Genomic DNA, 54,597 nt, shown 5'->3' with positions numbered 1-54,597 from the left:
GGTCGTACCATTGATCTGTCCGGCACAATAGAGTCCCGTCACGCCGCGCACCGCGAGAGTCGCCTCCAGCGCGCGCGGATCGATATGATCATATTCGACGGCATAGCCGGGCCGGACGATCTCGGCCCGTTCCAACCCCGCCATGCTGCGGATCATCCGATGCTGGACATCGACCGGCAGCGAGGTCGAAATCCCGTTGGGATAGACGAGCGCGTCGTCCAGCCCTTCGGGTTCCAGAAAGACCTGGTGACCGTCACGATCACCGAAGCGAACCACCTTGTCCTCGATCGACGGACAATAGCGTGGACCAAGCGCATCGATCGCACCGGTATAGAGCGGCGATCGATCGAGCCCGCCCCGGATGATCGCATGGGTCTCGGCATTGGTGCGCGTGATCGCGCAGAAAAGCTGCGGTGCCGGCCGGCGCGATTCGAGTGCCGACATCGTCCAGCAGCCATCATCCGACGGCTGTTCCTCGAGCACGGCCCAATCGATCGTCCGCCCGTCCAGCCGTGGCGGCGTACCCGTCTTCAACCGTGCCATCGGCAAGTTCAGCGCGCGAAGCTGATCGCCGAGCCGCTGCGCGGCCGCCTCCCCCACCCGGCCGCCGACGCTGATATCGGCACCGCAGAACATCCGTGCGTTGAGGAATGTGCCCGTGGCCAGCACCACGGCAGCGGCGCGCAACGTGTCGCCATTGCCGAGTTCGAGCCCGGCGACGCGCGACGCACCATCGAAGACCAGCGCGCTCGCTTCACCCTCGACAATCTCGAGATTGTCCTGGCCGGCGAGAAGATCGTGGATTGCCTGCTTGTAACGACGACGATCGGCCTGGACACGAGGGCCCTGCACCGCCGTGCCCTTGCTCGCATTGAGCATCCGGTAATGGATCGCCGCATGATCGGCGGCGCGTGCGATCAGCCCGTCAAAGGCATCGACTTCACGGACGAGATGCCCCTTGCCCAGCCCGCCGATCGCCGGGTTGCACGACATGGCACCGATGGTCTCGCGCGCGAAGCTGACCAGTGCGGTGCGCGCACCCGTCCGCGCTGCCGCAGCCGCGGCTTCGCATCCGGCATGTCCGCCGCCCACCACAATGATGTCGAAATCGCGCGCCATGGCTGGGACTGCGCTACGGGATGCCCCGATCCAAGTCAAAATGTTCCACGTGGAACAGCCTCACTTGCCGATGCAGAATCGCCCAAAAAGCGCGTCGAGCATCTGCTCCGTCCCCGCTCGCCCCGTCAGCCGATCGAGCGCCAGTCGCGCGAGCCGCAGCGATTCCGCGAACAGCAGAAGATCGTCGATTGGATCGAGCAGTGCCGACCGGCATTGCTCCAGTGCCTCGCGCTGTCGCCGATTGAGTGCGACATCACCGGGCCTTGGCAGCACCGCGTCGGCGCGTTTGATCAGCATGTCCACCAGGGCATCGAGCCCCGCGCCGGTCGCCGCCGATACCCGAATCCCGACAAAGCCCTGTTCCGCGTCGCGGCCCGGCAGGTCCGCGCGGGCATGGAGCCGGACGACCCGGACGGGATCGAGCGCGTCATCGGGCGCCTCATCGCCGAGCCACAATATGATGTCGCTTTCGGCGATCACCCCCCGCGCCCGCTCAATGCCGATCGCCTCGATCTCGTCGCCCGTCCCCACATGAAGTCCCGCCATATCGATCAGCAGGAACGGACGTCCAGCCAGCGCCAGCGGAACCTCGATCACGTCGCGCGTCGTGCCCGCGCGCGGCGAAACGATCGCCGCCTCCCGCCCCGCCAGGGCATTGAGCAATGTCGACTTGCCGGCATTGGGCGGCCCGGCCAGCGCCACGCGTACCCCTTCGCGCAATCGCTCCGCCGTCGGACGCGCCAGCCATCCGCCGATCTCGCCGGCCAGCGTTTCGATCTCGTGCTGAAGTCGTCCCTCTTCCGGTCCGACGACATCATCCTCGTCCGCAAAGTCCAGCAATGCCTCGACCTGTGCCGAGATCGCCAGCAACCGATCCTGCCATCTGCCCACCTGCGCGCTCAACACCCCGCCCGCCACCGCGAGCGCGCTGCGCCGCTGCAACTCGGTCTCGGCGAACAGCAGGTCAGACAGTCCCTCCGCCTCCGCCAGGTCGATCCGGCCATTTTCGAATGCGCGACGCGTGAAGTCGCCCGGTCCCGCCGGGACCAGTCCGTCGATCATGGCCAGCGCCGACAATGTCCGCGCAACGACGGCACGGCCGCCATGCAGGTGAAGCTCGACCAGATCCTCGCCGGTCGCACTGCCGGGGCCCGGGAACCACAGGATCAATGCACGGTCGAGCGCGTCGCCATCGGCCGGATCGGTCAGCGTCGCGAGCGTCGCGCGGCGCGGTTGCGGCAAGCGCCCGGCCAATGCGGTCAGTGCCGCGCCGGCCCCGGTCCCGCTGATCCGTATGACGGCGAGCGCGGCCGGGGGGCCGCCGCTCGAAAGCGCGTAGATGGTGGTCATCGACTCAGGACGAGGACGAGCCGCCCCCGACCTGATCGAACATCTTGCGCCACATGTTCATGCCCGCCTCGCCCATCGGCGCCCAGCTCCGCATCAGCCCTTCCATCATCTCTGGACTGACGCCCTTGTCCATCGATTCCAGTATGTTGGAGACGTATTTCTCATGCACAGGGGTGAAATCCGGCAAGCCCATGAAACGCCGCGCCTCTTCGGGCGTGCAATCGACTTCGACATTGATCTTCATTGCGTGCGTCTCCCCTTGAGCAGTCCCAAGCGGCGCTGCTAGGCTCTTGTCGATGACTTATGCGCCCGACCATGCCCTGATCGCAACGCCCATCGGCATGGTCAGGATAAACGCCGATGGCGAAGTCGTCACACGCATCTCGATCGAGCCCGACACCGCCGATCCGGCGCAGGCCGCGAGCACGGCGCCTTTGCGCGAATGCGAAGCGCAGCTTCACGCCTATTTCACGGGAAAGCTGCGCGCTTTCGATCTGCCGCTCGCGCCGTCGGCCAGCATACGTGGCGAAGCGCTGCGTGCCGGTATCGCCGCTGTCGGCTATGGCGACATGCTCAGCTATGGCGCGCTTGCCCGGCTGCTCGAGTCCGGCCCCCGCGCAATCGGTCAGGCCTGCGCACGCAACCCCTTCCCCATCGTCATCCCATGCCATCGCATCCTGGCTTCGGGCGGGCGGCTCGGCCCCTATTCGGGCGGCAAGGGGCCGGCGACCAAATTGTGGTTGCTCGACCACGAATCCCGTCACTCAGGAAAGGTACTCCCATGGCCGGCATGATCGCGATCGAAACGCTCGAAAGAGATGGCAGCTTCCAGGGCTATTGCGCGGAACCGGACGGCGAGGCGCGTGGCGCGATCGTCGTGATCCAGGAGATTTTCGGGGTGAATCCCGGGATCCGCAAGAAATGCGACGATTGGGCAAAGGCCGGCTATCTCGCCATCGCGCCCGATCTGTTCTGGCGGCTGAAGCCGGGTATCGAGCTCGATCCCGACGTGCCCGCCGAGTTCCAGGAAGCGCTGGGCTGGATGGGCAAGTTTGACCAGGTTCAGGGTATCGCGGACATCGAAGCGACAATCCACGTGGCGCGCGCGAAGAGCGGCGGCAAGAAGGTCGGCTGTGTCGGCTATTGCCTGGGCGGTCGGCTCGCCTTCATGACCGCCGCGCGCACCGATATCGATGCCTCGGTCGGCTATTATGGCGTCGGGATCGACGGGCTGCTCGGTGAGAAGCATGCCATCGCCCATCCCGTGCTGCTCCACATTCCGACCGCCGATCACTTCGTCGGCCCCGCCGCCCAGAAAGCCATGCATGACGGGCTCGACGATCATCCCAAGGTGACGATCCACGATTATGACGGTCTCGACCATGGTTTCGCCGCCGAGATGAGCAATCGCCGCGACGAGGCCGGCGCCCGGCTCGCCGACGAACGGACCGCTGCCTTCTTCGCGGAGACGCTGGGATGAGCACCGCCTGGAGACTGATCGTCCGCGAGCCCGGCGGCGTCGAGGCGATCGAACGCGAGACCATCGACCTGCCCTCCCCCGGGCCCGGCGAGCTGGGAATCCGCAACCAGGCGGTCGGGGTCAATTTCATCGACATCTATTACCGGACCGGCCTTTATCCAGCGCCGCCGCCCATATTGCTGGGCACGGAGGGTGCCGGCATCGTCGAGGCGGTCGGCGAAGGCGTCACCGGCTTCGCGCCGGGCGATCGAGTCGCCTATTTCGCGAAGCACGGCAGTTATGCGACCCATGTCGTCGCCGATGCGGTGCGCAGCTTTCCCCTGCCCGACGCGCTCGATGCCGAGACCGCGGCCGCGGCTTTGCTCAAGGGCCTCACCGCATGGTCTCTCGTCGAGCGTTGCGCACGCGTCGAACCCGGCCAGTCGGTGCTCGTCCATGCGGCCGCCGGCGGCGTCGGCTCGATCCTCATCCAGTGGCTCAAGGCGGTCGGCGCACATGTGATCGCGCATAGCGGCACCCCCGAAAAGGCCGCGCTCGCGACGCGGCTCGGCGCCGATGTCTCGCTTCACGGCGGTTTCGACACGCTTGCCGAGGCGGTCCGCGACGCCACGAACGGCCGCGGTGCCCATGCCGTGCTCGACGGCGTTGGCAAGGATAGCTGGGACGCATCGCTGGCTTCCGTCGCCAAGCGCGGGATCATCGTCAGCTATGGCAATGCCAGCGGCCCCGTTCCGCCGATCGCACCATTGGTGCTCGCGCGTGCCGGATCGGTCTTCCTCAACCGTCCGACCGTCTATGACTGGATCGAATTGCCCGCCGATCGCGCGCAGGGATGGCAGAGGCTCACTGAAATGCTCGCTTCGGGCGCGGTGAAGATCGAGATCGGCCAGCGTTATCCGCTTGCCGATGCGGCCGAAGCGCACAGGGCGCTTGAATCGCGCAAGACATTGGGTGCGACGGTGCTGCTACCCTGAGCTCTTATCCGGCCGGTTCGTCGACGCGCGTCCACAGCTGCGACTTGCAGCCGATCCGGCCGATCAGGCAGCCCGCGCCCTTGAGCGTGCGCGCATCCACCACCGTGATCGTGCCCGAAAAACTCTTGCCGATATCGGGCACGAACACCTTGCCGCGCCAGACGCCGTTCTTCTCCTGAACGAAGCCGCTGAAGAGCTGCGCGCCGACCAGTTCCTCGGTCCCGCCGCGCCGCGCATCGGCCTTTGCCTTGTCGCTCGCCCAGATCACCGTGCCGCACATCGTCCGCCCGCAGGGATGGGCACGGATATGGACGCTGTTGCTCGGATTGCGCCAGATTCCACGTGAGCGATCCGCCGGGGCGGCGTCCAGCTGTGCGGGCAGCATCGCAGCCGCAGCGAGCGCCAGCCGAAGCATCATGATCAAACCGTCTGCTCCGCCTTTCGGGATTCGGTCAGGATATCCCATGCCGCGATGAACAATGCGGCGATCACCGGTCCGATGATGAAGCCGCTGAATCCGAACACCTCGAGCCCGCCCAGGGTGGAGATCAGCACGATATAATCGGGCATGCGCGCATCGCGGCCCACCAGGATCGGGCGCAGGATATTGTCGACCATGCCGATGATGAACAGCCCGCAAAAGACGAGTACGATGCCCTGCCAGATCGCGCCCGTCGCCAGCAGGTATATCGCCACCGGCACCCACACCAGCCCGGTGCCGATCGCCGGGAGCAGCGACAGGAAACCCATCATCACACCCCAGATCAGTGCGCCCTGAATGCCGAGCAGGCCGAACACGATGCCACCGATCGTCCCCTGCAGGATCGCGACGATCACGCTGCCCTTGATGGTGGCGCGGATCACCGCGACGAACCGATCGGCCAGTGCAGCGCTCTGTTCCGGCCGCAGCGGCACCGCGGCATGGAGCCGCGCGACCAGGCCCTCGCCGTCGCGCAGCAGGAAGAAAAGCAGATAGAGCATCACGCCGAGCGCGACGAGAAAGCCGAAGGCGCTCTGGCCGATCAGGAAAGCCTGGGCGGCAAGCGACCGGAAGCTGCTGGTGATGCCCGCCGCGATCAGTTCACGCACCGCGCCGATATTGGTGAGCCCCAGGCGGCGCAGCATGCTGCGCGCCCAACCTGGTAGGATCTGCTGAATCTCCTGGAAATAGAGCGCGAAATCGATCTGCCCGGTGCGGATCTTCACATAGATGGCGGAAATTTCCTGGAGCAGGAAAATGCCGAGCAGGATCGCCGGCACGATGACCATCGCGATGATCACCAGCAACGTCAGCAGCGCCGCGATATTGCGCCGTCCGGAAAGCCGGCGCATCAATCGATGATAGAGCGGCGCGAATAGGATGGCGGCGACCAGCCCCCACAGGATCGCGCCGAAGAACGGCGCGACCACCCAGGCGAGCGCGATCGAGATCATGACGACCAGCGCCAGGAAAGTGCGATCCTCCAGCTTCGTCATGATACCCCCAACAGGCCGCAACGTTTTGCACTGCGGCTTTACGCGACGGCCGGATTCGACCGAACCGGCTCAATCTACAGCAAAGCGCGCGATCCGTGAATCGCGCGCTTTGCCCGAAAACCGAGAGGCTTCGCCCCGCGGAGCAGAATTAGAACAGGCTGATCAGCCCCACGCCCGGATCGACGATGCCGTCATAGATCATCTTGCCGGCGACATAGAGGATGACGAGCAGGCCGACATAGGCGATCCAGCGATAGCGCTCGATATATTTGGCGATGATGTTGGCGGCGATGCCCATCAGCACCACCGACAGCAGCAGCCCGATGATCAGGATGCCGGGATGCGCGCGCGCCGCACCGGCGACCGCGAGCACATTGTCGAGGCTCATCGAGACGTCGGCGAGCGCGACCGCCCAGGCCGCGGCCGCGAAGCTCTTGGCGGGGCGGACGCCCGAATGCTGGTCGCCGTGGATCTCGGGCGAATCGCCGCTGCCCGCGGGATGAAGCTCGCGATACATCTTCCATGCGACCCAGAGCAGCAGCACGCCGCCCGCGAAGATCAGGCCGATGATGCCGAGCAGCCAGCTCACCACCAATGCGAAGGCGATCCGCAGAACCAGAGCGGCGATGATACCGATCATGATGACGCGCTTGCGCTGCTCGGCCGGCAGTCCGGCGGCCAGCGCGCCGACGACGATGGCATTGTCGCCCGCCAGCACGATGTCGATCATCAACACCTGGACGAACGCGGCCATCTGTGCGGGATGCCCGATGTTCGAGAAATCGGCGACGATGTGGTGCCAGATATCGACCGGTGAACCGATCGAGCCGGCCGCCGCCGCCGAAAGTGCGAGAATATCGATCATCGTGCCCCCGAAACGCGCAGCTGGATTACTGGTTCATCGAATCGAAGAAGTCTTCGTTGGTCTTCGAATCCTTCATCTTGTCGAGCAGGAACTCCATCGCGTCGATGGTGCCCATCTGCATGAGGATCCGGCGCAGCACCCACATCTTGGAAAGCTTGCTCTTGTCGACCAGCAGCTCTTCCTTGCGGGTGCCGGACTTGCCGACATCGAGCGCCGGGAAGATGCGCTTGTCCGCCACCTTGCGGTCGAGCACGATCTCGGAATTGCCGGTGCCCTTGAATTCCTCGAAGATCACTTCGTCCATGCGGCTGCCGGTATCGATCAGCGCGGTGGCGATGATCGAGAGCGATCCGCCTTCCTCAATGTTGCGCGCGGCGCCGAAGAAGCGCTTCGGGCGCTGCAGCGCATTGGCGTCGACACCGCCGGTCAGCACCTTGCCGGAGCTGGGCACCACGGTGTTGTAGGCGCGGCCGAGACGCGTGATCGAATCGAGCAGGATCACGACGTCCTTCTTGTGCTCGACCAGGCGCTTCGCCTTTTCGATCACCATTTCGGCGACCTGGACGTGGCGCTGCGCGGGCTCGTCGAAGGTCGAGGAGATCACCTCGCCCTTCACCGAGCGCTGCATGTCGGTCACTTCCTCGGGCCGCTCGTCGATGAGCAGGACGATCAGGAAGACTTCAGGATGATTGTCGGTGATCGCCTTGGCGATGTTCTGGAGCAGCACGGTCTTGCCGACGCGCGGCGGCGCCACGATCAGGGCGCGCTGGCCCTTGCCCTGCGGCGAGACGATGTCGATCACGCGGGCCGACTTGTCCTTGACCGTCGGGTCGAGCGTATCGAGATTGAGCTTCTGCTCGGGATAGAGCGGCGTGAGATTGTCGAAATTGACGCGGTGACGCACGGCGTCGGGATCGTCGAAATTGACCGAGATGAGGCGGGTCAGCGCGAAATAGCGCTCGCCATCCTTGGGGCCGCGAATCTCGCCTTCCACGGTATCGCCGGTGCGCAGGCCGAATTTGCGGACCTGGTTGGGTGAGATGTAGATGTCGTCGGGGCCAGCCAGGTAATTGGCTTCGGGGCTGCGCAGGAAGCCGAAGCCGTCCTGGAGCACTTCGATCGTGCCCATGCCCATGATCTGGGTGCCGTTCTCGGCTTCGACCTTGAGGATGGCGAAGAGCAGGTCCTGCTTGCGCAATGTGGACGCGCCCTCGACACCGAGTTCCTCGGCCATTTCGACGAGTTCAGCGGGGGATTTCTTCTTGAGTTCTTTGAGATGCATGAATGGAGTCCGATTGGTATTCGGGTGATGGTTGGGATGTCCGTGTTGGCGGAACGGCTTTGAAGGGGAGTCGCTCGTGCACGGACGGCCGAGGACGAAATTCGCGGGAAGGGTTAAGCGGCGCTCCGGCTCAAGTCAAGCGACCAGCTTCGGAACGGCCGCCGGATTCGGAAAGGCCAGATTTTAGAACGGGCGGACAACCGCGAGGATGACGATGACCGCCGCGGCGATCCCCGGCACTTCGTTGAGCAGCCGCAATCTCCGTTCGGGAAGCGGGCGTTCGCCCTTGGCCAGCTTCTTCGCATAGCCGACCATCCATCCGTGATAGCCGCTGAGCGCGATGACCGCGAGGAGCTTCGCATGGAACCAGCCCTGCGAAAAGGCATCGGCATTGACCGCCAGGGTCAGCCCCAGCACCCACACGACGATCATCGAGGGATTGATGATGATCCGCCTCAGCCGCGTCTCACGTTCGATCCAGCGGGCATCCTCGGGCGATCCCGGTGCCGCTTCCTGATGATAGATGAAGAAGCGCGGGAGCATGAACATGCCCGCCATCCAGAAAATGACGAAGATGACATGCGCCGCTTTCACCCAGAGCGTCGCTGCCCCCAGGAAACCGGCCATTTCGCTCATCGCGTCGCGCCCCTCACGATCGCCAGGAGCTGCTCGACATGCGCGATGGGCGTGTCGGGCAGGATGCCGTGGCCGAGATTGAAGATATGGGGACGATCGGCGAAGGCGGCAAGGACCCGCCGCGCCGCACGCTCCAGTGTCTCGTCGCCCGCGATCAGCGCCAGCGGATCGAGATTGCCCTGAACGGGCAGGTCGGCGGGCAATGCCGCATGCGCCCATTCGGGATCGACCGTCTCGTCGAGACCGATCGCGTCGACCCGCGTCTCGCGCGCATAGGCGGCGAGCTTTCCGCCCGCGCCTTTCGGGAAACCGATGATCGGCGTGTCGGGATGACGCGCGCGCAACCCGTCGACGATCCGGACGGTCGGTGCGATCACCCAGCGCTCGAACTGTTCGGGCGACAGGCTGCCCGACCAGCTGTCGAACAGCTGGACCGCGTCGACCCCGGCTTCGATCTGCCGTGAGAGATAATCGACGGTCATGCCGGCGATCGCGTCGATGATCGCCTGGAACGCCTGGCTGTCGCGATAGGCATGGCGCCGCGTCTCGCCCTGCTCTCGACTGCCCTGCCCGGCGACCATATAGGTCGCCACCGTCCAGGGCGAACCGGCGAAACCGAGAAAGGTCGTTGCGGCGGGCAATGCCGCACGCACGCGGCGCACCGTCTCATAGACGGGATCGAGCCGGGTCGGCACCAGACTCAGCGTATCCAGCGCATGATCGACGAGCGGCGGCGACAGCCGGGGCCCCTCTCCCGCTTCGAAGCGCAGGTCCTGGCCCAGAGCATGCGGCACCATCAATATGTCGGAGAACAGGATCGCGCCGTCGAAGCCGAAGCGCCGGATCGGCTGGAGCGTGACTTCCGCCGCGGACTCGCTGTCATTCACCAGTTCGAGGAAACCGCCCTTGTCGGCGCGCAAGGCGCGATATTCGGGCAGATAGCGTCCGGCCTGGCGCATGAGCCAGACGGGAGGCACGGGTCGGCGCTCACCCTTGAGCACGGCGAGCAAGGGCCGGATTTCGGTCGGTTGGTCGCTCGGCACGGCTCTCTTCTTCTATCTAGAGTCTTAGAGAATAGGATGATGAATGATGTAGGGCGGCGGAGAGCGGGGCTTATCGCCTGTCCGCATCTTTGCCAACAGCTTGACTCGGGGAGGGTCGGGATTCGGCGCGGGAGTCGCAACCGTCATCCCCGTTTTCCACAGGGCGGCCGGTTCGGTCGATTGGCTGTTGAAAACCGGTGGATTGAATCCGCATCTCCGGGGATGAAAGGGACGATCGCGGCTTTCACTGGAAAAATCCCCACTTTATCCACAAGGATGTGCCGATGACCCGGTTGCACCTCCATCTCCTGTCCGATTCCACCGGCGAAACGCTGGAGAATATCGCCAAGGCGGCGCTTGCCCAGTTCGATGGCGTCGAGACGATCAAGCATTTCTGGCCGATGGTCCGTTCGGAGGGGCATCTCGATCGCATCCTGATCGATATCGCCCAGAATCCCGGGCTGGTCCTGTTCACGCTGGTCAATGTCGAAACCCGCCGCAAGCTCGAAGCACGCTGCCGCGCATTGGGACTGCCGATGGTCGCCGCACTCGATCCGGTGACCGATGCGCTGTCCAACCTGCTCGGCCAGGAAGCGAAGGCCCGGCCGGGGCGGCAGCATACGCTCGATGCCGCCTATTTCGCGCGGGTCGACGCGATCCAGTTCACCATCGCGCATGACGACGGCGTCGGCTGGGAGAATTGGGAGGAAGCGGACATCATCCTCGCCGGCGTCTCGCGCACGTCGAAGACGCCGACGTCGATCTATCTCGCCAATCGCGGATACAAGACCTCCAATATTCCGATCGTTCCCGAATCGCCGCCGCCTGAGACGCTCTATTCGCTGCGCCATCCGTTGGTCGTCGGGCTGACCACCAGCGCGGATCGGCTGATCCAGGTGCGGCGCAACCGGCTATTGTCGCTCAACCAGGCACCCGAGACCGCTTATGTCGATCAGGATGCGGTGACGCGCGAAGTCGCCTATGCGCGCCGCATCTTCGCGGACAATGGCTGGCCGGTGATCGACGTGACGCGTCGCTCGATCGAGGAGACCGCGGCCGCGATCATCAACCTCTATAATGAGCGTGCCGCCGGGCACGAACAGGCCTTATGACCTTGCTTCTCGCTTCGCAGAGCGCGGCACGGCGCGCCATGCTCCACGCCGCCGGGATCGATCATGACGCCATGGCGTCGGGGGTCGATGAAGAGGCGGCAAAAGCGGCGCTGAGGGCCGACGGGCTGTCGCCGCGCGACCTGGCCGATGCCTTGGCGGAACTGAAGGCGCTGCGCATCTCGAAGCGCGTGCCGGGCGCGATGGTGCTGGGCGGCGATCAGACGCTGGCGCTCGACGACGGCACGATGCTCGACAAGCCGGCGGATCGTGCCGCCGCCGCCGACCAGCTTCGCCTGCTGTCCGGACGCACCCACATCCTCCACAGCGCGGCGGTGATCGTCGAGGCCGGCCAGCCGGTCTGGCGCCATGTCGACCGGGCGAAGATGACGGTTCGCTCCTTGTCCGAAGCGTTCATCCAATCCTATCTCGATCTCGAATATGATCAGATCGCCGGCTGTGTCGGCGGCTATCGGATCGAGGGCCCCGGCGTGCAGCTGTTCGCGCGCGTCGAGGGAAGCCATTTCACCATATTGGGGCTGCCGCTGCTGCCGCTGCTCGACTATCTGCGGATCCGGGGAGTCATCGAATCTTGAGCGTGCCTTATGCGGAGGTGATCGGCGATCCGATCGCCCATTCCAAATCGCCGGTGATCCACGGCTTCTGGCTTGAGAAGCTCGGGATCGACGGCGCCTATCATGCCGCGCATGTAACGGCCGATGCGCTGCCCGGCTATTTCGAGAGCCGCCGTGCCGATCCGTTGTGGCGCGGCTGCAACGTCACGGTGCCGCACAAGCTCGCGGTGATGGATTTCGTTGCCGATCCCGGCGGCGTCCGCGACGGCATCGGGGCGATGAACACCATATTGCGAGCGCCCGACGGTGCGCTCAGCGGCACCAACACCGATGCCGGCGGCTTCTTCACGCCGCTGTCCGACGTTCCGCTTGCGGGCGCGCCGGTCACGGTGATCGGCGCGGGCGGTGCCGCGCGTGCGATCCTGTTCGCATTGTCGCGGATCGGTGCCGGTCCGGTCACCATCCTCAACCGCAACGTGCTGAAGGGCGCGGCTTTGCTCGCCGCGTTCGGGCTGAAGGGACAGGCGCTACCGCTCGATGCCGCGCTGCCGCCATCGGCGCTTATCGTCAATGCCAGCACGCTGGGCATGGCCGGGCTGCCGCCGCTCGCACCCGATTTGTCGACCCAGCCCGAGGACTGTGTCGTCTACGACATCGTCTACGCGCCGTTGCAGACCGGGCTGCTGGCCGCCGCCGAAGCGCGTGGGCTGGAAACCATCGACGGGCTGGAGATGCTGGTCGGTCAGGCAGCACTTGCTTTCGAACTGTTCTTCGGCGCCGCGGCGCCACGCGAACATGATGCGGAGCTGCGCGAGCGGCTGATCGCGTGATCATCGTCGGGCTCACCGGGTCGATCGGCATGGGCAAGTCGGCGGTCGCCGGGATGTTCCGATCGCTGGGCGTGCCGGTGTTCGATGCCGATGCCGCGGTGCACCGGCTCCAGGGGCCGGGCGGACGCCTGCTTGCCGCGATCGAGGTGCTGTTTCCCGGCACCACGGGCCCGGCCGGGATCGATCGCGCCGCGATCGGCAAGGCGGTGTTCGGCAATGCCCCGGCACTCGCCGCGCTCGAACGGATCGTCCATCCGGCCGTGGCGGCCGAACGCCGCATCTTTCTGCGCCGCCATCGCTCGCGGCCGATCGTCGTGCTCGACATTCCATTGCTGTTCGAAAAAGGCGGCGCCGATCTGGTCGATCTGGTCATCGTGGTGTCGGCGCCTGCCTGGATGCAGCGCCGCCGCGTGCTGAAACGGCCGGGAATGACACCGGAAAAATTTCGCCGGATCCTCAACTTGCAGACTCCCGACGCCGTCAAACGCCGCCGCGCCGACATTGTGATCGAAACCGGTACGACCCGACAGGAAACGCGTGCCGAAGTGGTGCATCTGGTCACTTGCATGCGCGCCAAACTGCGCCGATAATCCCGGGAATGCGCGAAATCGTCTTCGATACCGAGACAACCGGCCTCAGCCCTCAAAATGGCGACCGGCTGGTCGAGATCGGCTGTGTCGAACTGTTCAACAAGGTCGAGACCGGCCAGGTCTTCCACGCCTATTTCAACCCCGAGCGCTCGATGCCGAGCGAGGCGCAGGCGGTCCATGGGCTCTCCGAAACCTTTTTGTCGGACAAGCCGCTCTTTGCGCACAAGGCGGACGAACTGCTCGAATTCATCGCCGACAGCCCGATGATCGCGCACAATGCGCAGTTCGACTTTTCCTTCCTGAATCATGAGCTTGGCCTGTGCGCGCGGCCGATCGTCATGACCGATCGGATGATCGACACGCTGGCGATCGCGCGCGCGCGCCATCCCGGCGCCAAGCACAGCCTCGACGCGCTCTGCTCGCGCTACGGTATCGATCGCAGCCATCGGGTTCTGCACGGCGCACTGCTCGACGCCCAATTGCTCGCCCAGCTCTATGTCGAGCTGAGCGGCGGGCGGCAGATCGGCCTGATGCTCGCGGCGGAGGAAAAGACGCCGGCGAGCCGAATCGCCGAGTCGCGCGTTATCATCCAGGCGAACCGTCCGGTTCGTCCCCCCCGACCCCATAGCGCCAGCGCGGAGGAACTGGCGCGGCACGCCGAATTCGTGGCCCGGCTCACCGATCCTCTCTGGGGACAGGTCGGCCAGGCAGGTTGATCATCGCAGGGCGGCGCACCAGATGCGCCGACGCGAACAGCAAATGGAGAATGCCATGGATATCCGTGTTTCCGGTCATCAGGTCGACACCGGCGATGCGCTTCGCGCGCATGTCGAGGACCGTCTCGAGGGGATCGCGGACAAATATTTCTCGCGAGCGCTGTCCGCCACCGTCACCTTCGGCAAGGGACCGCATGATTACGGATTCCGCTGCGACATCGTCGCCCATGTCATGCAGGGCGTGATCCTGAAAGGCAGCGGCACCGCTCAGGAAGCGCATCCCGCCTTCGACGCCGCCGCCGAGCGGATCGAAACCCAGCTCCGCCGCTATATGCGCCGGCTGAAGGATCGCCACGGCGTCCAGCAGGCAGCGGCCAGCGCTGCGCTCAACGGGCTCAACGGCCATGACGCCGGCTATACCGTGTTCGACGCGGGCGAAGAGGCTCAGGAACCGACCGACAACCCGCCGATCATCGCCGAGACCCGGGTCGACGTGCCCGATGCCAGCGTTTCGGACGCGGTGATGATGCTCGATCTGCGCAACACCAATGCGCTGTTGTTCAAAAACAGTGGCACTGGCGCATATAATATGGTCTATCGCCGCGGCGATGGGACCATCGGCTGGGTCGAACCGCAGCGCGCCGCCTGAGTGTGGCGCCCTAAAGCCGTGATACACAAGGATTTTACCGGGGGCCAAAGGCGGGAGCATTTTCCGCCGAATCGGATTTGATATGAGCGATTTCAGCGATATTCTAACCCCCGGCGCAGTCGTTGCCGGCCTTTCGGTCTCGGCCAAGAAGCAATTGTTCCAGCAGCTCGCGGCCCTGGCGGAAAAAAATGGCGGTGTCGAAGCGCGCATCGTCGTCGAACGTCTGTCGGAACGCGAGCGGCTGGGCTCGACCGGCTTTGGCGGCGGCGTTGCGATCCCGCATGGCAAGATCGAGGGGCTCGAACGCGTCGTCGGCGTGTTCGCGCGCCTCGATCAGCCGATCGATTTCCAGGCGATCGACGATATGCCCGTCGATATCGTCTTCATGCTGCTGTCCCCGCCCGATGCGGGGGCCGAGCATCTCAAGGCGCTCGCACGCGTCAGCCGTGCGCTGCGCGATCGGCCCTTTCTCGCCAAGCTGCGTGGCGCCGGCTCGGACGACGCGCTCTACGCGCTGCTCGCCAGCGCCGAAGCACGCGATGCGGCCTGAGGCCGGGGAAGACGCGACGCGGGGCGAGGACGCCCATTTCAGGGCGCTCGAATCGCTGTACCGCAGCGCCCCGATCAACCTGCTCTTCAAATCGGAACTCGAGATTCCCGAGGCGGGAGTCGCGCGGATCCGTTTCGAGGTGGACGAGCGTGTCCATCATGCGGCCGGCGCGGCGCATGGCACCAGCTATTTCAAGATGCTGGACGATGCCGCCTTCTATGCCGCCAACAGCCTGGTCACCGACCATTTCCTGCTCACCACCGCGTTCAACCTGCTCTTCACCCGTCCGATCCACAATGGTCCGGTGATCGCGGAAGGGCGATGGATCAGCGGCAAGCGGCGCGTCTATGTCGCCGATGCGCGGCTGATCGATGCTGATGGTGAGGAAGCGGCGCGCGGCACCGGCACCTTCATGCGGTCGCGGATTCCGCTTGCGGGCCTGCCCGGCTATCGCGACGCGCAGCGGACGTGACGCCGCGCCTTACCAGCGCCATGCTGGTCAGCGCATTGGTCCGCCGCGTCCAGGCGGAGGGCGGCCATGCCGCGATACTCGCCAAGGGCGACGCCGGGGGCGGCGCGATCATCCTCGCCTGCGCCGAAAAGGGCCGGGTTTCCGCACTGCTGGAGCGGGTCCTCCATGTTCGCGGCCGCTATGTCTGGGCGCCGTGCGGACCGGCCGATCTGGCCGATTCCGTCGAAATCTCACAATATCTTGAGCGTCGTCGTGCACGAGACCCCGATATATGGGTCGTTGAACTGGATATCGCAGACGCTGAACGGTTCGCCGCTGAAACGATCGGCGCTGCTTGACTCTCCCCGGCCGGAATAACAGAGCCGCACGACTTCAATGCGCCAGACCGTCCTGCGGAGTGAATCGGCAAGAACGGTAGCGCAGTCGGGGGACAAATCGGGGGTGCGGTGTTTGGAGTAGACACCCCGACAGATGCGTCAACCGCACTATCGATTGTCTGATGAGTCCTGTTCTTCGTGCCGCCAGCTACGCGGTCATTACATTTTGTGCCGTGTCGGCCGCTGCTCAGGCAGTGCCTTCGTTCGCGACCGGCGCGACGTCGATCCCCGCGCCTGTTGCGGAGATCGTCCAGAACGATCCCCTGATCATCGACGCCAACGCCGGAACCGAGACCGAGGTTCCCGAGCAGCAGGCCGAGCCCCGCACGCTGAGCGCGCTGGTGGCCGCCGAGCAGTCGGATGACGATCTCACCGCCGAACAGGAATGCCTGGCCGGCGCCATCTATTTCGAAGCGCGCAGCGAATCGCTCGACGGCCAGCTCGCCGTCGCCGACGTGATCCTCAATCGCGCCGATTCGGGCCGTTTCGCCAGCACCGTGTGCGGCGTTGTCCACCAGCCCGGCCAATTCTCGTTCGTGCGCGGCGGACGCATGCCCGCGATCAACCGCGGCAGCCGCGACTGGCGCGAAGCGGTCGCGATCGCACGCATCGCCGAAAAGGACCGCTGGGAAAGCGCCGCCTCGGATGCGCTGTTCTTCCACGCCACCCATGTCTCGCCGCGCTGGAAGCTTCGCCGTGTCGCCACGGTCGGGAACCACGTCTTCTATCGCTAAAGCGATTTCCAGCTGGAGTTGATCTGGTTCGGATTGAACCGGATCGACCCTGAAACGATCGGGGGCCGCGTGCCCCCTTTCCATTTGTTCCTGTCTTGTTCTAAGGTGGCGGCATGAGTGTCGTCCGCCTGAACTGTGAGTCGAGCCATCCGCCGATCACCGCGGTCGATGTCGCGCGCGGCGTCGCGCGGCTGTTCCTCGCGCATGACATGGTCGCTTTGGTGGAAGTGCCGCTCGGCAATGGCCGGCGCGCGGACATCATGGCGCTCGACGCGGCGGGCCGGCTGACCATCGTCGAGATCAAGGTCGCGCGCGGCGATCTGCTCGGCGACATGAAATGGCCCGACTATCTCGACTATTGCGATCGCTTCTTCTGGGCGGTGCCGCCGGGATTCGACGCGTCGCCGCTCGATGGCGAATTCTTCCTGCCCGATCGCACCGGCGTGATCGTGGCGGATCGCTATGCCGGCGCCATCGTCCGCGAGGCGCGCTCGACGCCTCTCGCCGGCGCGCGCCGCAAGGCGGAGACATTGCGCTTCGCGCGCCGCGCCGCCGGGCGGCTGCTCGGCGTGCTCGATCCCGAGATCGCGATTCCCGAAGGGGCGTGAACCGCCGGGCGATCTCGCCTGAAACCGCCCGGCCAGACCTTGATCACTTCAGGCTGAAACAGCCTGAAGTGTGGATCAAGGTCTCAACCATATGAAAAGAGCCTGATTCACGACATCGGCGGAAGCACGAAGTGCTTCCAACCCAACCGATCAGGCTCTTGAGGTTGCTCAATCCTCGGCGTCGTCCGAATCCTCGTCCGCTTCATCGCCGTCTTCGTCTTCGGCGTCATCCTGCTGGTCGTCGCTGTCCGCGATTTCCGATTGATCCTCGTCTTGGGCTTCGATGGGCTCCAGAACGTCGTCGTCCTGCTGGTTCTCGATGTCGGACATGATTGGTCTCCGATTGCGAATCGACCGCACCGCTGCGGCCCACCGGAGACTGTCATCGCAATGCGTCGGCCTGTTTGCGGATCTGCGACAGATTCGCGTCGCTATGCTCTTATTTGGCGCCTTCGCCCCGGCTCTGCGCGGCGGCGATGCGCGCGACGTCATGGCTGAAGATGGCGAGGTCGTGGACCTTGCCGTCGCGGCGCATCACATGATCCTTGAGCAGGGCCTCGGCGCGGAAACCCAGGCTCTGGAACAGCGCGATCGCGCCGCTCTGGTCGGGCGTCATCCGCGCGGTCAGTTTCTTGAGGTCGTGATCGATCGCGAGGCGGAAGCTTTCCTGGAGCATCGCGCGGCCGAGCCCGCGACCGCGCATCTCGATCGACACCAGCAGCCGCACTTCGCCGACATGTGGCGACCAGCCCAGCGGATCGCGGATGATCGCGGAGGTCGCGAGGATGCCCTGCGGACCGGTCGCGATCAGGCTGTCGATATGGCCATCCTCGATCCCGGCGAGCCAGGCCTCGACCACCTTGCGATTCTTGAGATCGCGGCCGACGAACAACAGGTCATGCTCGGGCAGCGCGCGCGCGAAACGCAGCATCGCTTCCTGATCTTCGGGATGGAAACGGCGGATCGCCACCGCCATGTCGCCATAATCGATCGTCCTGACGGTCTCTGTCATGGCCGACGCTCCTGGCACGTATGAGGGAAGCAGCCGAAGCGGAAAAATCTCTGGCCAGTCATGCCGCCATGATTGGCGCACGGCTGGGCCGCGTCAAGCGGCGAACGCACGCGCACCGCGGTCGACCGACATATGATGGCTGCCGGAGACCGCCTGGTTCCGCGTGAGGATCGTCTCCATGAACACCCATTCGCCGGTCACGCGGTCGGGCGTCAGCGCGATCGCCATATAGCCGCGATGCCTGGTGTCCGCCCATTTCAGCTCCGGGCTTGATGCACGGATCATGCGCGCAACGGTGTCGGGCGTCGCGGTCAGATAGGCTTCATAGCCCGGTGACGAGACGCTGTGCCCGCCGAACTCGACCCCGGCCCGCCCGTGCGCGCCGGGCAGGTCGAATGCCCAGCCATTGTGGCTGTCGCCCGACAGGACGATCAGGTCCGCATCCGCCGTTTCCGCCGCCGCGAGCAGTCGCGCGCGCGCCGCGGGAAAGCCGCCCCAATCGTCGAGATTGCCGGAGATGCCGGCCTTGGTCGCGGCGATGCCGTTGCTGGTATAGGTGACGAGATAGTCGGGCGCATCGCGCGCGAGCAGGCTCAGCGCGTCGGGTGGCGTGAACAGCCGGCCGATATTGGTCTGTTGCGCCAGCACCTGCCAGCGCGCGCCGCGCTTCACCGACGCGGCGAGCGTGTCGGCGACCCAGCGTTCCTGCGCCATGCCCATCATCGTGCGCGCGGGATTCTCGAGCAACGCGCGGTCTTTCAGCGCTTCGGTCATGGTCAGCTCGCGCGACCGGCCGGTGACGCGGGTTTCCGGGCGGATCAGCGTGGCGAGGTCGCCGATCTCATACCGGCTCCACGGCGCATCGGACACGGGCAGCCATTCATGCCAGGCCTTGAGCGCGTCGGCCTTGCGCAGCGCGAAATCGCCTTCGTCGGGCCCGTGATTCTCGGCGCCGTCGGTCCATGTGTTGTTCGCCACCTCGTGATCGTCGATCTGCGCGATCATCGGATAGAGCTGATGGATGCGCTGGAGATCGGGATCGCTGCGATAGCCGGCATAGCGCAGCCGATAATCGGCGAGATGGAGCAGTTCGCCCGCCGGCTCGATGATCCGTCCCTTCACCGCCTGTTCGAGCTTGGGATAGGTGCCGCGCGGATATTCGTAGAGATAGTCGCCGAGATGGACGATCAGGTCGAGATCGTCGCGCGCCGCGGCATGGGCATAGGCGTTGAACCAGCCGAACGGCAGGTTCGAGCAGGAAAAGACGCCCAGGCCGAAGCGCGCGCACGGTCCGACGGGCAGCGTCCGGGTCCGCCCGGTGGGAGAGCGGGTGCCGTCGGGCGCCACGAAACGATAGAAATACCAGCGGTTCGGCTGGAGCCCGGTCGCGATCGTCCGTGCGGTGAAATCGCCATCCGCCCGTGCGACGGCCGTGCCGCCCGCGACGATGCGTTCGAATCCCGGCGTTTCGGACAGCTCGGCATTGAGCGGTGCGTCGGCTCCGTTCGCCGGCACATAGCGTGTCCACACCAGCACCGAATCGGAGCCGGGTTCACCGCTCGCGACATTATGGGTGAACCCGCGCGCGCCGAGCAGGCCGGTCGCGGCACGCATGCCGCCGGGCACCAGCAATGCGCCCAGCCCCAGACTGCCGCCGAGAACCAGGCTGCGTCGATCGATCCGGATGGTCATGCGATTTCTCCTGTGCCTGGCCCACCTGCACGCGGTTCATGATGACTGTGTGACTCCGCGCGCCGGTCGTGCGCTCGGACCTCCCTAGACGCGCTCCGCCCGGCTCACGGCCTCAGCCGCTCTCAGGGCGGCGAGGATGCGCATCAGATGGTGGAGGTCGTTCACTTCCAGATCGACGGTGAAATGGTGGAAGCTGGTATCGCGATTCTCCATCCGCAGATTGAGGATGTTCGCTTTGTGCGTGCCGAAGATGCCCGCCATCACCGCGAGCGCGCCCGGCTCGTTCTTGAGCACGACGCTCAGCCGCGCGGTTCCGCTTTCCGACGCTTCACCCCAGGCCAGGTCGATCCAGTCGGCGTCGATGCCGTCGCTCAGCCGCTCGCAGTCGATCGTATGGACCTCGATCTCCTCGCCGGGGCGACGCAGGCCGACGATCCGGTCGCCGGGAACCGGATGGCAGCATTGGGCGAGGCGATAGGCGACGCCGGGGGTCAGCCCGCGGATCGAAATCGCCTCGCGCTGCTTTGGCGGCGACTTGCCGGCAATGCCGGTGCCGGTCGATCCGGGCATCAATGCTTCCATCAGCTCGGTATCGGAGATGAGCTGCTTGGCGATCGCTTCCATCAATGTCGGCTCGTCTTGCTTCTTGAGCCTCTTTATCGCCTGGGCCAGCGCCTCCTGCCCGAGCTGGGTGGGCAGGCGCTTGACGATCTCGTCATAGATCTTGCGGCCGAGCGAGACGCTTTCGTCGCGCTCCTTGTGGCGGACGAAGCGGCGGATCGCGGCGCGCGCCTTGCCGGTCGCGACGAAATTGAGCCAGCTCGGCTGCGGTTCCTGGCCCTTGGATTTCAGGATCTGGACCTGGTCGCCATTTTCGAGCTGGGTGCGCAGCGGGACGACGCGGCCATTGACCTTGGCGCCCACCGTCTGGTCGCCGAGATCGGTATGGACGGCATAGGCGAAATCGACCGGCGTCGCGCCCTTGGGCAGCTGATAGAGTTCGCCCTTGGGTGTGAAGGCGAAGATGCGATCCTGATACATCGCCATGCGGGTATGTTCGAGCAGCTCGTCGGCGCTGTCGGTGTTTTCGAGGATCTCGATCAGGTCGCGGATCCAGCCGGCCTGGACGTCGGACGCGCCGCCATTCTGCTTGTACGCCCAATGGGCGGCCAGGCCGTATTCGGCCTGGGCATGCATCGTCCGGCTGCGGATCTGGATCTCGATGCGCGTGTCGCCGGCATGCATTACCGTCGTGTGGAGCGATTTGTAGCCGTTGCGCTTGGGGGTCGAGATATAGTCCTTGAAGCGTCCGGGGACCATCGGCCAGCGCTGGTGGATGACGCCCAGCGCGCGGTAACAGGCCTCGGCATCGGGCGTGATGACGCGGAACGCCATGATGTCGGACAGCTGCTCGAAACTGATGTGGCGTTCGGCCATCTTCCGCCAGATCGAATAGGGATGCTTCTCCCGCCCCGACACCTCGACGTCGACGCCGGCGCGCGCGAGCAGCAGCTTCAGGCCGGACGCGATCTTCGCGATGCGATCGCCGCCCTCGCCCTGAAGCTGTTCGAGCCGCTTGCTGATCGAGACATAGGCTTCGGGCTCGAGCTCGCGAAAGGCGAGCGTCTGCATCTCCTTCATGAACTCGTACATGCCGATCCGCTCGGCGAGCGGGGCATAGATGTCCATCGTCTCCTTGGCGATGCGGCGGCGCTTCTCCTCGGATTTGATGAAATGGAGCGTGCGCATATTGTGCAGCCGGTCGGCCAGCTTCACCAGCAGCACGCGGATATCGTCGGACATGGCGAGCAGGAACTTGCGGAGATTCTCCGCCGCGCGCTCATTCTCGGTCTGCGCCTCGATCTTGGACAATTTGGTGACGCCGTCCACCAGCCGCGCGACATTGGTGCCGAACAGCCGCTCGATCTCCTCGTGCGTGGTCAGCGTATCCTCGATCGTGTCGTGGAGGATGGCGGTCGCGATCGTCTCGTCGTCGAGATGCAGGTCGGTCAGGATGCCCGCCACCTCGATCGGATGGCTGTAATAGGGATCGCCGGAGGCGCGCTTCTGGCTGCCATGCGCCTTCATCGAGAAGACATAGGCGCGGTTGATCAGCGCTTCGTCCGCATCAGGGTCATAGCTCAGGACCCGGTCGACCAGTTCATATTGGCGCAGCACGACGCCCATCTGGGGTGTTGCCCCCCGGTCATGCAAGCATTTTGGCGGGCTTGAGCGACATTTACGCCACTAGGGTTGCAAAAAAGCGGCCCGCGACCGGGGGATCGCGTGCCGCATGGTAGAACGGCCTGGGAAGAGGGTGTCCGCTCAGAGCCGTTTGAAAGAGGCGGTACCGAAACCGAATCACGCCTTGGCGTTGCATTTCGCGAGAGCGTCGGCGTCGAACTCCTCGGCGCCGGCGCGGAAGGATTCGATCTGCCCGACTTCCTTGACGAGCGATTCGCAGACGAATGCGGCGCGGCTCTTGCCCCTGCTGGTCGATACGCAGCCGCCGTCGCCGCATTTCCAGACGGTGTCACGCACGACGAGCTTGGTCGCGGCGGACGCGGCGACCGGCTTGGCCGAATAGAAGACGCTGGCGGGTTGCGCGCTGGCGGCGGTCGCGCCGAGCAGCAGCACCGACCCGGCGGCGGAAGCGATGAGAGAAGAGAGGCGGAGCATGGGGAGGCCCTTTCGGTCGAATTAGGTTGCGAATCACTACTTATCAAACTAGATTTTTAGTTGCAACGTAAAACTTATATTTTTTGCGCGACCGGTTTTTTTGGGTTAGGCTGCGTCGCCATGGGATTGAGAGAACCGCTCAAACTGATTGCCGAGGATTGCGGATTGCCTGTGGCGCTGGAGGCGATGGGCGAACGCTGGTCGTTCATGATCCTGCGCGCTGCGTTCAACCGCATCTATCATTTCGAGGAATTCCAGTCGGAACTCGGCATCGCCCGCAACATCCTGGCGAACCGGCTGTCGCGGCTCGTCGATCACGGCATATTGATGCGCAACCCCTGCCCCGACGATCGCCGCAAGATCGAATATCGGCTGACCGAAAAGGGGCTGGCGCTGCTGCCCGCGATGATCGCGCTTCGGCAATGGGGCGAACAATGGGGCTCGGGCATTCCCTCGACGCCCGTGCTCGTCGACGAGCGGGATCATCAGCCGATCCGGCCGGTCACCATCCGCGCGCATGACGATCGCGTGCTCGGGGCTCAGGATCTGTGCTGGCGTCAGGCGGAGGAAGTGCGCCCGCTCAGCATGTCGCGCGAAGAAGAGGCGCAGGCGGCCGAATAAGCCGCCAGCGCCACTCAATCACATCAAGTATGAAATGCGCGACCGCCGCCCCAAGGACGGCGGCGCAGCACCGGCTTAGCCGTCGTAGTCGGCGCCGAGATTCTGGTTGCGCGGCGGCGCGGCGGCGGTCAGGCGCAGTGCCTCGGCCGACTGGCTCAGCGAACCGATCTCGTCCGCGACATCGTCGTCGTCGATCTGGACGCGCTGCAGGTTCGAAACCACCGCTTCGTTGAGATCGGCGGGATGCACGGTCTCGTCGGCGATCTCGCGCAGGGCGACGACCGGATTCTTGTCGCGATCGCGATCGATGGTCAGCTCCGCGCCGCCCGAGATCTGCCGTGCGCGCTGCGCCGCGAGCAGCACCAGATCGAAGCGGTTGGGAATCTTGTCGACACAATCCTCGACAGTTACGCGCGCCATAGTCGCTCCACCAATCCTCTAGGCGATTTCACGTCGGATGATCTCATCCGATGATTCGGAAACCACGGAAAACAAGCAATAAGCACAGCCTGTCTCGCTGCAATCCAGGCAAGGCAGGCTATGCTGATATCGGAAAGGCCGCGAGGTAGCGACGACCATGCCCGATGTCAAGGAAATGCGGCTTTTCCCTTGCCCTCGGCGCCCCATGGACCCATGAATCGCACCATGGCATTGGCGGCCCCGAGCATGATCGACGACGTCCCTGCGCTGGATGGCAACCGGTTCGAACTGGTCGTCGACGGTCCCGCGAGCTGGGCGGCGCTGATCGCGCTGATCGCGGGCGCGAAGACCAGTCTCAAGCTCTATTATTATATCTTCGAGGCCGATGCCTCGGGCCATGCGGTGCGCGAGGCGCTGCTCGACGCGATCAACCGCGGCGTCGCAGTGTCGCTGATCGTCGACGGCTTCGGCAGCAGCGATACGCCCGCGCGCTTCTTCGCGCCGCTTGCGGAGGCCGGCTGCGACTGTTGCCGATTCATGCCGCGCTTCGGCCGGCGTTACCTGCTGCGCAATCATCAGAAGATGGCGATCGCCGACGGCCGCGCCGCGATCATCGGCGGCTTCAACATCGCCGACGATTATTTCCGGTCGCGGGCGGCCGGCGGCTGGCACGATCTCGGGCTCGAGATCAGCGGCCCCGCCGTGCACTGGCTGTCGCGCTATTTCGATGCGCTGCTGATCTGGGCGCGTCTCGAACGGCCGAGCCTGCGCCGCCTGCGCAAGCTGCTGCGCACGATGCATCATTCGGGCGGGACGCTCAGATGGCTGCTCGGCGGGCCGACGCGCCGCCTGAGCGCCTGGGCGCGGTCGGTGAAGCATGATCTGGAACATGCCGGCTCGGTCGACATGATCGAGGCCTATTTCTCGCCGGGCCGCTCGATGCTCAAACGGATCAAGCGCGTGGTGAAACGTGGCGGCCGGTCGCGGATCGTCACCGCGCGCATCTCCGACAATGGCGCGACGGTCGGCGCGGCGCGCTTCCTCTATGGCGGGCTGCTGCGCCGGAATGTCGAGGTCTACGAATATGTGCCGGCAAAGCTGCATATGAAGCTGATCGTGATCGACGATCTGACCTATATCGGATCGGCCAATTTCGACATGCGCAGCCTGTTCCTCAATCTGGAACTGATGCTCAGGATCGACGATGCGGCCTTCGCCGCGCGGATGCGGGCCTTTTTCGAGGCCGAACTCGCCGATTGCGAACGGATCACGCCGGAAATCCACCGCGCGAATGGCGGCTTCCTCAACCGCCTGAAATGGGCGCTGTCCTATCTGGTGGTCGGCGTCGCCGACTATACGGTGACGCGCCGGCTTAATTTCGGGTTGGACTGAGCCGTCGGAACGGGTCCTAGTCCTTCCACGCCCAGTAGAGTTGCGCCGGGGGGATGTTCCACCATTCCATCGCATGGTCGATGCGCGGGAAATGCGGCGCGATGAAATCATGCACCTTGGGTGAGAACTGATAGACGAGGAACGTGCCGCCGGGGCGGATCGCGGCCGCGGTCTCTTCGGCGATCGTCGGGCCGACGCCCGTCGGCAATGTCGAGAAGGGAAGGCCCGAGAGCACGTAATCGGCGAATTCGCCGCCATGCTCGGCAATGATGCGCCGTACGTCCGTCGCCGAGCCGAGCACCGGAAAGAAGCGCGGATCGGGGATTTCGTCGGTCAGATAGGCGATGAAATCGGGATTGGTGTCGATCGCGATCAGCTTCGCGTCATTGGGCAGCTTCTTGAGGATCGGTCGGCAGAAGGTACCGACACCCGGTCCATATTCGACGAAGATCTTGGTGTTGGCCCAGTCGACCTGGCCGAGCATCTTGGCGATCAGCACGTCGGAGGAGGGGATGATCGATCCGACCATCACGGGATGCTTCAGGAACCCCTTGAAGAACATCGCCAGCGGGCCGGTTCGTCGCGTCACATGCCGCATCCAGGCGGGAAGCTTGCGCCCGGTCTTTGCGGATGATGCGGTCATGTAATCCCCTTTGGACCAATATCGAAACAATGGCAGTCGCAAATAAACCGGTCATGTTCAAGCATCTCTAGGGCCAAGCCTGTCCTTCCACGAGCCGGTCCGGCGCACTATCAGGCCATATGGGCGCGAATCGGACAGGGGGCACCGCGGCGGCCGGGGGGGACGATGGCGCGCGCAGGCGCGATTTCGGGCTGCTCTTCGTCGTCATGTTGACGGTGGCCGCGGGGAACACGGCGATGCAGTCGGTGCTGCCCGCGCTCGGCCGGTCGCTCGGCGTGCAGGACAGCGCGGTCGCGGCCGCCTTTTCGGTCTCGGCCGCGATCTGGGTGTTCGCGGCGCCCTTCTGGGCGAAGCGGCTCGATCTTTATGGCCAGCGCCGGCTGGTGATCACCGGCATGATCGGCTTCACGATCTCGACCCTGGCCTGCGGCCTGTTTCTCGCGGCGGGCATTCTCGGCTGGATCAGCCCGGCCGCGGCCTTTCTGTCGTTCATCGTCGGCCGGTTGATCTACGGCGCGTTCGGATCGGCGACGCCGCCCGCTGCGCAGGCCATGGTGGCCGCGCGTACCAGCCGGGCTGAGCGGACCAAGGCGCTCACCTTGCTCGCATCGGCCTTCGGCCTCGGCACCATATTGGGTCCGGCGCTCTCGCCCTATCTGTTGCTGCCGGTGGTGACGATGGCGGGGCCGGCCTTTGTCTTCACCATCGTCGGCATCGTCGTCGTCGTCGCCGCCGCCAAATTGCTGCCCGACGATCGGCCGGCCGCGGACGGGGATGACGATGCGCGCGGCGCCGCCGTCGCCTATCCGACCATCGGCGGGCAATCCTCGGGTGCAAGCGTGGCCGCGGCGATGGCGGGCCCCTCGCGCGAGGTCCGGCTGCGCGATCCGCGCATCCTGCCCTGGATGCTCGTCGGGCTGATCATGGGCCATGCCCAGGCGATGACCGGACAGACGATCGGTTTCCTCCTGATCGACCGGCTCGGCGGAACGCTGAGCGATGCGCTCCAGTCCACCGGGCTGGTGCTGATGATGGGCGCGGGCGCCGCATTGCTTGCGCAATGGGGGCTGATTCCGATCCTCAACCTGGCGCCGCGCGCACTCATCCTGATCGGCCTCGGCCTGTCCGCGGCGGGGTGCGTGCTGCTCGGCTTCGCCGATTCGCTGCACGGTGTCGCCACCGCCTATGCGCTGTCGTCGCTGGGGTTCGGTTTTATCCGGCCCGGTTTCACCGCCGGGTCGTCATTGGCGGTCGGGCCGAACGAACAGGGCTCGGTCGCGGGCAAGACCACCGCGATCAACGGTGCCGCCTTCGTGCTCGGGCCGTCGCTGGGCGTCGGCCTGTACGAACTGTGGCGGCCGCTGCCTTATGGCATCGCGGCCGCCGCGCTCGTCCTGCTGATGATCTACGCCTGGTTCAGTCTGCGCCCTTCGGGCCCCGAGGCGTAAGCATGCCCGGCGCGACGAAGCCGATCGGATCGAGCTTCATCGCATTCTGCTTCAGCTTGGACGCGATGGTCTCATATTCCTGTTCCATCTCGGGCGTCACCGACGCGCGCGTGTCGTCGAGCGCGGTCTCGAAATGGTCCATCGTCACCTGCTGCACGTCGATCGACTGGCGCAGCGCCGACAGGCCCGCGCGACGGACGAGATCCTCCAGATCGGCACCGGTGAAACGCTCGGTCCGCGCGGCGATCTTGTCGAGATCGACATCGTCGGCCAGCGGCATGCGGGCGGTGTGGATCGCCAGGATGCGCCGCCGCCCGCCTTCTTCCGGAACGGGCACATAGATCAGCTCGTCGAAGCGGCCGGGGCGCAACAGTGCCGGGTCGACCAGATTGGGGCGGTTGGTCGCCCCGATCACGACGACCGACTGGAGTTCCTCCAGCCCGTCCATCTCGGCCAGGATGGTGTTGACCACCCGTTCGGTCACCTGCGGCTCGCCCATCCCGCCCCCGCGCGCGGGGACCAGGCTGTCGAGTTCGTCGAAGAAGATCACCGTCGGCGCCACCTGCCGCGCGCGCGCGAACAGCCGGGCGATCTGCTGTTCGCTCTCGCCATACCATTTGCTGAGCAGGTCCGACGATTTGGTGGCGATGAAATTGGCCTGCGCCTCGCGCGCGACCGCTTTCGCCAGCAGGGTCTTGCCGGTGCCTGGCGGACCATAGAGCAGGAAGCCCTTGGCCGGGCGGATGCCGAGCCGGCGGAACGCGTCGGGATCCTTGAGCGGCAACTCGACGCCTTCCTTCAGCCGTTCCTGTGCATCGTCCAGGCCGCCAATATCCTCCCAGCGCGTGGTCGGGGTCTGGACCATCACCTCGCGCATCGCGGACGGCTGGACGCGCTTGATCGCGGCCATGAAATCTTCCCACGTCACCGACAGGTCGTCGAGCACATCGGCGGGAATCGATCCTTCGGACAGGTCGATCCGGGGCATGATCCGGCGCACCGCCTCGATCGCGGCCTCGCGTGCCAGCGCGGCCAGGTCGGCGCCGACGAATCCGTAGGTCATCCGCGCCAGTTCGCCCAGATCGACCTTGTCGCCCAGCGGCATGCCACGGGTATGGATGCCCATGATCTCGCGGCGGCCGCGTTCGTCGGGGACGCCGACGACGATCTCGCGGTCGAACCGGCCGGGGCGGCGCAGCGCCTCGTCGATCGCCTCGGGCCGGTTGGTCGCGGCGATGACGACCAGGTTCACCCGCGCCTCGAGCCCGTCCATCAGCGTCAGCAGCTGCGCGACGAGCCGTTTCTCGGTCTCGCCCTGCACCTGGCCGCGCTTGGGCGCGATCGAATCGATCTCGTCGATGAACAGGATCGAGGGTGCGGCCTTGGTCGCCTGCTCGAACACGTCGCGCAGACGCTTCTCGCTCTCGCCATAGGCGGAGCCCATGATCTCCGGACCGTTGATCAGGAAGAATTCGGCATCGCTTTCATTGGCGACGGCGCGCGCGAGGCGCGTCTTGCCGGTGCCCGGCGGGCCATGGAGCAGCACGCCGCGCGGCGGGTCGACGCCCAGACGCTGGAACAGTTCGGGATAGCGCAGCGGCAGCTCGACCATCTCGCGAAGCTGGTCGATCGTGCCTGCCATGCCGCCGATATCGTCATAAGTGACGTCGGCGCGGCGCGAATCCTTGGGCTCGGCATATTCGGGGAGCAGCTCGACCTCGGTGTCGGGATCGATATGGACGACCCCCTTGGGCACGGTCGAGATCACTGCCAGGCGGATCTCCTGGAGCGCATAGGCGGGGGCGGCCAGCATCTGGCGAAGCTGGGCCGGCATCGCGCCCTGATCGACTTGCTGCTGCCCGGCGGTCGCGACGGTGTCGCCCGCGGCGAGCGGACGGCCGATAAAGCTGCGCTTGAGCGCATTTGGAGACCCGTGCAGCCGCAGATTCTGTTGTGCAGGTGCGAACACGACGCGCTGTGCCGGGCGCGATTCACTCTTGCGGATCTCGACATAGTCGCCCGATCCGACGCCGGCATTGGCGCGCTGCAGACCGTCCAGCCGGATCAGGTCCAGCCCTTCATCCTCGCGATAGGGGCCGACTGCGCGGGCCGGTGTCACGCGCTTGCCGACGATCTCGATGACGTCGCCTTCGGCCAGGCCCAGTGTCTGCATCGCCGCGCGTGACAGGCGGGCGAGCCCGCGGCCGCTGTCTTCGGGCCGGGCATTGGCAACCTGGATACGATGTCCGGTCTCTGTGTCGGCCATGATCATGCGCTCCCTCGATCGGTTCGAAACCGAAAGATAGGGGCAGGGCTCCGGGCTTGCGACCCCGGACATAAAAAAAGGGCCGATCCCGAAGGACCGGCCTTTGAAAGTTTTAGGAGAGGATGCCTGAAAGGCAGGATCAATTTGCGTTGCGGTACAAAATTGTGCAAGTGCGAAAAGACAATTGATGATTGCAAAGAATGCACTCATAGATTCCTGATACACACGCGCTACAAAGCACGGACTGGACAGGCCTGGGATCTGAAATGCGGCGATTGCCACCATTGACGGCGCTCGAAGCGTTTTTGCAGGTCGCGCGGCTCGGCTCGATCAAGGCCGCGGCGGAGGATCTGTCGCTGTCCTCCCCGGCGCTCAGCCGGCGGGTCCAGGCGCTCGAACGTTTTCTCGGCAAGCCGCTGTTCCACCGCCGCCATCAGTCGCTCGCGCTGACCGAGGATGGCGAAAAGCTGCTTCATCAGGTGGCGCCGGCGATCGACATGCTGTCGCTCGCGATCGAGGGCATGTCGAACAGCGCCGATGTGATGCGCCTGCGGCTCGGCATCCTGCCGCTGTTCGCCTCGCAGAAACTGATGCCGCATCTGCCCGAGCTGCGCGCGCGCCATCCCGGGCTCCATCTCGACATCGATACCGCGGCGCACAGCCTGTCGCGGCTCGGCGAGGGGCTCGACGTCGCGATCCCGCTCGCGCGTGAGATCGATCCTGCGCTTTACGCGCGTCGGCTCGGCCGCAACCTGATCTGCCCCATCGCCAGCCGCGCGACGACCGAGGGGCCGGACGCGATCCGCACGCCCGCGGATCTCGCGCGCACGACGGTGCTGATCCACCGCGACATGGCGGAGACCTTCGACGTCTATCGCGCCGCGATCGGCATGCCCGATCTGACGCCGCTGTCGATCGATCAATATGATTCGGGCCAGCTCATCCTCGAGGCCGCGGCCGCCGGGCTCGGCGTCGCCTTCATGCTCGAAAGCCATCTTGCCGACGCGCAGGACGACCGGCTGGTCCGGCTGTTCGATCATGTGGTCGAAAGCCCGTACAGCTACTGGTTCGCCTGCCGCCCGCGCGCGCTCGACATGCGTCCGGTGCGGATCTTCCACGACTGGCTGGTGGGGCTGTTCGGCGGCGACGTGGAAGCCGCCGGCATCTGAACGCAATCATCGGCGCTCCAGCCAGAACCGGAGCGCCGATGACGTATTTATTCGTCCGGATGGCTTTCACACTGTCATTCCCGCGAACGCGGGAATCCAGCTTTTCCGTGAAGCATCGGAAAGAATGCGGGGGGACGATCCAGCGGAATCGAACCCCGGCGTGTCAGGCTGCGGTGGCCTTGACGATCTTGCCGGGCTCGCGCGGCGGCTCGCCCTTGGGCAGCGCGTCGACATGCTCCATGCCTTCCGTCACTTCGCCCCAGACGGTGTACTGGCCGTCGAGGAAGGTGGCGTCGTCGAAGCAGATGAAGAACTGGCTGTTCGCGCTGTTGGGATTCTGCGCACGCGCCATCGAGCAGACGCCACGGACGTGCGGCTCGCGGCTGAACTCCGCCTTCAGGTCGGGCAGCTTGGAACCGCTCATGCCGGTGCCGGTGGGATCGCCGCCCTGCGCCATGAAGCCGGGGATCACGCGGTGAAAGACGACGCCGTCGTAGAAGCCTTCATTCGCAAGCGTGACGATGCGCTCGACATGCCCGGGGGCAAGATCGGGGCGCAGCTTGATGACGACATCGCCGCCGTCGAGCGTGAGGGTAAGCGTGTCGGCCATGACTAGAGCTCCATCGAGTCCAAAAAGAAACGCCCATATAGGGCCATCGCTAAGAAGCGGAAGGGGGTGCGGCGGCGGTTGCCTGATCCGCCCAGACCGCCTAGGGCACCGGGATCGCGGCACGATCCGGCGGAGAACCGCATGAGCCTTGACGAGCTGAACCCGCCGCCGCCCGGGCATGATCAGGACGGTCCCGAGACCGGTCCGCCGGAAACCAGCCTGGACGCCGACGACCGGCTGAAGCCCGAATTCGTGAGCGCGGTGCTGGAGCGCGTCGAATCGGGTGATTCGGAAGGTGCGCGCGCATTGGTCGCGCCGCTCCATCCCGCCGATATCGCCGATCTGTTCGAGCTGACTCCGGCCGAGGAACGCCGCGCGCTCGCCGCCGCCGTCTCCGACCTGCTCGACGCCGACGTGTTCGCCGAAATGAACGATTGGGTCCGCGAGGACCTGATCGACGCGCTCGACCCGCACGAAGTCGCCGAGATCGCGGGCGAACTCGACACCGACGACGCTGTCGCGATCATCGAGGATATGGAGGAGGACGACCAGCGCGCCGTCCTTCGCGCGCTGGCGCCCGACGATCGCGCGGCGATCGAGGAAGCGCTGAGCTATGGCGAGGAGACCGCCGGCCGCCTGATGCAGCGCGAACTGATCGCGGTGCCCGAACATTGGACGGTCGGCGACGTGCTCGACTATCTGCGCAAGAACGAGGATCTGACCACCGACTTCTGGGAGATCTTCGTGGTTGATACCGGCCACAAGCCGGTCGGCGCCTGCGCCTTGTCGTGGATCCTGCGCACGCCGCGATCGATCGCGATCTCAGACGTGATGAAGCGCGAACAGACGCTGATCCCGGTCGACATGGATCAGGAGGAAGTCGCCCTCCGCTTCCAGAAATATGCGCTGATCTCCGCGGCGGTGATCGACGGCGCCGGCCGGCTGGTCGGCATGATCACCGTCGACGACGTGGTCCACATCATCCAGGAAGAAGCCGGTGAGGATATCCTCAAGCTGTCGGGCGCCGGCGAAGGCGACATCAACGAACCGGTCTTCGACAGTTACAAAAGCCGCGTCCGCTGGCTGATCGCCAATCTCGGCACCGCACTCGTCGCCGCCACCATCATCAGCCTGTTCGAAGGCACGATCAGCAAGATGGTGACGCTCGCCGCGCTGATGCCGATCGTCGCGGGCGTCGGCGGCAATGCCGGCACGCAGACCATGGCGGTCACCGTCCGCGCGCTCGCCACCAATCAGCTGACCCAGTCGAACACCTGGCGGACGATCCGGCGCGAAATCCGCGTGGCGGTGCTCAACGGCCTTACCGTCGCGGCAGTGATCGGGACCGGCGTGGCGCTGGTCTTCACCAACCCCCTGCTCGGCGGCGTCATCGCCGCGGCGATGCTGGCCAATATCATGATCGCCGGCCTGGCCGGCGTGCTCATCCCGCTGACGCTGGAAAAGCTCGATGCCGACCCGGCGGTGGCATCGTCGGTCTTCGTGACGATGATGACCGATTCGATGGGCTTCCTCGTCTTTCTCGGCCTCGCCAGTGCAAGCGGCGTCGTCCATTAGAGCGATTTACAGTTCGATGGACTCATCGAACGACTCGAACCGCAGGCCAGCGCAGCTAAAATCGCGGCAAACAGAGAAAATCTGGTCGTATGCCGCGCCGACTTGAACCGCGGCGTCCGCACGGCCAAATGAGGTCCATGGCTCCGCTCAACATCACCAAGGTCGCGGTCGGCTGCGCATCGCTCGAAATCCTGGCGGAACGCATCGCCGCGCGTGCCGAGAATGAAGTGGCGGTGGTGACGACGCGCAATCGCCCGACGCGCCACTCTGAACTGATCGGCGGCTCGCTCTACTGGATCATCAAGCACCGGCTCGTCGCGCGGCAGGAAATCCTCGGCTTCGAGGAGATGGAGCATGAGCGACGCTGGAAGATCCTGGTCGATGCGCGGCTGGTGCCGGTGCTGGAACGGCCGCGCCGCGCGCATCAGGGCTGGCGCTATCTGGCGGGCGACGACGCGCCCGCCGATATCGACGACACCCACGGCGCGCTGGGCGACCTGCCCGCCGCGCTGCGCGGCGAGCTGTCGACGCTCGCGCTTATTTAGAGCGATTTGTAGTTCGATGGACTCATCGAACGACTCGAAAATCGCGGTTAAGCAAACACCTAGAGCGCTTCCCGAAAAAAGCCTGCCCCCGCGAAGGCGGGGGTGGGAACCGGTTTTTCGGTCAGGAAGCGCTCAAGATATTGAATCGAAGGCGATTCAGGCCGGCGCGACGATTTCGACCTGCGCCAGCGCATGATCCAGCGCCGCGCACACGGCGGTCACCTGTGCCCGGTTGCATTCTTCGGGCGTGGCACGGGCGCTGTCGGGGTAGACCTCGGTGGTCGTTGTGAAGCGCGCACCGGTGATGGAGCCGCACAGTCCGAGCTTTGTCAGCGGATATTCGATCACGCCATGCGCGACCACGGGTGAACCGATGATCTCGCCATCTTCATCGGGCGGGGCGATATGGGTCACCTCTTCGACCGCCGCGATGATCGCCTGCTGGAACGCGGGCTGCGGGTTTTCGCTGTCGTCGACCAGATAGAAACCGTCGGGAATAAGGTCTGGCTCGAAGGTCTTGCCGTCGCGCGCGGCCAGCGCGGGGCGGAATTCCCCTTCGTCGCTATCGGTGGTCTCGTGCAGGTCGATGTGCATCAGGAACGGATGCTCCACCGATCGCACCAGCGCGATCAGCGCCGTGGCTTCGCGCGCCGGACCATCGGCCCGGAAATTGCGGTTGGGATCGATCGCGTCGTAATTCCAGCGATTGATGCGTTCGTACCCCCATGGGCTGACGCACGGCACCACCAGCAGATTGACCTTGCCGGCATAGGCGGCCGCGCGCGTCTCGAGGAAGTCGAGTGCGCCCATGACGCCGCTGGTTTCGTAACCATGCACGCCGCCGGTCACCAAAGCGGTCGGCAGCGCGGGGTCGAACGCGCGATCGCGCAAGGCAAGCAGCGTATAGGTTTCGCCGGCATAATCGAGTTCACCATAGGCGATCTTCTCGTAGCGGTCGGCCAGCGCCTCGATGCGCGGCACGACCTCCTCGTCATAGCGGCGCTGGCGCGGCTGCCGCGCGCGCCATTGGTTGAGTTCATCCTCGCCCCAGGGCTGGCCGGGGGTGCCCACGGGATAAAAGCCTTTATTCGTCATTCAGCATCCAGACCCATTGTTCGTGGAGCGCGTGATGGCATCGGATCGGGACGGATCGCAAGCAGGAACGCGCGCCGGTGCGTGAGTCCACCCGCCCCGGCACCCGTCTATAGCGATTTGTAGTTCGATGGAATCATCGAACGACTCGAAAAATCGCGTTAAAACAAACAGCTAGGGCAGGCTGCGATCCGCTTCCGTCGGATCGCAGCCTGCCCTAGCGTCCGGAACGCGGATAGACGCGCGGCGTCGGCACCCCGCGCCACAATGTTTCCAGATTCGCACCTTCAAATCGCGCCCGCAGCATCTCATGCCCTTCCAGCGCGAAGAGGTGCCCGTCGGGCGTGAGCGGCAGCATCCGCCGCGTCGGGGCGCCCGGCCGCGTCCGCAGCCACAATGCGCCGTCGCGATAGTCCACGATCGCTTCGCCATATTGCCCTGCCCGGGGACGAAGCGATGCATCCGCAAGTGCGACCGGGTGGAGCCGGGCCTCGACGGCGACGCGCGCCCAGTCATATTCCGCCCGGCGTTCCGCATCGCTGCCGACGCCGGCGATCAGCCCGTCCAGCGCCTGCAGCTCGGCACTGTCGAGCGCGCCCGCCGTGGCGATCCGGAGATCGGGTATCACCCCTGTCCCCTCCCAATTGCCGTTGCTGACCGCATGGACCGGCCGTCCGAAGGAGACGCTGAGGAGGAATCCGGGCGGGATCGGCAGGAACCGGTTGTTGTTGGCGCCCCCCGCAGTGGGTTCGCCGATCAATCGGCCGATCCTGAACTGCTGCACGCTATAGGCGAAGTCCTCGGCGGCGGAGCCGGTGCTGCCATCGGTCAGCACATAGAGCGGCTTGCCGATCATCCGGCCGGCGGGAAGATTGCCTAATGTGTGCGATTGTTCCGGATCCTTGCCGGCTTCCAGAAAGGTCATCAGCAGGCGGCCGGACGGCAGGAAATGGCTGAGCGCATAGCGAACGGCGTCGTGCGATCCGCCGCCATTGCCCCTGATGTCGATGATGACGGCATCGCCACCTTTCAGGAAACGCATGGCATCGTCATAAGCCTGGCCGGTCTCGTCCTCGACCCAGTCGAAGGCGGAAATGCGAAGATAGCGGATATTGCCCGGCAGCAGCCGTATGTCGCCAAGCCCATAATGGGTCCGGCGGGACCGGGCCGTCATCAGGGCATCGTCGCCCGGTGCCGCCTCGCTCGACGACGGCCGGTTCAACGCGTCGAAGCGCCGCGGATCATATTCGAGGTAGAGATGGGTATCCTTTCCCGCGCGGCTGATGTCCTCGGTGATCCGCGTCGTGAATGTCGCGGGGTCGCTCGTGTCATAGCGTCCCGCACCATTGCCGGTCCGCAACGCCTGGACGATCGCGGGCACGCGATCGGGAAAGACATAGTGGCGCTCGATCGCGGCAATGATCGCCTCGACGGCCTTCGTCTTCTGCTCGGGTGAGAGCGTTCCGCCGGCGCTATAGACGGGCGTGGCGCGGATCTGCGCCATGGCGGGCGACGCGTCGCCATGGACCGCGAGGATGACGGCAAGGGTCAGCGGCCATTTCAAGATCTGTTCTCCTCCGAATGGTCGCGGATGCGGTCGCCGAACGACCGGTTCTCGAGTGCCCGAATGGCGCCGCGAAGCACCTCGGCAAGCGGCGTTTCCAGCTCGCTTTCAAGGTCCCGGGCCGCCGCTTCGGTCGCGCGCCAGCAGCGCTGCACCAAAGGCATCATGTCGCGCGCGGCCGGCGAAAGCGCGACGCGGCGTTCGCGCGCATCCTGACCCATCTCCAGGATCACGAGCCCGTTATCGGCCATATGGGCGACGGTCTGGCTGGCGGCGGAATGGGTGATCTTTGCCTGCCGGGCGATGGCGCGGATGGAACTGGGCCCCTGGTCCAGCAGCACCCGGACGATCGGTGTGTAGCGTGGACGATAGTTCAGCCCGGCCTCTCGATACCCCTGCTCGACCGCACCGTCGAGCAGCTCGACGAGGTGACGTAGCAACGTGCCAAGCGTCGTGATGGCCATTGTCCGAAATTATAACAGTGCTGTTATATTGTCGAGGGTTTCAAGCCATGGGCTTGGCAGCGCCCGGAAGCTGCCTCCCTCAGGCTCCGCTTCCGATGCCGTTCGGTCCGGGCCGCACCGGTTCATGCGAAGGGTGTGGCGAACTCGATCCGGATGCCGCCGGGGATGAACACCAGGAAGTGGCGCGTCGCCGATCCCGGGCGGATCGGGCCGGGCGCGACGTCGACCACGACCTCCGGATGCGCGCATATCCTTTCCCATGCCGCGTCCAGCGCGGCATCATCGGCCACCGCCAGGGACAAATGGTGCAGGCCGATATTGGCCCGCCGGTCGAAGGCGCGGGCGGTCAGCGGATCGGCCGCCTGCCACAGGGTGAGCAGGATCGCGCCGTCGGATACGAAGATCGAGGGGTAGGCGGGCACGCCCCCGACCTCGTCGAAACCGAGGGTGCCGCAGAAAAAGGCGCGCGCCTGATCGAGATCGGGCACGGTGAGGCCGATATGATGAACACCGTTCGTCAGCTTGTCCGTCATGACTCGAGTCCTTCCAGTTCGGCGATGCGGGCGCGCAATCGCGCAAGTTCGTCGATCAGGGGCCGGGTGCCGCGCCTGACCTCGGCTTCGGTGAAGCGCGGGGTGATGTGTTGCGGACAGTTCCAGTCGAAACCGATCACGTCGATCAGGAACGCACGTTCGGGTTCGGCGGCATAATCGGGCATCATCAGCGCGGCGATATCCGCGGGATCGTCGCTGCCACGGGCATGGCCGATCAGCTTGAGCCGGCGCCGGTTGGGATAATCCATCAGGAACAGCGATACGCGATCGTCCGCCGCCAGGTTCGCGGCCGAGAGATATTGGCGATTGCCCCGATAGTCCGCAAATCCGATCCGGTTGCCCGCGATCCGCCGCAGGAATCCCGCCGGGCCGCCGCGATGCTGGACATAGGGCCAGCCATCCTCGCTGACGCTCGCCATGTAGAAACTGTCGCGGGCGGCGATGAAATCGGTCTCGCGATCGGTGAGCATATCCACCTCGCCCGCCTTTCCCTCCATCCGCGCATAGGATGCGCGCGATCCCGCGGCGTCCTGCAGCGCGCGGGCGCCGGGGCCGAACATGGTGTGGAGAAAAGCCTGTGCCATGCGGCAGAAGGTAACGCGTTGCGCCTGTCGTGATAATCGATGATGATCGGCGATCACTATTTCGATTTCAGGAATAATGGATCGGTTCGTTACCCTGACCGCCTTTGTCGCCGTGGCCGATCGACGCGGCTTCGCGGCGGCTGCACGCGCGCTGGGGACGTCGCCCGCCGCGATCACCCGCGCGGTGGCGGCGCTCGAACGGCATCTGGGGGTGACGCTGTTCCACCGATCGACCCGTGCCGTGTCGCTCACCAACGAGGGTGCGGCCTTTCTGGATCGCGCGCGGCGGATCCTGGCCGACCTGCGCGAAGCCGAGCAGGTCGTGATGGGCGGACGCTCGGCGCCGCGCGGGCAACTCTATGTGACCGCGCCGGTGATGTTCGGGCGGCTGCATGTGCTGCCGGTGATCGATGCGCTGCTGGCGACACATGACGGGCTGAGCGCGCGCATGATGCTGCTCGATCGCAACGTCCGCATCGTCGAGGAAGGAATCGACGTCGCGGTGCGGATCGGCGCGCTTGCGGACAGTGCGCTGCGCGTGGTCGCGATCGGATCGGTGCAGCAGACGATCGTCGCGAGCCCCGCCTATCTTGCCGGACACGGCGTTCCGGCCTCGCCTGCCGATCTCGATGCCCATCGCTGCATCGTCGGCAGCGGCGTGCGCGTCGGCAGCGCCTGGCCGTTCGGGGCAAGGGGTGACACGATCGTCGAGGTCGTCCCCCGCCTGACCGTCAATACGGTCGATGCCACGATCGCCGCGGCTGAGGCGGGGCTGGGGCTGGCCAATATGCTGAGCTATCAGTCGGCCGAAGCGATCGCGGCCGGCCGGCTTGTGCGGGTGCTAGGGGACCATGCGCCGCCGCCGATGCCCGTGAGCCTGCTTTACGATGCCGGGCGTGCGGCGATGCCGGCGGTGCGGGCGTTTGTCGAGGCGATGCGCGAACGAGCGCGGCAACGGGCATGGGGGTGAGCGGCGTTGGCCATCTGGCCGTGCTTCGCCTATGATCGCGGCGAACGGCGGCAACGGAGCTGGCGGACCATGGCGAGGCTGATTGGCGGAGTGATCGCGGGCGTTATCGCCTGGTTCGTGATCGTGACGATCTTGAACCTGGGGCTTCGCTACGGCTGGCATGACTATGCCGCGGTCGAGAAAGCCATGACTTTCACCCTCGCGATGATGATCGCGCGGCTTTCGATGAGCGGCGTGGCTTCGCTGGCGAGCGGTTTGATCGCCGCGCGGCTGGGCAGGGCGAAATGGGCGGCGCCGGCCGCGGGGGCGATCCTGCTGCTGCTGTTCGTCCCCGTCCATTATTCGCTCTGGGACAGATTCCCGCTTTGGTATCACCTGACCTTTCTGACGTCGCTGCCGCTGCTGGGCTGGCTCGGCGGCCGGCTCTTGCGGCCTGGCCCGGCGGCGGCTTGATCCAACGAAATCATATGGAGTAGTTCTAGTCGCAGAGGGGGATCGTTTATGAAAAGACCGATGTTGGTCGCGGCGCTCGCCGCGACCTGTGTGGCGCCGCTCCAGGCCCAGACGATCGACCGGGCGCGCATGAACGGCGCCGGCCCGGTTGCGATGGGCAGCTTCGCCGGCGCGCGCTTCCGGCTTCCGCTCGGCGGCACAAGGGGTGAGAAGCGGACCGTTCGCGCTGGCCTGACCGTCGCGCCGATGCAGCGAAGCGGCGGCGGCGATCTCAGGGGCCTTGCCTGGCGCTTCGGCGAAGGGGTCGAGTTCGGCTTCAGGAGCGATGAACCGCAACCGCAATTCTCGCTCGCGGGCCAGCAGCTGACCCCGGCGCGCTATGCCCCCGGCGGGACGACGCCGACCAAGGGCCGCAACAACCTGTCCGGCGGGACATCCACCGCCGTGATTGTCGGGCTTGCCGTCCTTGTCGGTGGCGGCCTCGCCCTCGCGCTCAGCAGTTCGGGCGATCCCGACCGCTGCACCGGCGGGGAATGCAACAACAACTAGGGTGATTTGGCGCTCGATGGACTCATCGAACGACTCGAAGATCGCGTTCAGACAAATACCCAGGGCAGGCGACCCGCTTCCGTCGGATCACCTGCTCTCAGGTGATGGGCGCTATTTGGAGGGGAAATAGCCCCGCCAGCGTGCGTCGAGCGCTGCCTGCGCGCCGCCGCTCTTCACGCGTGAGACCAGGGAGAGGCCACGAAGCGTGACGCTGTGGCCGCTGAGCAAACGGCCCGAAATCGTATAGCCGATATCGTAGAGCGCGACATCCTCATGCGGTTTGCCATCGACCAGGAAGCGCGTGGTGATCACCACCGGCAACCGCTCGTCGCCGCGGCTATTGTCGGGCAGGCGGGCCGCCTCGCGCGCCTTTTTCAGCGCGCGTTCGAACCATTCGGCCTCGATCCGCGGTTCGCCCGTCGTTTCCGCGGGGGCCGCACCCAGCGCGGTCGGGAAAATGATCCTCTGGCTCTGCACGGACTGCTCGGCAGAGGCGGGTTTCAGGGCCAGCGAACGTTCCCCGGCATCGGCCGCGATCAGGACCAGTGTCGCGGCGCGCGCGGAGGCCCGCTTGGCATCGGCGCTCTTGACCGCCGCGCTGTCGCTTCGCTCGCTCCAGCTGTTCCACAGCGTCAGGCCCGAGATGATGATGGCAATGACCGCCAGCACTTCCCCCAGCGTGATCCATCGCCGCCGGATCGCCGCCGCTTCCGCGGCGCGCGCCTCCGCCTTCGCTTCCGCCTTGGCCGTTGTCGTTGTTTCGGGGGTGGGAAGATCGTCGCTCACGGCGCCTGTTCCATCATCTGCGGCTCGAGCCGTCAAGCAGTGCCGTCGCCATTTGGTTGCATCGGCAGGCGTGCGACACGGGAGGCGCGAATAAGTTTTTCCTCTGGCCTGGGATTGGTGCCGCCCATGTCTCTTGGGTGGGACCGGAAGGCCGTTTTGAGCGATTTCGAGGCGGGGGGAATCACCCGCCGACTCGGAAATCGCGGCAAACAAGGGAAGTTCTGAGTCGATCCGGTTCAATCCGAACCGGATCGACTCTAGACTATAGGCAGGGAGAAGGTGGCGATCGTCGGACGAGCGGATAGCGAGCGCAGGCTCAGCATCTCCATGTGGGTGGCGGATCATGTCATGCCGCATGAAGCGCGCGTTCGCGCCTGGCTGATCCGCGCGCGCGTTGCCGGGCACGATGTCGACGATCTGATCCAGGAATCCTATTGCAGCCTGGCGGCGCTCGACAGCGTCGATCATATCGATCGGCCCGACGCCTATTTCTTCTCGACCGCGCGCAACCTGCTCGCCCGCAAGCTGCGGCGCGCGGCCGTGGTCCCGATCGCGACGATTGCCGAGATCGAGTCCTTCGACGACGACCGCCCGTCGCCCGAGCGCGAAGTGGCCGGCCGCCGCGATTATGATCGCGTGCGGGCCTTGATCGGCCGGCTTCCCGATCCCTGCCGCAGGGTGGTGGAGATGCGGCGGCTGGAGGGGCGGCCGCAGCGTGAAATCGCGCAAGTCCTGGGGATCAGCGTGGGCATGGTGGAATGGCATGTCCATAATGGCGTGAAGACGGTGATGCGGATGATGCGGAACGAAGGCGAAGCGGGCGCTGGACCGGACGCCGCGACGACAGGAAAGGGAAGGCGCGCATGAAAAGGGTGAGCGCCGCGCAGATCGAGGATCAGGCCGCGCTGTGGCTGGCGCGGATGGACGGCGATCAATGGAACGAGGCGCTGGCGGCGGAGCTCGACGCCTGGCTTGCCGAGGATCCGCGCCATGACGGCGCCTTCCTCCAGGCCCAGGCCGCCTGGGCGATGCTGCGGCCGGAGGACGCCGCGATCGCCCGCGAACCGGAAGAAGCGCCGCGCTTCAACCGCCGCCGCCTGCTCGGCGGTGGCGGGTTCGCCATCGCTGCGTCGCTTGCCGGTGGACTCGCCCTGTGGCTGCCCCGCAAGACCTATCGCACTGATGTCGGTGAAATCAGGCGGGTGCCGCTTGCCGACGGATCCACCGCCGCCATCAACACGGCAAGCGCGGTCGAGGTCGATTTCTCCAAGTCGCTCCGCCGCGTGACCCTGGACAAAGGTGAAGCCTGGTTCCAGGTCGCGAAGGAGCCTGCACGACCCTTCCTGGTCGAAGCCGGCCGTATCCGCGTCCGCGCGGTCGGCACCGCCTTTTCGGTCCGCCGGCGTGAGGGCGGCGCCGATGTGCTGGTGACCGAAGGCGTTGTCCAGGCCTGGACGGACGGCGCGGACGGTCAGGCGATCCGGCTTGCCGCCGGCGACCGTGCCTTCATCGCCGACAATGCCGCGGTCGAACGCGCACCGGTCGAGGCGTCCTCGGTCGATCGTACGCTTGCCTGGCGCAGCGGCAAGATCGACCTGATCGGCCAGCCGCTCGGCGAAGCCGTGGCCGAGTTCAACCGCTACAATCGGCGTAAGCTGCTGCTCGCCGATCCGACGCTGGCAAGCGAACAATTTGACGGCGTGTTCCGCACCGACGATCCGGCAGGTTTCGCGGAGATGATCGCGACCAGCCTGCAGGTGCCGGTCGACATGTCGAACCCGGATATGATCCGCATCGGTCGGCCGCGCGGATGAGATTTTTTTGAGAGGGTAGCCTAGGATGTGCGCCGCGTCCGGCTCTTGAGATCGAGGCGGGGAAATCCCGCACAGGATCTGGGGGGATTGAACATGGCATTCAGCAGGCACACTCTGTTCGCGGCATCGGCGATCATCTGCACGGCGGCACCGGCTGCGGCGCAGGTCAAGACTTTCGACATTCCCGCGCAGGCGGCCAATAGCGGCATCGCGCAGCTCGGCCGCCAGGCCGACGTGCAGATCGGCGTCGCGCGAAAGGACGCGCGCGGGAAACGCACCAATGCGGTGCGCGGCCAGATGACCGTCGATCGGGCGCTCGGCCAGTTGCTGCAGGGCACCGGGCTGATCGCACGGGCGACCGGCTCTCAATCCTATACCGTCATTCCGTCGCAGAGGGCCGCCGGCGCGACCGCGCCGGCTTCACAGGAGCCCGAGACGGCCGACGGAAATCGCGATGCCGGGGTCAATGACGAAATCGTCGTGACCGCGCAAAAGAAGGTCGAGAATATCCAGGACGTTCCCGCTTCGATCAGCGTGATCGGCGGGCAGCGCCTCGAGCGCTCGGGCGCGACGCAGTTGGCGGACTATTCCGCTTATGTGCCGGGCTTGGTGGTCGACAGCGGTGGTACGCCGGGTCAGGCACGGATCACCCTGCGCGGTCTCCCGCCCATCACATCGACGACGATGGTCGGTACCTATGTCGACGATTCCCCTTTGGGCTCCAGCGCGGGCTGGGTGAGTGCGCCCAATTATGCGCTCGACCTGCTGCCCTATGATGTCGACCGGATCGAAGTGCTCAGGGGACCGCAGGGCACGCTCTATGGCGCCAACACCATGGGCGGGCTGATCAAATATGTCACCAAGGCGCCCGATCTCAACCGCTTTTCCGGACGGGCCGGGGTGGAGGCGCTGACCATCAAGGGTGCCAGCGATCTGGGATGGGGCGTCAAGGGATCGGTCAATCTGCCGATCGTCGCGGGAAAGCTGGCAGCGCGCGTCAGCCTCTACAACCAGATGACTCCGGGATTCATCGACAACGGCCAGACCGGTGAGAAGGACGAGAATGGCGTCCGTCAGACCGGCGGCCGCATTGCCGTGTTGTGGCAGCCGAGCGACCGGCTCAGCGTCCGCCTGTCGGCGCTGGTGCAGGATATCGACGCGGATGGCAGCGCCACGGTTTCGCTGGTTCCCGGCACGCGCACGCCGATCTATGGCGGGCTGACGAGCAAGCACGTGCTGGACCAGCCGTTCAAATCCAAGCTTCGCTATTATACCGGCACGCTGAACTGGGATCTCGGCTGGGCGGATCTCGTCTCGGCGAGCAGCTATTCCAGGACGAAGATCCGCAAGGCGTCGGACTCCACCGCTTATTATGGTTCGTATTTTCCGATCGTGAGTGCCGCGCTGCCCGGCTACACCAACGGCGCGATCATTCCCGAGGGGCTGGATCGCAACCGGCTCAGCACCGACGTCAAGAAATTCACGCAGGAATTCCGGCTGTCCTCGCCCACCGGCCAGCGGCTGGAATGGCTGATCGGTGCTTTCTACACTGACGAAGACTCGCTGATGCTTCAGGAGGATACCGCGCTGGACCTCAACCAGGTGCCGGTCGCCGGTGCGTTCAATCCGTTCGCCTTCGCCGACATACCGACCGAATATCGGGAAATGGCGGTCTTCGCGAATGCGACCTATAAATTCAGCGACGCCTTCGACATCAGCCTGGGTGGCCGTTTCGCTAGGAACAAGCAGGATTTCACGCTCACCGCGGGCGGCCCCGTCTACGTCTTTTTCGGGATAGACGGGACGACGATCTCCAAGTCCAAGGAAGATGTCTTCACCTATTCCGTCGCGCCGCGCTGGCACATCAATGACGACACGATGGTCTATGCGCGCGTCGCCAGCGGCTATCGCCCCGGCGGGCCCAATTCGCCGCTGCCGGGCATCCCGCCCCAGGTGAATTCGGACCGGATCACCAATTACGAACTCGGTCTCAAGTCCGAATTCCTCGATCGCCGCGCGATGGTCGACGTCGCGCTTTTCCGGGTGGACTGGACCGACATCCAGGCATTCGGCATCTCGAGCAGCGGCGTCAGCTATCTCGCCAATGGCGGCAAGGCGCGCAGCCAGGGCGTGGAGTTCAATGCGTCCTTCACGCCGGCGCGTGCGCTCCGCATCGGCTTCAACACCGCCTATACCGATGCCGAACTGATCGATCCGATTCCGTCGCTGGGCGGATTGCCGGGCGACCAGCTCTCCTACGCGCCGAAATGGAGCGGCGCGATCACGCTGGATCACCAGTTCGATGTGGGCGGCGGCTGGAACGGCGAAGCCGGCGGCGGCATTCGTTATGTGGGGAATCGCAAATCCGGTTTCCCCGCCGGCTCCGATTATTTCGAGCTTGCCGATTATGTGGCGGTGGATCTCCAGGCCGGCATCTCCAACGATCGCTGGGGCGCGCGCCTCTTCGTGCGGAACGCGACCGACAAGCGCGCCTATGTCACGCCAAACGCGCTTCCCGGTCAGGACGATTGGACGGTGCTGCAGCCCCGCACCATCGGCCTTTCGCTGGAAGCCAAATTCTAGAACACCATGCGGCCGGCCGCGGCCTGAACGCGGCGGCCGTGTCGGTCGCCAAGGGGGGACATCATGCTGAAATTCACCATCCGCCTGCTGCCGGCCTTGCTCGCCACGGCGGCCGCCATGCCCCTTCAGGCCGAGACCGCATCGCCGGTTCTCACCAAGGCCGATTATGACCGCGCCGCGCGCTTTCTCGCCCAGAATAGCGAGCGGCAGGTGCTCAACGCGGCGGTGGAGCCGCACTGGCTGCCGGGCGGCGATCGTTTCTGGTATCGCCGCCAGACGGCGCCGGACCGGGCGGTGTTCGTGATCGTCGACCCTGCAAAGGGCGGTGCGCGAACACCCGCGTTCGACCATGCCGCTATCGCCGCCGGCCTTTCCAGGGCTCTCGGTCGGACGGTCGAGGCCGACAAGTTGCCGTTCAGGCTTTTCCGCTATGGCGACAAGGGTGCGGTCGAAGCCATCGTCGATGGCAAGCTCTGGTCGTGTTCCGGGGCGCCGGTCGCCTGTCGCGGCAGCGATGCGCCGAAGCCGGTCGTGACCGAGATCGCGTCTCCCGACGGCAAATGGCTGGCCTATGTGAAGGACGACAATATCCGGATCAGGTCGGCGCAAGGTGGCGAGGATTTCGCGCTCACCACCGATGGCGTGCCCGATTTCGGCTGGGGCGTTCAGCCCGGCGCCAATTTCGGGGCGACGGCGATGAAGCAGGCCGGAAAACCATATCCGCCGGCGCTGCTCTGGTCGCCGGATTCCTCGCATATCCTCACGCAGCGGATCGACGACCGGAAAACGGGCCTGATGGGTCTGCTGCAATCCGCGCCGCAGGATGGCGCCGTACGGCCGAAGCTTCATGCCTGGCGAATGCCACAACCGATGGACGCCGACATTCCGGCCTCCGAGCCCTGGGTTTTCGACATCGCCAGCCGCAAGGGCGTCAAGGTGGACGTGCCGCCGATCCCGTTCGGGCTGATGACGCCGGTGGAGGCCGGCGAAGCCTGGTGGTCGCAGGACGGCACATCGATCGGGCTTCTTACCCGCAGCCGCTACGTCAAGACCATGACGCTCTATCGCGTCGATCCGGCCACAGGCACGGCGCGGACGCTCGTTTCGGAAGATGCCAAGACCTTCATCGAAGCGGCGGGAACCGCGATGCGGCCGATGGTCCAGATCCTGGGCAATGGCGATATCGTCTGGTTCTCCGAGCGCGACGGCCATGGCCGGCTCTATCTCTACGACGCCGGCGGCGCGTTGAAGCGCGTGCTCGGGCAGGGGCCGGGACAGATCAAGGGCATCGTCCGTCTCGACGAGGGAACGAAGCAGGCATATGTGCGCGCCAATGGCCGCGAGGACGGCGAAGACCCGTATCTGACCAACCTCTATCGGCTCAGTCTCGATACCGGCGACATGGTCCGGCTGACGCCCGAAACCGGCGATCACGGCGTCGGCTTCACCGACGGCTTCGCACAAGACTTCAATCCGGACCCGATGTCCCCGCCGGGCACGACCACCGGTTTTTCGCCCAGCGGCCGATATTTCGTCGACAGCTATTCGACGGTGGAGACGCCGCCCGTCAGCGTCCTGCGCCGCGCGGACGGAAAGCTGGTGACGGTGCTCGAACGCGCCGATGCGTCGCCGCTGAAAGCCGGCGGTTTCACGCCGCCCGAGCGTTTCACCGCCAAGGCAGCGGACGGGCAGACGACGCTCTACGGCGTGATCCTGCGCCCGAGCAATTTCGATCCGTCGCGGCGCTATCCGGTGATCGACCAGATCTATCCCGGGCCCCAGGCGCGCCGCACGCCCAACGGCTTCATGGACGCGGTGTTCGACCATAGTTTCTCCCAGTCGATGGCCGAATTGGGTTTCATCGTCATACTGGTGGACGGGCGCGGTACGCCGGGACGCGACAAGGCGTTCCTCGATCTGTCCTATGGCAAGCTCGCCAATGGCGGCTTTCTCGAGGATCATGTCTCGGCGATCAAGGAACTGGGCGGTTCGCGTCCCTGGATGGATCTCGACCGGGTCGGCATTTACGGCATTTCGGGCGGCGGCAATGCGACCGCGCGTGCGATGTTCGCCTTTCCGGACTTCTACAAGGTCGGCGTCGCCCAGGCCGGCAATCACGACCAGCGCGGCTACGTCTATATGTGGGGTGAGATCTATAACGGCCCCGATGACGGCCAGAATTACGCCGCGACCTCGAATGCCGCCATCGCGAAGAATCTGAAGGGCAAGCTGCTGCTGATGCACGGCGACATGGATTCCAACGTGTCGCCGGCGCTGACGATGCAGGTGGTCGATGCCCTCATCAAGGCGAACAAGGATTTCGACATGCGCATCATTCCCAATCTCGGCCATGCCTGGGGGCCGTACGCGACCCGTATCACCTGGGATTACATGGTCGAGCATCTGATGGGTGCGACCCCACCCAGGGAATATGCCATGCCGACGGCGGAAAAGTGAGCTGAAGCGATGACGAAACCCATCATCCGAGCCGCGGCCCTGGCACTGATCGTCGCCATGGCGGCTTCCGCCGGCGCGCAGGAGCCCTCCAGGCCGAACGATCGGACCGGCCTGTTCGACGCGAACACCGCGACCAGCAACGATCTGCGCCGCGTGCCGGTCGCACCCGGCACGAACGCGCCCAAGGGTATGATCGTGATCCACAACGCCCGGCTGTTCGACGGCACCGGCGCCGCCGTCCGCACCGTCGATATCGTCATTGAGGGCGAGCGCATCGTCCGGATCGGCGCGCCGGCCGAACCCCCGGCGGGGGCCGAGGTGATCGACGCGCGCGGGCGCACCATCATGCCCGGCCTGATCGACCTTCACACCCACCTGACCTATGTCCATTCCTTCGGTCTTCCCGCCCCCGTGTCGGACGAAAGCCAGGCGGGCGCCGCGCTGCGCGGGGCGGAGCGGCTGCGCTATTTCGCCGAAAGCGGGATCACCAGCGTGCGCGACGTCGCGTCCCACGGCATGGCGCCGTTCCTGCTCAAGGAGGAGGTCGCGGCCGGAAACATTCCCGGCCCGCGCATCTTCGCCGCCGGCCAGTTGATCGTCGGCGAGGGCGGCCATGGCACTGAGGGCTATGGAAGTCGGACGGCCCCGGAATATTCCGACGCGGCCGTGCGCGAGGCGACGGGCCCGGAGGATTGGCGCAAGGCGGTGCGCACCAATTTCAAGCGCGGCGCCGACCTGATCAAGCTCGCCAGCCATTTCAGCCAGGACGAAGTCGATGCCGCCGTCGACGAGGCGCACAAGCTCGGGTTGCGCGTCACGGTGGATTCGGAATCGATCTACACGGCGATGGCGGTGAAGGCGGGCGTCGACAGCGTCGAGCATCCGCTGCCGCGCAGCGATGAGACGGTGAAGCTGATGGCGAAAAAGGGGATCGCGTCGGTCCCGACCTTCGTCCCCTATCAATATATCAACGCGATGGGCGGCTATTACGGCTCGACCTCGCGCCGCTTCACGATCTCGGACGCGACCATGTTCGCGATGGGCGCGAAGCTGAAATCTGCCGGCGTGAAGCTTGGCGTCGGGACCGACCTGGTCGTCGACTGGCACCGCCATCTGCCCGAAGCCTATGTCCAGGAACTGCGCAACTTCCGTCGCCTCGGCTATTCCGCGCCCGAAGCCCTGGTCGCCGCCACCCGGACCAGTGCGGAAATATTGGGAATGGACGATCGCCTCGGCACCTTGCAACCGGGCAAGCTCGCCGACCTGATCGTCGTCGACGGCAAGCCGGACCAGGATCTTGAGGATCTGAAGAAAGTGGATCTCGTCATCGTCGGCGGGCGCGTCGTCGTCCGCGACGGCCGTGCGGTCCTGCTGCCGCGCATCGAGGACAAGCCGCCCTTTTCCAGCAGGAACTAGAGCATTTTGAAGTCAGGTGGACTCACCTGACGGCTCGCAAAATGCGGAAGACAAATACTCAATAGAGCGGGATGCGCTTCAACCTAAGCGCATCCCGCTCTAGCCCAATTCCTTCGCGAAGAAGTCCGCCACCACCCGATAGACTTGCCGGGATTCGGGCAGATCGGAATTGTAGAAGAATGCGTGCCACATCCCTTCCCACATATGCAGCCTTGCGGTCACGCCGGCGCGACTGAGGCGCCGATGGCTCTCGACGCCCGCGGAGAATGCGAAGTCGCGCGTGCCCCCGACGATCAGCGTCGGCGGAAACTGCGCCAGCACCGCCGGGGAGAAATGCGGCGAGACCAGCGGATCTTCGATCCTCGCCTCCGCCAGATAGCTGGACCAGCGGTCGGTATTCTCCGGCGCAGGCGCTTCACCGGTCAGCGCCAGGCCCCAGAATCGCGAATCCCCCGACCATCGGGTGGCGGCCATTGCCGAGAATATGCCGATCGCGCCCGGCCTCGGCAGGCCCTGGTCGAGAAACCAGGCGACGGCCATCGCCGCGAGCATCCCGCCCGCCGAGCATCCGAAAATGCCGATATTTTCGGGACGATAGCGTTTCAGAAGCGCCCGATAGATTGCCGCGACGTCTTCGCTGGCGGCCGGAAAGCGATGCTCGGGCCCTTGCCGATAATCGACGGTCACCACTTTGATGCCCCCGGTGACGGCAATGGGAATCGCCTCGACCAGGCCGCCGAGTCCGGCGCCGATCTCGAAACCGCCGCCATGCAGATTGATGAGAATGCGGTCGGCATTGTGCGCCGCCACGCCGGCCAGGGGCGTGACCACCGCCGCGCCGACGCCGCCGATATTCTCTTCGCCGACATCATATGAATAGCGTTTGCGATGGCGGGCTAGGTGCGGCGCGTAGAGGCGTTCGTTCGCCTTTTGCCGCGTCGAGAGAATGTCGTCGCCGATCCATTGGGGCGGATCGCGATATCGGGCGATGAAGGCGTGCCTGGCCTCATCGCTCCAATAGCTGGACACGGGCAGTTCGAAGGGCTGGATATGGGCGGTTCCTTCCGCGTCCACCCATGACGCGGCCGGCAAGGTTCCGGCTTGAGGATCATTGGTCATGGTCAGTCCAGTGCGCCGGCTGCCGGGCTCGGGGCGCTCTCCGCGCCGGCCCGCAGGGTTTGGTCGAAATGGCGGATCATCAGGTCGAGGGCCTCGATCGCCTCGGGGACCCGCACATCGTCGAAAACGAAGCCGTGCCCCATCCCTTCCCAAAGCTGGAGATCGGCATCGACCCCGGCGGCGACGAAGCGGCTATGCGAATTGATCGCAGAGCTGACCGCGCCGTCCCGCGTCCCGCAAATGAACAATGTCGGGGGAAAGCCGCCCAATATGTCGGGGAAAAGCGCGGGCGAGACGAGCGGGTCGTGAAGATCCTCCGTCCGGACATAGGGCATGCCCGTCAAGGGCGGGTTGGGATGCGCCGGCGGCGGCGGCCACCCTACCAGCGGCAGGATGCTGTATCTGGAATCGCCGCCCCAGATATTGTCGGCCGGCGACGAGATGATGCAGAGCGCGCCGGGGGTGGGGAGGCCTTGCTTCGCGAACCACGCGGTCGCCATGGCGGTGAGGACGCCGCCGGCCGAATTGCCGTAAATGCCGATCCGGCCGGGTTCGTACGAGGTCAGCAATTCCCGGTACACCGCGGCGACATCCTCGCTCGCCGCGGGGAATTCGTGCTCGGGGCCCATTCGATAATCGACGGCGATCACCTTGATCCCGCTTTTGCCCGCGACCGGGATCGCTTCGAGCAGCGCGCCCATGCCCGCCCCGATGTGAAAGCCGCCGCCATGCAGGCAGATCAGCACCCGATCGTCCCGGCCGCCGGGCATGTCGCCGTCCGGCTCGACGATATCGACCCTGACCCCGCCCATGTCCGCCGTTGTGGTCCGCGTCGGATAGAGCGCTTTCGCGGCCTGAAGCCGCGGCGCATAGAAAAGCCGGTCCATGACCGCCCTTTGCTCGGCGATGGGCAGCCCCGGATCGAGCGGTGGCGGATTGAAGACCGCCCGGATCCATTGCGCCTTCGCCGCGGCGCTCAGGCAGTCGGGCAGCGGTATCGACATCGGCCGAACCCGGACCGTCCCGTCTTCATCGATCATGTCGGCCGCCCTCCCGATCGTCATCTCAATGGACCACGCGCAAGGTGAGGCCATATGTCCTGGGCTCGCCGAAGATCAGCGCGCCGCTGTTGGAATAGACCGTATATTCCTTGTTCGTGATATTGTTGGCCCAGAGCGCGACGCTCGTCCTGACGCCGCCAATGTCGAGATCCGACAGGCTCAATCGGGCGTTCAGCAATCCCCGCCTGTCGTTCAGGAACGCGATCGCCCCGGTCGTCGAGCTGACCTGCGCGCTGGAATAGGCATAGTTGATCAGGGCCGACAATCTGCCGACCGACGCCAGCGGGACGCTATATTCTCCGCCGGCATTGTAGCTCCATCTGGGCGCGTTGAGGAAGATGACGTTCCCCTTGGTATGGAGATAGGCGATGTTGCCCTGCAGGCGCAGCCCCGCGACCGGACGGATCTCGACTTCGCTCTCGAAGCCGTCGAAATCGGCGCTGCCGCCGTTCACGGTCGATGCGCAGCCAAAGGGGCAGTTCGGGGTCTGCACGATATCCGATATCTGGATATCGCTGTAATCATTGTGGAATGCGTTGATATTGAACAACAGGCGCTTGTTCAGCAGCGTCGATTTCAGGCCGGCTTCATAGCTGACGATATGCTCCGGGGCGAAGGCGCGCAGGTCTTCGTCGAACAATGAGAAGCCGCCGGTGCGATAGCCGCGCGACACCTTCAGATAGCTGTGGATATCGTCGCTCCAGCGATAGTCGAGCGTCAGTGACGGATCGAAGCTGCTCGAATGCATCGCGGCGCGGCTGAACGCGGTCACGCCGCCGGCGGCCTGGCGCTCGTCATAGGATGCGCGCGCGCCGACGGTGACGTCCAGCCGCCCGTCGAGCAAGGGCGGCGTCCAGGTGACGTTGGCATACAGCCCCGCCGCGACGTTGCGTGCCCGGCCGGGATCGAGGAAGAAGAAGGGGGTGGGAGAACCCGTCGCGATGCCGAACCGCGTCTTGCCGCTTTCCTTGAAGAAGAGCGCACCCACCGTGTACCGCACCGACGCTTCCGGCGCGTCGCCGGTCAGCAGGAATTCCTGGCTGAACTGCGTCTGGTGGATGGCGGTATAGCCGACGATCGGCAGCGAGAAGAACGCCCCCGCCGTATCGGTGACGGAATCGGTATCGATCTTCCGAAAGGCGGTGATCGATTTGAGCGAGACGTTGCTTCCCGCGCGCCAATCGACGGTGAGCGCATGTCCGCTGGCCGTGAAATCGTCCTGCATCGCCGTCGAGATCGGCGGCGATATCCGCTTGCGGGGAAATCCGGCCTGGAAGAAATTCGCGGTGCCGTCCTGCGTTCCGCGATCGAACACATAATCCACCGTCATGTCCGGATCGGGCGTCCAGCGTAGCGCCGCCCTGAATCCTTCGCGGTCGCGCCGGCCGAAGTTCCGGCCCGTGCCGGGATTTCTCACCCAGCCGTCGAAGGTGGAGCGCAGATAGCTCAGCTTCAGCGAGAATTCCGCGAATTTGGGCAGGTTGACGTTGATCAGGCCGCGCGCATGGCCGAAATTGCCGAAGTCGAAGCTGCCGGTCACGCCGAATGTGCCGGTCGGCTTCGCGGACACGAACTTGACCGCGCCGCCGATGGTGTTGCGGCCGTACAGCGTGCCCTGCGGTCCGCGCAGCACCTCGATCCGCTCGACATCGGCCATGTCCATGACGATGCCCGCGGATCGCGCGACATAGACGTCGTCGATATAAAGGCCGACGGCGGGATCGTTGCTGACCGAGATCGTGTTGAGCGATCCGACGCCGCGAATGCGCAGGTCCACCACGCTGCTGGAATAGTTGAAGGGTTGCAGCTGGAGCGCCGGCACTTCCTTGACGAGATCGGTTATGTCGGTGAACCCGATGCGTTCCAGCGCGGCTGCGCCCAGCACGTTCATCGGAATGGGCACGTCCTGCGCCTTTTCCGCGCGCTTCTGCGCCGTGACGATGATCTCCTCCACCTCGGGCGTATCGCCGTCGGACGGGGCGGAAGCGGCGCGGCCGGCTGCGGGCATCGTGCCGATCAATGCGGCACAGGCTATGAACAGGCTCGATCTCATTTCCGCTCTCCCTTATCATTTTCTGCGGCCCGGTCTGACCGGACACCTTGCCCCGAGCCTATGCGGGCAGGCCGTCCGCCAGAATCCCCATTTATGGATGAAAGGGTGCGGCACCCTGCGACTTTAAAATAACGACCGGCCTCCCCGTTTGAGGATGTCAGGGGGCGTCGGGTCGCGACAATCATCGTCGCGGTTTCAGGAGAGGGCCGAGATAGATGACACACCCATCCCGATTGGCGGACATCATGGAGATACACGGCGTCTTCGCCGCACGGCTTCGCGCCCTGGATCTCAAGGATTGGGATTTATACGCCGCCTGCCATACCGACGATGTCCGCGGGCAGACCTATGGGGACCATCCGTCCTCGGCCCAGGGTGACGGGACGGCCCCCGTCTATGATTATGTCGGCATTCCCCAGATGATCGCCCGCATCCGCGAATTCATCGAGGGGCCGGTCCCGCTCACCACCTGCCATCACGGCCATATGCCGGAGATCAGATTCCTGTCGGACACCGAGGCGAGCGGCATCTGGGCCATGGAGGACCGGCTGTGGTGGACCGACGGCGCACGCCAGGAAACCATGCACGGCTACGGCCATTATCACGAGACCTACCGGAACGTGGAAGGCCGCTGGCTGATCTCCTTTCGCAAGCTGACGCGGCTGCATCTGGAGCGTTCGCCGGGATTCTACGAACGGCCGCGCCCATGATGCTTCGGGACAAGGTCGCCTATATCACGGGGGGCTCGGCCGGCATCGGAGAGGCGGCGTGCCGCGGCTTCGCGGCACAGGGCGCCGCGGTGGTGATCGCCGATGTCGATGCCGCGGGCGGCGCGGTATTGGCCGATGATCTGCGCGGCGCGGGCCATCGCTGCCTGTTCGTGGAAACCGATGTGCGCAGCGACGACAGCGTCGCACGCTCGATCGCCGAATCCGCCGCGCATTTCGGCCGCATCGATATTCTCTACAACAATGCCGGCGGATCCTCGGCCGGCGACGGCCCGGTATCGGAAACCCCGCTGGAGGTTTTCCGGTCGGCCTATGAAGTGAATGTGCTCGGCACCTGGCTGGTCTGCCGGCATGGCATCGGCGCCCTCCGCCGCGGCGGCGGCGGCGCCATCGTCAATACCAGTTCGACCGCGGCGCTGGCGGGCCATCCCGGCTATGATGCCTATACCGCCGCCAAGGGGGCGGTCGCCGCGCTGACGCGTTCGATGGCGGTGTCGCTGGCCGCCGACAATATCCGGGTCAACGCGATCGCGCCCGGCGCCACCGGCACCCGGCGCGTCGCGCAATATGCCGCCGACGGCAAGATCCGGTCGAGCTGGATGGATCGCCACCTGCTCGGGCTCATCGATCCGGCCGATATCGCGTCGGCCGCGCTTTTCCTGGCTTCGGACGCGTCGCGCGGCATGACCGGGCAGATGATGGTCGTCGACGGCGGCGCGACGATCTCCGCCGTTTCGCGCGGCCAGTGCGGATGAAGCCGATGGTTCAGGTCGCAGGGCAGATATCGATGGGGCATCGCGTAAAGGGCAAGGTCGCGCTGGTGACCGGGGCGGGGTCGGGCAT

57 protein-coding genes (1 of these 57 only partly in view) are annotated in these 54,597 nt (G+C 65.4%); 30 read left to right on the top strand and 27 right to left on the bottom strand.

Features of this window, described 5'->3' with window-relative positions:
- The 3 genes in view from mnmG to AC3WN8_RS17655 are tightly spaced (at most 60 nt apart) and all read right to left on the bottom strand, a layout consistent with a single transcriptional unit that may run on beyond the window.
- Nucleotides 1-1,119 carry the 5' portion of a tRNA uridine-5-carboxymethylaminomethyl(34) synthesis enzyme MnmG gene (gene mnmG, locus AC3WN8_RS17665; RefSeq protein WP_492670776.1) on the bottom strand. The gene continues 735 nt to the left of window position 1, outside the view, so 1,119 of the gene's 1,854 nt are visible here — the first part of the coding sequence; its start codon is at nt 1,117-1,119; its stop codon lies beyond the left edge, outside the window.
- A gap of 60 nt (nt 1,120-1,179) precedes the next feature.
- Nucleotides 1,180-2,469 (bottom strand): tRNA uridine-5-carboxymethylaminomethyl(34) synthesis GTPase MnmE, encoded by a 1,290-nt coding sequence (gene mnmE / locus AC3WN8_RS17660; protein WP_492670775.1) that lies wholly within the window; start codon nt 2,467-2,469, stop codon nt 1,180-1,182.
- Nucleotides 2,470-2,473: 4 nt separating this feature from the next.
- A complete protein-coding gene (locus tag AC3WN8_RS17655) occupies nt 2,474-2,713 on the bottom strand; it encodes a DUF6489 family protein (RefSeq protein ID WP_492670774.1) in 240 nt (79 codons plus the stop codon).
- A gap of 52 nt (nt 2,714-2,765) precedes the next feature.
- Between AC3WN8_RS17655 and AC3WN8_RS17650 the strand changes: the two genes are divergently transcribed.
- The 3 genes from AC3WN8_RS17650 to AC3WN8_RS17640 are packed head-to-tail and all read left to right on the top strand — an operon-like array spanning nt 2,766 to nt 4,923.
- Nucleotides 2,766-3,263, top strand: coding sequence for a methylated-DNA--[protein]-cysteine S-methyltransferase (locus tag AC3WN8_RS17650; RefSeq protein ID WP_492670773.1), 498 nt, complete (start codon nt 2,766-2,768; stop codon nt 3,261-3,263).
- On the top strand, nt 3,251-3,949 hold the full coding sequence (locus AC3WN8_RS17645; RefSeq protein ID WP_492670772.1) for a dienelactone hydrolase family protein: 699 nt from the start codon (nt 3,251-3,253) through the stop codon (nt 3,947-3,949). Before AC3WN8_RS17650 ends, AC3WN8_RS17645 begins: the two co-directional genes overlap by 13 nt.
- On the top strand, nt 3,946-4,923 hold the full coding sequence (locus tag AC3WN8_RS17640) for a quinone oxidoreductase family protein (RefSeq protein ID WP_492670771.1): 978 nt from the start codon (nt 3,946-3,948) through the stop codon (nt 4,921-4,923). Before AC3WN8_RS17645 ends, AC3WN8_RS17640 begins: the two co-directional genes overlap by 4 nt.
- A 4-nt stretch (nt 4,924-4,927) precedes the next feature.
- On the opposite strand, the gene AC3WN8_RS17635 is transcribed toward AC3WN8_RS17640, so the two are convergent.
- The 6 genes from AC3WN8_RS17635 to hemE all read right to left on the bottom strand — a co-directional run bounded on the left by AC3WN8_RS17635 (nt 4,928) and on the right by hemE (nt 10,225).
- Nucleotides 4,928-5,341: a DUF2147 domain-containing protein gene (locus AC3WN8_RS17635; RefSeq protein WP_492670845.1), complete on the bottom strand. Its 414-nt coding sequence runs from the start codon at nt 5,339-5,341 to the stop codon at nt 4,928-4,930.
- A gap of 2 nt (nt 5,342-5,343) precedes the next feature.
- Nucleotides 5,344-6,399 (bottom strand): AI-2E family transporter, encoded by a 1,056-nt coding sequence (locus tag AC3WN8_RS17630; RefSeq protein WP_492670770.1) that lies wholly within the window; start codon nt 6,397-6,399, stop codon nt 5,344-5,346.
- Nucleotides 6,400-6,547: 148 nt separating this feature from the next.
- Complete coding sequence (locus tag AC3WN8_RS17625; RefSeq protein WP_492670769.1) at nt 6,548-7,264, bottom strand: TerC family protein; 717 nt, start codon at nt 7,262-7,264, stop codon at nt 6,548-6,550.
- Nucleotides 7,265-7,289: 25 nt separating this feature from the next.
- Entirely contained in the window at nt 7,290-8,546 is a 1,257-nt protein-coding gene (gene rho, locus AC3WN8_RS17620; RefSeq protein ID WP_489067036.1) for a transcription termination factor Rho, read from the bottom strand.
- A gap of 183 nt (nt 8,547-8,729) precedes the next feature.
- A complete protein-coding gene (locus AC3WN8_RS17615) occupies nt 8,730-9,182 on the bottom strand; it encodes a CopD family protein (protein ID WP_492670768.1) in 453 nt (150 codons plus the stop codon).
- Nucleotides 9,179-10,225 carry a uroporphyrinogen decarboxylase gene (hemE, locus tag AC3WN8_RS17610; RefSeq protein ID WP_492670767.1) on the bottom strand — a complete coding sequence of 349 codons (1,047 nt, stop codon included), beginning with the start codon at nt 10,223-10,225 and terminating at the stop codon, nt 9,179-9,181. The genes AC3WN8_RS17615 and hemE overlap by 4 nt, the downstream gene beginning before the upstream one ends.
- 284 nt (nt 10,226-10,509) lie before the next feature.
- Between hemE and AC3WN8_RS17605 the strand changes: the two genes are divergently transcribed.
- From AC3WN8_RS17605 to AC3WN8_RS17555, 11 genes are all read left to right on the top strand, one after another.
- Nucleotides 10,510-11,337: a pyruvate, water dikinase regulatory protein gene (locus tag AC3WN8_RS17605; RefSeq protein WP_492670766.1), complete on the top strand. Its 828-nt coding sequence runs from the start codon at nt 10,510-10,512 to the stop codon at nt 11,335-11,337.
- A complete protein-coding gene (locus AC3WN8_RS17600) occupies nt 11,334-11,930 on the top strand; it encodes a Maf family protein (RefSeq protein ID WP_492670765.1) in 597 nt (198 codons plus the stop codon). The genes AC3WN8_RS17605 and AC3WN8_RS17600 overlap by 4 nt, the downstream gene beginning before the upstream one ends.
- Before the next feature lie 2 nt (nt 11,931-11,932).
- Nucleotides 11,933-12,739, top strand: coding sequence for a shikimate dehydrogenase family protein (locus AC3WN8_RS17595; protein ID WP_492670844.1), 807 nt, complete (start codon nt 11,933-11,935; stop codon nt 12,737-12,739).
- Nucleotides 12,736-13,329, top strand: coding sequence for a dephospho-CoA kinase (gene coaE / locus AC3WN8_RS17590; RefSeq protein ID WP_492670764.1), 594 nt, complete (start codon nt 12,736-12,738; stop codon nt 13,327-13,329). The genes AC3WN8_RS17595 and coaE overlap by 4 nt, the downstream gene beginning before the upstream one ends.
- A gap of 8 nt (nt 13,330-13,337) precedes the next feature.
- Nucleotides 13,338-14,045 carry a DNA polymerase III subunit epsilon gene (gene dnaQ, locus AC3WN8_RS17585; protein WP_492670763.1) on the top strand — a complete coding sequence of 236 codons (708 nt, stop codon included), beginning with the start codon at nt 13,338-13,340 and terminating at the stop codon, nt 14,043-14,045.
- A 55-nt stretch (nt 14,046-14,100) separates the two neighbouring features.
- Complete coding sequence (gene hpf / locus AC3WN8_RS17580; protein ID WP_492670762.1) at nt 14,101-14,694, top strand: ribosome hibernation-promoting factor, HPF/YfiA family; 594 nt, start codon at nt 14,101-14,103, stop codon at nt 14,692-14,694.
- A gap of 82 nt (nt 14,695-14,776) precedes the next feature.
- On the top strand, nt 14,777-15,244 hold the full coding sequence (gene ptsN / locus AC3WN8_RS17575) for a PTS IIA-like nitrogen regulatory protein PtsN (RefSeq protein ID WP_492670761.1): 468 nt from the start codon (nt 14,777-14,779) through the stop codon (nt 15,242-15,244).
- Entirely contained in the window at nt 15,234-15,716 is a 483-nt protein-coding gene (locus tag AC3WN8_RS17570) for a PaaI family thioesterase (protein WP_492670760.1), read from the top strand. The genes ptsN and AC3WN8_RS17570 overlap by 11 nt, the downstream gene beginning before the upstream one ends.
- Nucleotides 15,713-16,054, top strand: coding sequence for a DUF1491 family protein (locus AC3WN8_RS17565; protein WP_492670759.1), 342 nt, complete (start codon nt 15,713-15,715; stop codon nt 16,052-16,054). The genes AC3WN8_RS17570 and AC3WN8_RS17565 overlap by 4 nt, the downstream gene beginning before the upstream one ends.
- 161 nt (nt 16,055-16,215) lie before the next feature.
- On the top strand, nt 16,216-16,827 hold the full coding sequence (locus tag AC3WN8_RS17560; RefSeq protein WP_492670758.1) for a cell wall hydrolase: 612 nt from the start codon (nt 16,216-16,218) through the stop codon (nt 16,825-16,827).
- A 113-nt stretch (nt 16,828-16,940) separates the two neighbouring features.
- On the top strand, nt 16,941-17,435 hold the full coding sequence (locus AC3WN8_RS17555; protein WP_492670757.1) for an MmcB family DNA repair protein: 495 nt from the start codon (nt 16,941-16,943) through the stop codon (nt 17,433-17,435).
- Nucleotides 17,436-17,603: 168 nt separating this feature from the next.
- Here AC3WN8_RS17555 and AC3WN8_RS17550 read toward each other — a convergent pair whose 3' ends face one another.
- The 5 genes from AC3WN8_RS17550 to AC3WN8_RS17530 all read right to left on the bottom strand — a co-directional run bounded on the left by AC3WN8_RS17550 (nt 17,604) and on the right by AC3WN8_RS17530 (nt 22,818).
- Nucleotides 17,604-17,765: a hypothetical protein gene (locus AC3WN8_RS17550; protein ID WP_492670756.1), complete on the bottom strand. Its 162-nt coding sequence runs from the start codon at nt 17,763-17,765 to the stop codon at nt 17,604-17,606.
- A 109-nt stretch (nt 17,766-17,874) separates the two neighbouring features.
- Nucleotides 17,875-18,447, bottom strand: coding sequence for a GNAT family N-acetyltransferase (locus AC3WN8_RS17545; protein ID WP_492670755.1), 573 nt, complete (start codon nt 18,445-18,447; stop codon nt 17,875-17,877).
- 93 nt (nt 18,448-18,540) lie between these two features.
- Nucleotides 18,541-20,139: an alkaline phosphatase D family protein gene (locus tag AC3WN8_RS17540; protein WP_492670754.1), complete on the bottom strand. Its 1,599-nt coding sequence runs from the start codon at nt 20,137-20,139 to the stop codon at nt 18,541-18,543.
- Nucleotides 20,140-20,223: 84 nt separating this feature from the next.
- A complete protein-coding gene (locus tag AC3WN8_RS17535; RefSeq protein ID WP_492670843.1) occupies nt 20,224-22,317 on the bottom strand; it encodes a RelA/SpoT family protein in 2,094 nt (697 codons plus the stop codon).
- Nucleotides 22,318-22,500: 183 nt separating this feature from the next.
- Entirely contained in the window at nt 22,501-22,818 is a 318-nt protein-coding gene (locus AC3WN8_RS17530; protein WP_492670753.1) for a CC_3452 family protein, read from the bottom strand.
- A 120-nt stretch (nt 22,819-22,938) separates the two neighbouring features.
- Here AC3WN8_RS17530 and AC3WN8_RS17525 point away from each other — a divergent pair, with 120 nt between their 5' ends.
- Nucleotides 22,939-23,439: a winged helix-turn-helix transcriptional regulator gene (locus AC3WN8_RS17525; RefSeq protein ID WP_492670752.1), complete on the top strand. Its 501-nt coding sequence runs from the start codon at nt 22,939-22,941 to the stop codon at nt 23,437-23,439.
- Between the two features lie 75 nt (nt 23,440-23,514).
- Here AC3WN8_RS17525 and rpoZ read toward each other — a convergent pair whose 3' ends face one another.
- Nucleotides 23,515-23,859 (bottom strand): DNA-directed RNA polymerase subunit omega, encoded by a 345-nt coding sequence (gene rpoZ / locus AC3WN8_RS17520; protein ID WP_492670751.1) that lies wholly within the window; start codon nt 23,857-23,859, stop codon nt 23,515-23,517.
- A 225-nt stretch (nt 23,860-24,084) separates the two neighbouring features.
- Between rpoZ and AC3WN8_RS17515 the strand changes: the two genes are divergently transcribed.
- Entirely contained in the window at nt 24,085-25,251 is a 1,167-nt protein-coding gene (locus AC3WN8_RS17515; protein WP_492670750.1) for a phospholipase D-like domain-containing protein, read from the top strand.
- A 16-nt stretch (nt 25,252-25,267) separates the two neighbouring features.
- Here AC3WN8_RS17515 and AC3WN8_RS17510 read toward each other — a convergent pair whose 3' ends face one another.
- Nucleotides 25,268-25,894: a class I SAM-dependent methyltransferase gene (locus tag AC3WN8_RS17510; RefSeq protein ID WP_492670749.1), complete on the bottom strand. Its 627-nt coding sequence runs from the start codon at nt 25,892-25,894 to the stop codon at nt 25,268-25,270.
- Nucleotides 25,895-26,013: 119 nt separating this feature from the next.
- On the opposite strand from AC3WN8_RS17510, the gene AC3WN8_RS17505 reads away from it, so the two are divergent.
- Nucleotides 26,014-27,342, top strand: a complete 1,329-nt coding sequence (locus AC3WN8_RS17505; protein ID WP_492670748.1) for an MFS transporter — start codon at nt 26,014-26,016, stop codon at nt 27,340-27,342.
- Here the strand turns inward: AC3WN8_RS17505 and AC3WN8_RS17500 are convergent.
- Nucleotides 27,311-29,608, bottom strand: a complete 2,298-nt coding sequence (locus AC3WN8_RS17500) for a CDC48 family AAA ATPase (protein ID WP_492670747.1) — start codon at nt 29,606-29,608, stop codon at nt 27,311-27,313. The genes AC3WN8_RS17505 and AC3WN8_RS17500 overlap by 32 nt on opposite strands.
- A 266-nt stretch (nt 29,609-29,874) precedes the next feature.
- Here AC3WN8_RS17500 and AC3WN8_RS17495 point away from each other — a divergent pair, with 266 nt between their 5' ends.
- Nucleotides 29,875-30,777: a LysR substrate-binding domain-containing protein gene (locus AC3WN8_RS17495; protein ID WP_492670746.1), complete on the top strand. Its 903-nt coding sequence runs from the start codon at nt 29,875-29,877 to the stop codon at nt 30,775-30,777.
- A 163-nt stretch (nt 30,778-30,940) separates the two neighbouring features.
- Here the strand turns inward: AC3WN8_RS17495 and AC3WN8_RS17490 are convergent, their stop codons facing one another.
- Nucleotides 30,941-31,387, bottom strand: a complete 447-nt coding sequence (locus AC3WN8_RS17490; RefSeq protein ID WP_492670745.1) for a peptidylprolyl isomerase — start codon at nt 31,385-31,387, stop codon at nt 30,941-30,943.
- A 141-nt stretch (nt 31,388-31,528) separates the two neighbouring features.
- Between AC3WN8_RS17490 and mgtE the strand changes: the two genes are divergently transcribed.
- Both mgtE and AC3WN8_RS17480 read left to right on the top strand, forming a co-directional pair.
- Nucleotides 31,529-32,962: a magnesium transporter gene (gene mgtE / locus AC3WN8_RS17485; protein ID WP_492670744.1), complete on the top strand. Its 1,434-nt coding sequence runs from the start codon at nt 31,529-31,531 to the stop codon at nt 32,960-32,962.
- Between the two features lie 137 nt (nt 32,963-33,099).
- On the top strand, nt 33,100-33,507 hold the full coding sequence (locus tag AC3WN8_RS17480; protein ID WP_492670743.1) for a DUF1489 family protein: 408 nt from the start codon (nt 33,100-33,102) through the stop codon (nt 33,505-33,507).
- A 156-nt stretch (nt 33,508-33,663) separates the two neighbouring features.
- Here the strand turns inward: AC3WN8_RS17480 and AC3WN8_RS17475 are convergent, their stop codons facing one another.
- The 5 genes from AC3WN8_RS17475 to AC3WN8_RS17455 all read right to left on the bottom strand — a co-directional run bounded on the left by AC3WN8_RS17475 (nt 33,664) and on the right by AC3WN8_RS17455 (nt 37,765).
- Complete coding sequence (locus tag AC3WN8_RS17475) at nt 33,664-34,602, bottom strand: M14 family metallopeptidase (RefSeq protein WP_492670742.1); 939 nt, start codon at nt 34,600-34,602, stop codon at nt 33,664-33,666.
- A 214-nt stretch (nt 34,603-34,816) separates the two neighbouring features.
- The gene (locus AC3WN8_RS17470; protein ID WP_492670741.1) at nt 34,817-36,163 is read right to left on the bottom strand and encodes a S41 family peptidase; all 1,347 of its coding nucleotides are present in this window, start codon (nt 36,161-36,163) and stop codon (nt 34,817-34,819) included.
- Nucleotides 36,160-36,627: a MarR family winged helix-turn-helix transcriptional regulator gene (locus tag AC3WN8_RS17465; RefSeq protein WP_492670740.1), complete on the bottom strand. Its 468-nt coding sequence runs from the start codon at nt 36,625-36,627 to the stop codon at nt 36,160-36,162. The genes AC3WN8_RS17470 and AC3WN8_RS17465 overlap by 4 nt, the downstream gene beginning before the upstream one ends.
- A gap of 122 nt (nt 36,628-36,749) precedes the next feature.
- A complete protein-coding gene (locus AC3WN8_RS17460) occupies nt 36,750-37,160 on the bottom strand; it encodes a VOC family protein (protein ID WP_492670739.1) in 411 nt (136 codons plus the stop codon).
- Complete coding sequence (locus AC3WN8_RS17455; protein WP_492670738.1) at nt 37,157-37,765, bottom strand: pyridoxamine 5'-phosphate oxidase family protein; 609 nt, start codon at nt 37,763-37,765, stop codon at nt 37,157-37,159. Before AC3WN8_RS17455 ends, AC3WN8_RS17460 begins: the two co-directional genes overlap by 4 nt.
- Before the next feature lie 76 nt (nt 37,766-37,841).
- Here AC3WN8_RS17455 and AC3WN8_RS17450 point away from each other — a divergent pair, with 76 nt between their 5' ends.
- The 3 genes from AC3WN8_RS17450 to AC3WN8_RS17440 all read left to right on the top strand — a co-directional run bounded on the left by AC3WN8_RS17450 (nt 37,842) and on the right by AC3WN8_RS17440 (nt 39,737).
- Entirely contained in the window at nt 37,842-38,735 is an 894-nt protein-coding gene (locus AC3WN8_RS17450) for a LysR family transcriptional regulator (protein ID WP_492670737.1), read from the top strand.
- Between the two features lie 69 nt (nt 38,736-38,804).
- On the top strand, nt 38,805-39,188 hold the full coding sequence (locus AC3WN8_RS17445) for a hypothetical protein (RefSeq protein ID WP_492670736.1): 384 nt from the start codon (nt 38,805-38,807) through the stop codon (nt 39,186-39,188).
- 48 nt (nt 39,189-39,236) lie between these two features.
- The gene (locus AC3WN8_RS17440; RefSeq protein ID WP_492670735.1) at nt 39,237-39,737 is read left to right on the top strand and encodes a hypothetical protein; all 501 of its coding nucleotides are present in this window, start codon (nt 39,237-39,239) and stop codon (nt 39,735-39,737) included.
- Nucleotides 39,738-39,848: 111 nt separating this feature from the next.
- Here AC3WN8_RS17440 and AC3WN8_RS17435 read toward each other — a convergent pair whose 3' ends face one another.
- Nucleotides 39,849-40,523, bottom strand: a complete 675-nt coding sequence (locus tag AC3WN8_RS17435; protein WP_492670734.1) for a hypothetical protein — start codon at nt 40,521-40,523, stop codon at nt 39,849-39,851.
- Nucleotides 40,524-40,871: 348 nt separating this feature from the next.
- Between AC3WN8_RS17435 and AC3WN8_RS17430 the strand changes: the two genes are divergently transcribed.
- The 5 genes from AC3WN8_RS17430 to AC3WN8_RS17410 all read left to right on the top strand — a co-directional run bounded on the left by AC3WN8_RS17430 (nt 40,872) and on the right by AC3WN8_RS17410 (nt 48,793).
- On the top strand, nt 40,872-41,390 hold the full coding sequence (locus tag AC3WN8_RS17430) for an RNA polymerase sigma factor (RefSeq protein ID WP_492670733.1): 519 nt from the start codon (nt 40,872-40,874) through the stop codon (nt 41,388-41,390).
- Nucleotides 41,387-42,337, top strand: a complete 951-nt coding sequence (locus tag AC3WN8_RS17425; protein ID WP_492670732.1) for a FecR family protein — start codon at nt 41,387-41,389, stop codon at nt 42,335-42,337. The genes AC3WN8_RS17430 and AC3WN8_RS17425 overlap by 4 nt, the downstream gene beginning before the upstream one ends.
- A 93-nt stretch (nt 42,338-42,430) precedes the next feature.
- The gene (locus AC3WN8_RS17420; protein ID WP_492670731.1) at nt 42,431-44,920 is read left to right on the top strand and encodes a TonB-dependent receptor; all 2,490 of its coding nucleotides are present in this window, start codon (nt 42,431-42,433) and stop codon (nt 44,918-44,920) included.
- 63 nt (nt 44,921-44,983) lie between these two features.
- A complete protein-coding gene (locus tag AC3WN8_RS17415) occupies nt 44,984-47,377 on the top strand; it encodes a S9 family peptidase (protein WP_492670730.1) in 2,394 nt (797 codons plus the stop codon).
- Between the two features lie 9 nt (nt 47,378-47,386).
- The gene (locus tag AC3WN8_RS17410) at nt 47,387-48,793 is read left to right on the top strand and encodes an amidohydrolase family protein (RefSeq protein WP_492670729.1); all 1,407 of its coding nucleotides are present in this window, start codon (nt 47,387-47,389) and stop codon (nt 48,791-48,793) included.
- Nucleotides 48,794-48,892: 99 nt separating this feature from the next.
- Here the strand turns inward: AC3WN8_RS17410 and AC3WN8_RS17405 are convergent, their stop codons facing one another.
- From AC3WN8_RS17405 to AC3WN8_RS17395, 3 genes are read right to left on the bottom strand one after another with little or no spacing between them, the layout of a single operon-like run.
- Nucleotides 48,893-49,912 (bottom strand): alpha/beta hydrolase, encoded by a 1,020-nt coding sequence (locus AC3WN8_RS17405; RefSeq protein WP_492670728.1) that lies wholly within the window; start codon nt 49,910-49,912, stop codon nt 48,893-48,895.
- Between the two features lie 2 nt (nt 49,913-49,914).
- Nucleotides 49,915-50,952 carry an alpha/beta hydrolase gene (locus AC3WN8_RS17400; RefSeq protein WP_492670727.1) on the bottom strand — a complete coding sequence of 346 codons (1,038 nt, stop codon included), beginning with the start codon at nt 50,950-50,952 and terminating at the stop codon, nt 49,915-49,917.
- A 25-nt stretch (nt 50,953-50,977) separates the two neighbouring features.
- The gene (locus tag AC3WN8_RS17395; RefSeq protein WP_492670726.1) at nt 50,978-53,026 is read right to left on the bottom strand and encodes a TonB-dependent receptor; all 2,049 of its coding nucleotides are present in this window, start codon (nt 53,024-53,026) and stop codon (nt 50,978-50,980) included.
- A gap of 215 nt (nt 53,027-53,241) precedes the next feature.
- Between AC3WN8_RS17395 and AC3WN8_RS17390 the strand changes: the two genes are divergently transcribed.
- Both AC3WN8_RS17390 and AC3WN8_RS17385 read left to right on the top strand, forming a co-directional pair.
- Nucleotides 53,242-53,736 (top strand): nuclear transport factor 2 family protein, encoded by a 495-nt coding sequence (locus AC3WN8_RS17390; RefSeq protein ID WP_492670725.1) that lies wholly within the window; start codon nt 53,242-53,244, stop codon nt 53,734-53,736.
- Nucleotides 53,733-54,509, top strand: coding sequence for an SDR family NAD(P)-dependent oxidoreductase (locus AC3WN8_RS17385; RefSeq protein WP_492670724.1), 777 nt, complete (start codon nt 53,733-53,735; stop codon nt 54,507-54,509). The genes AC3WN8_RS17390 and AC3WN8_RS17385 overlap by 4 nt, the downstream gene beginning before the upstream one ends.
- Nucleotides 54,510-54,597 lie beyond the last annotated feature (88 nt).

This window comes from Sphingobium sp. FW305-3-2-15-F-TSA7 (assembly GCF_058787155.1).
This window is presented reverse-complemented; position numbering and strand designations above follow the sequence as displayed.

Excerpts from the sequence above, each read along its gene's own strand:
- AC3WN8_RS17480 (WP_492670743.1), top strand. The coding sequence starts at position 33,100 with ATGGCTCCGCTCAACATCACCAAGGTCGCGGTCGGCTGCGCATCGCTC.
- AC3WN8_RS17640 (WP_492670771.1), top strand. The coding sequence starts at position 3,946 with ATGAGCACCGCCTGGAGACTGATCGTCCGCGAGCCCGGCGGCGTCGAG.
- AC3WN8_RS17555 (WP_492670757.1), top strand. The coding sequence starts at position 16,941 with ATGAGTGTCGTCCGCCTGAACTGTGAGTCGAGCCATCCGCCGATCACC.
- AC3WN8_RS17405 (WP_492670728.1), bottom strand. The coding sequence starts at position 49,912 with ATGACCAATGATCCTCAAGCCGGAACCTTGCCGGCCGCGTCATGGGTG.
- AC3WN8_RS17635 (WP_492670845.1), bottom strand. The coding sequence starts at position 5,341 with ATGATGCTTCGGCTGGCGCTCGCTGCGGCTGCGATGCTGCCCGCACAG.
- AC3WN8_RS17505 (WP_492670748.1), top strand. The coding sequence starts at position 26,014 with ATGGGCGCGAATCGGACAGGGGGCACCGCGGCGGCCGGGGGGGACGAT.
- AC3WN8_RS17490 (WP_492670745.1), bottom strand. The coding sequence starts at position 31,387 with ATGGCCGACACGCTTACCCTCACGCTCGACGGCGGCGATGTCGTCATC.
- AC3WN8_RS17540 (WP_492670754.1), bottom strand. The coding sequence starts at position 20,139 with ATGACCATCCGGATCGATCGACGCAGCCTGGTTCTCGGCGGCAGTCTG.
- AC3WN8_RS17500 (WP_492670747.1), bottom strand. The coding sequence starts at position 29,608 with ATGGCCGACACAGAGACCGGACATCGTATCCAGGTTGCCAATGCCCGG.
- AC3WN8_RS17495 (WP_492670746.1), top strand. The coding sequence starts at position 29,875 with ATGCGGCGATTGCCACCATTGACGGCGCTCGAAGCGTTTTTGCAGGTC.
- ptsN (WP_492670761.1), top strand. The coding sequence starts at position 14,777 with ATGAGCGATTTCAGCGATATTCTAACCCCCGGCGCAGTCGTTGCCGGC.
- AC3WN8_RS17655 (WP_492670774.1), bottom strand. The coding sequence starts at position 2,713 with ATGAAGATCAATGTCGAAGTCGATTGCACGCCCGAAGAGGCGCGGCGT.
- rho (WP_489067036.1), bottom strand. The coding sequence starts at position 8,546 with ATGCATCTCAAAGAACTCAAGAAGAAATCCCCCGCTGAACTCGTCGAA.
- AC3WN8_RS17395 (WP_492670726.1), bottom strand. The coding sequence starts at position 53,026 with ATGAGATCGAGCCTGTTCATAGCCTGTGCCGCATTGATCGGCACGATG.
- AC3WN8_RS17550 (WP_492670756.1), bottom strand. The coding sequence starts at position 17,765 with ATGTCCGACATCGAGAACCAGCAGGACGACGACGTTCTGGAGCCCATC.
- rpoZ (WP_492670751.1), bottom strand. The coding sequence starts at position 23,859 with ATGGCGCGCGTAACTGTCGAGGATTGTGTCGACAAGATTCCCAACCGC.
- AC3WN8_RS17430 (WP_492670733.1), top strand. The coding sequence starts at position 40,872 with ATGCCGCATGAAGCGCGCGTTCGCGCCTGGCTGATCCGCGCGCGCGTT.
- mgtE (WP_492670744.1), top strand. The coding sequence starts at position 31,529 with ATGAGCCTTGACGAGCTGAACCCGCCGCCGCCCGGGCATGATCAGGAC.
- AC3WN8_RS17425 (WP_492670732.1), top strand. The coding sequence starts at position 41,387 with ATGAAAAGGGTGAGCGCCGCGCAGATCGAGGATCAGGCCGCGCTGTGG.
- AC3WN8_RS17460 (WP_492670739.1), bottom strand. The coding sequence starts at position 37,160 with ATGACGGACAAGCTGACGAACGGTGTTCATCATATCGGCCTCACCGTG.
- AC3WN8_RS17515 (WP_492670750.1), top strand. The coding sequence starts at position 24,085 with ATGGCATTGGCGGCCCCGAGCATGATCGACGACGTCCCTGCGCTGGAT.
- mnmE (WP_492670775.1), bottom strand. The coding sequence starts at position 2,469 with ATGACCACCATCTACGCGCTTTCGAGCGGCGGCCCCCCGGCCGCGCTC.
- AC3WN8_RS17385 (WP_492670724.1), top strand. The coding sequence starts at position 53,733 with ATGATGCTTCGGGACAAGGTCGCCTATATCACGGGGGGCTCGGCCGGC.
- AC3WN8_RS17450 (WP_492670737.1), top strand. The coding sequence starts at position 37,842 with ATGGATCGGTTCGTTACCCTGACCGCCTTTGTCGCCGTGGCCGATCGA.
- AC3WN8_RS17420 (WP_492670731.1), top strand. The coding sequence starts at position 42,431 with ATGGCATTCAGCAGGCACACTCTGTTCGCGGCATCGGCGATCATCTGC.
- AC3WN8_RS17625 (WP_492670769.1), bottom strand. The coding sequence starts at position 7,264 with ATGATCGATATTCTCGCACTTTCGGCGGCGGCGGCCGGCTCGATCGGT.
- AC3WN8_RS17545 (WP_492670755.1), bottom strand. The coding sequence starts at position 18,447 with ATGACAGAGACCGTCAGGACGATCGATTATGGCGACATGGCGGTGGCG.
- AC3WN8_RS17400 (WP_492670727.1), bottom strand. The coding sequence starts at position 50,952 with ATGATCGATGAAGACGGGACGGTCCGGGTTCGGCCGATGTCGATACCG.
- hpf (WP_492670762.1), top strand. The coding sequence starts at position 14,101 with ATGGATATCCGTGTTTCCGGTCATCAGGTCGACACCGGCGATGCGCTT.
- AC3WN8_RS17415 (WP_492670730.1), top strand. The coding sequence starts at position 44,984 with ATGCTGAAATTCACCATCCGCCTGCTGCCGGCCTTGCTCGCCACGGCG.
- AC3WN8_RS17440 (WP_492670735.1), top strand. The coding sequence starts at position 39,237 with ATGAAAAGACCGATGTTGGTCGCGGCGCTCGCCGCGACCTGTGTGGCG.
- AC3WN8_RS17510 (WP_492670749.1), bottom strand. The coding sequence starts at position 25,894 with ATGACCGCATCATCCGCAAAGACCGGGCGCAAGCTTCCCGCCTGGATG.
- AC3WN8_RS17410 (WP_492670729.1), top strand. The coding sequence starts at position 47,387 with ATGACGAAACCCATCATCCGAGCCGCGGCCCTGGCACTGATCGTCGCC.
- AC3WN8_RS17455 (WP_492670738.1), bottom strand. The coding sequence starts at position 37,765 with ATGGCACAGGCTTTTCTCCACACCATGTTCGGCCCCGGCGCCCGCGCG.
- AC3WN8_RS17560 (WP_492670758.1), top strand. The coding sequence starts at position 16,216 with ATGAGTCCTGTTCTTCGTGCCGCCAGCTACGCGGTCATTACATTTTGT.
- AC3WN8_RS17465 (WP_492670740.1), bottom strand. The coding sequence starts at position 36,627 with ATGGCCATCACGACGCTTGGCACGTTGCTACGTCACCTCGTCGAGCTG.
- AC3WN8_RS17600 (WP_492670765.1), top strand. The coding sequence starts at position 11,334 with ATGACCTTGCTTCTCGCTTCGCAGAGCGCGGCACGGCGCGCCATGCTC.
- AC3WN8_RS17650 (WP_492670773.1), top strand. The coding sequence starts at position 2,766 with ATGACTTATGCGCCCGACCATGCCCTGATCGCAACGCCCATCGGCATG.
- AC3WN8_RS17605 (WP_492670766.1), top strand. The coding sequence starts at position 10,510 with ATGACCCGGTTGCACCTCCATCTCCTGTCCGATTCCACCGGCGAAACG.
- AC3WN8_RS17530 (WP_492670753.1), bottom strand. The coding sequence starts at position 22,818 with ATGCTCCGCCTCTCTTCTCTCATCGCTTCCGCCGCCGGGTCGGTGCTG.
- AC3WN8_RS17525 (WP_492670752.1), top strand. The coding sequence starts at position 22,939 with ATGGGATTGAGAGAACCGCTCAAACTGATTGCCGAGGATTGCGGATTG.
- AC3WN8_RS17615 (WP_492670768.1), bottom strand. The coding sequence starts at position 9,182 with ATGAGCGAAATGGCCGGTTTCCTGGGGGCAGCGACGCTCTGGGTGAAA.
- AC3WN8_RS17630 (WP_492670770.1), bottom strand. The coding sequence starts at position 6,399 with ATGACGAAGCTGGAGGATCGCACTTTCCTGGCGCTGGTCGTCATGATC.
- AC3WN8_RS17475 (WP_492670742.1), bottom strand. The coding sequence starts at position 34,602 with ATGACGAATAAAGGCTTTTATCCCGTGGGCACCCCCGGCCAGCCCTGG.
- AC3WN8_RS17645 (WP_492670772.1), top strand. The coding sequence starts at position 3,251 with ATGGCCGGCATGATCGCGATCGAAACGCTCGAAAGAGATGGCAGCTTC.
- dnaQ (WP_492670763.1), top strand. The coding sequence starts at position 13,338 with ATGCGCGAAATCGTCTTCGATACCGAGACAACCGGCCTCAGCCCTCAA.
- AC3WN8_RS17445 (WP_492670736.1), top strand. The coding sequence starts at position 38,805 with ATGGCGAGGCTGATTGGCGGAGTGATCGCGGGCGTTATCGCCTGGTTC.
- AC3WN8_RS17570 (WP_492670760.1), top strand. The coding sequence starts at position 15,234 with ATGCGGCCTGAGGCCGGGGAAGACGCGACGCGGGGCGAGGACGCCCAT.
- AC3WN8_RS17390 (WP_492670725.1), top strand. The coding sequence starts at position 53,242 with ATGACACACCCATCCCGATTGGCGGACATCATGGAGATACACGGCGTC.